66 protein-coding genes and 1 tRNA gene (1 of these 67 cut by a window edge) are annotated in these 54,638 nt (G+C 63.9%); 23 read left to right on the top strand and 44 right to left on the bottom strand.

The annotated features are described in order from the left end of the window. Positions 1–878: the 5' portion of a hypothetical protein gene (locus tag L284_RS42700; RefSeq protein ID WP_152524750.1), read on the bottom strand. It extends 2,221 nt beyond the left edge of the window; the window shows 878 of its 3,099 coding nt (coding positions 1–878); its start codon is at positions 876–878; the stop codon falls past the left edge of the window. Between the two features lie 70 nt (positions 879–948). Here L284_RS42700 and L284_RS42705 point away from each other — a divergent pair, with 70 nt between their 5' ends. Further along, on the top strand, positions 949–1,260 hold the full coding sequence (locus L284_RS42705) for a TM2 domain-containing protein (protein WP_021235564.1): 312 nt from the start codon (positions 949–951) through the stop codon (positions 1,258–1,260). Positions 1,261–1,657: 397 nt separating this feature from the next. On the opposite strand, the gene L284_RS42715 is transcribed toward L284_RS42705, so the two are convergent. The 21 genes from L284_RS42715 to L284_RS48430 form a co-directional block, all read right to left on the bottom strand. Further along, positions 1,658–2,107, bottom strand: a complete 450-nt coding sequence (locus tag L284_RS42715) for a hypothetical protein (RefSeq protein WP_021235566.1) — start codon at positions 2,105–2,107, stop codon at positions 1,658–1,660. 105 nt (positions 2,108–2,212) lie between these two features. Further along, on the bottom strand, positions 2,213–2,680 hold the full coding sequence (locus L284_RS42720; RefSeq protein ID WP_021235567.1) for a hypothetical protein: 468 nt from the start codon (positions 2,678–2,680) through the stop codon (positions 2,213–2,215). A 62-nt stretch (positions 2,681–2,742) separates the two neighbouring features. Next, positions 2,743–2,919, bottom strand: a complete 177-nt coding sequence (locus L284_RS48295; protein WP_021235568.1) for a hypothetical protein — start codon at positions 2,917–2,919, stop codon at positions 2,743–2,745. Then, complete coding sequence (gp17, locus tag L284_RS42725) at positions 2,916–3,323, bottom strand: tail completion protein gp17 (protein WP_021235569.1); 408 nt, start codon at positions 3,321–3,323, stop codon at positions 2,916–2,918. The genes L284_RS48295 and gp17 overlap by 4 nt, the downstream gene beginning before the upstream one ends. A 118-nt stretch (positions 3,324–3,441) precedes the next feature. Beyond that, on the bottom strand, positions 3,442–3,996 hold the full coding sequence (locus L284_RS42730) for an HK97-gp10 family putative phage morphogenesis protein (protein ID WP_021235571.1): 555 nt from the start codon (positions 3,994–3,996) through the stop codon (positions 3,442–3,444). Then, complete coding sequence (locus L284_RS42735; RefSeq protein WP_021235572.1) at positions 3,993–4,346, bottom strand: phage head closure protein; 354 nt, start codon at positions 4,344–4,346, stop codon at positions 3,993–3,995. Before L284_RS42735 ends, L284_RS42730 begins: the two co-directional genes overlap by 4 nt. Further along, on the bottom strand, positions 4,346–4,924 hold the full coding sequence (locus L284_RS42740; protein WP_021235573.1) for a head-tail connector protein: 579 nt from the start codon (positions 4,922–4,924) through the stop codon (positions 4,346–4,348). The genes L284_RS42735 and L284_RS42740 overlap by 1 nt, the downstream gene beginning before the upstream one ends. Positions 4,925–4,939: 15 nt before the next feature. After that, a complete protein-coding gene (locus L284_RS42745; RefSeq protein WP_021235574.1) occupies positions 4,940–5,236 on the bottom strand; it encodes a hypothetical protein in 297 nt (98 codons plus the stop codon). A gap of 59 nt (positions 5,237–5,295) precedes the next feature. Then, entirely contained in the window at positions 5,296–6,576 is a 1,281-nt protein-coding gene (locus L284_RS42750) for a phage major capsid protein (RefSeq protein WP_021235575.1), read from the bottom strand. 14 nt (positions 6,577–6,590) lie between these two features. Then, on the bottom strand, positions 6,591–7,475 hold the full coding sequence (locus tag L284_RS42755; RefSeq protein ID WP_200861678.1) for a head maturation protease, ClpP-related: 885 nt from the start codon (positions 7,473–7,475) through the stop codon (positions 6,591–6,593). Continuing rightward, the gene (locus tag L284_RS42760) at positions 7,468–8,700 is read right to left on the bottom strand and encodes a phage portal protein (RefSeq protein WP_021235577.1); all 1,233 of its coding nucleotides are present in this window, start codon (positions 8,698–8,700) and stop codon (positions 7,468–7,470) included. Before L284_RS42760 ends, L284_RS42755 begins: the two co-directional genes overlap by 8 nt. Next, positions 8,700–10,472, bottom strand: coding sequence for a terminase large subunit (locus L284_RS42765; RefSeq protein ID WP_021235578.1), 1,773 nt, complete (start codon positions 10,470–10,472; stop codon positions 8,700–8,702). The genes L284_RS42760 and L284_RS42765 overlap by 1 nt, the downstream gene beginning before the upstream one ends. Before the next feature lie 4 nt (positions 10,473–10,476). After that, positions 10,477–10,929, bottom strand: coding sequence for a hypothetical protein (locus tag L284_RS42770; protein ID WP_021235579.1), 453 nt, complete (start codon positions 10,927–10,929; stop codon positions 10,477–10,479). A gap of 105 nt (positions 10,930–11,034) precedes the next feature. Next, a complete protein-coding gene (locus L284_RS42775) occupies positions 11,035–11,364 on the bottom strand; it encodes a hypothetical protein (protein ID WP_021235580.1) in 330 nt (109 codons plus the stop codon). Positions 11,365–11,577: 213 nt separating this feature from the next. Next, positions 11,578–12,069 carry a hypothetical protein gene (locus tag L284_RS42780; protein ID WP_152524751.1) on the bottom strand — a complete coding sequence of 164 codons (492 nt, stop codon included), beginning with the start codon at positions 12,067–12,069 and terminating at the stop codon, positions 11,578–11,580. Between the two features lie 351 nt (positions 12,070–12,420). Next, entirely contained in the window at positions 12,421–14,328 is a 1,908-nt protein-coding gene (locus L284_RS42785) for a DNA primase family protein (RefSeq protein WP_152524752.1), read from the bottom strand. Continuing rightward, positions 14,325–14,918 (bottom strand): hypothetical protein, encoded by a 594-nt coding sequence (locus L284_RS42790; RefSeq protein ID WP_152524753.1) that lies wholly within the window; start codon positions 14,916–14,918, stop codon positions 14,325–14,327. The genes L284_RS42785 and L284_RS42790 overlap by 4 nt, the downstream gene beginning before the upstream one ends. Then, positions 14,908–15,672: a hypothetical protein gene (locus L284_RS42795; RefSeq protein WP_021235584.1), complete on the bottom strand. Its 765-nt coding sequence runs from the start codon at positions 15,670–15,672 to the stop codon at positions 14,908–14,910. The genes L284_RS42790 and L284_RS42795 overlap by 11 nt, the downstream gene beginning before the upstream one ends. 94 nt (positions 15,673–15,766) lie before the next feature. Beyond that, positions 15,767–16,300 (bottom strand): hypothetical protein, encoded by a 534-nt coding sequence (locus tag L284_RS42800; protein ID WP_021235586.1) that lies wholly within the window; start codon positions 16,298–16,300, stop codon positions 15,767–15,769. Positions 16,301–16,302: 2 nt separating this feature from the next. Continuing rightward, a complete protein-coding gene (locus L284_RS42805; protein ID WP_021235587.1) occupies positions 16,303–16,773 on the bottom strand; it encodes a phage regulatory CII family protein in 471 nt (156 codons plus the stop codon). After that, a complete protein-coding gene (locus L284_RS48430) occupies positions 16,770–17,042 on the bottom strand; it encodes a carph-isopro domain-containing protein (protein ID WP_021235588.1) in 273 nt (90 codons plus the stop codon). The genes L284_RS42805 and L284_RS48430 overlap by 4 nt, the downstream gene beginning before the upstream one ends. A 93-nt stretch (positions 17,043–17,135) precedes the next feature. On the opposite strand from L284_RS48430, the gene L284_RS42815 reads away from it, so the two are divergent. From L284_RS42815 to L284_RS42875, 12 genes are all read left to right on the top strand, one after another. Then, a complete protein-coding gene (locus L284_RS42815) occupies positions 17,136–17,723 on the top strand; it encodes a LexA family protein (protein WP_021235589.1) in 588 nt (195 codons plus the stop codon). Positions 17,724–18,322: 599 nt separating this feature from the next. Then, positions 18,323–18,868, top strand: a complete 546-nt coding sequence (locus L284_RS42825; protein WP_021235591.1) for a hypothetical protein — start codon at positions 18,323–18,325, stop codon at positions 18,866–18,868. After that, positions 18,865–19,059: a hypothetical protein gene (locus L284_RS42830; protein WP_021235592.1), complete on the top strand. Its 195-nt coding sequence runs from the start codon at positions 18,865–18,867 to the stop codon at positions 19,057–19,059. Before L284_RS42825 ends, L284_RS42830 begins: the two co-directional genes overlap by 4 nt. Before the next feature lie 22 nt (positions 19,060–19,081). Continuing rightward, on the top strand, positions 19,082–19,501 hold the full coding sequence (locus L284_RS42835; protein ID WP_021235593.1) for a hypothetical protein: 420 nt from the start codon (positions 19,082–19,084) through the stop codon (positions 19,499–19,501). Positions 19,502–19,518: 17 nt separating this feature from the next. Next, a complete protein-coding gene (locus L284_RS42840) occupies positions 19,519–20,448 on the top strand; it encodes a DUF2303 family protein (protein ID WP_021235594.1) in 930 nt (309 codons plus the stop codon). A 200-nt stretch (positions 20,449–20,648) separates the two neighbouring features. Beyond that, positions 20,649–22,406 (top strand): DNA cytosine methyltransferase, encoded by a 1,758-nt coding sequence (locus L284_RS42845; protein ID WP_021235595.1) that lies wholly within the window; start codon positions 20,649–20,651, stop codon positions 22,404–22,406. Further along, positions 22,403–23,146, top strand: a complete 744-nt coding sequence (locus L284_RS42850) for a DNA methyltransferase (protein WP_021235596.1) — start codon at positions 22,403–22,405, stop codon at positions 23,144–23,146. The genes L284_RS42845 and L284_RS42850 overlap by 4 nt, the downstream gene beginning before the upstream one ends. Then, the gene (locus L284_RS42855) at positions 23,143–23,331 is read left to right on the top strand and encodes a hypothetical protein (protein WP_021235597.1); all 189 of its coding nucleotides are present in this window, start codon (positions 23,143–23,145) and stop codon (positions 23,329–23,331) included. Before L284_RS42850 ends, L284_RS42855 begins: the two co-directional genes overlap by 4 nt. Next, positions 23,324–23,764 (top strand): hypothetical protein, encoded by a 441-nt coding sequence (locus tag L284_RS42860; RefSeq protein WP_021235598.1) that lies wholly within the window; start codon positions 23,324–23,326, stop codon positions 23,762–23,764. The genes L284_RS42855 and L284_RS42860 overlap by 8 nt, the downstream gene beginning before the upstream one ends. Further along, positions 23,757–24,572 carry a hypothetical protein gene (locus L284_RS42865; RefSeq protein ID WP_021235599.1) on the top strand — a complete coding sequence of 272 codons (816 nt, stop codon included), beginning with the start codon at positions 23,757–23,759 and terminating at the stop codon, positions 24,570–24,572. The genes L284_RS42860 and L284_RS42865 overlap by 8 nt, the downstream gene beginning before the upstream one ends. Continuing rightward, positions 24,565–25,590, top strand: a complete 1,026-nt coding sequence (locus L284_RS42870; protein ID WP_021235600.1) for a phage Gp37/Gp68 family protein — start codon at positions 24,565–24,567, stop codon at positions 25,588–25,590. Before L284_RS42865 ends, L284_RS42870 begins: the two co-directional genes overlap by 8 nt. A 174-nt stretch (positions 25,591–25,764) precedes the next feature. Beyond that, positions 25,765–26,778 (top strand): tyrosine-type recombinase/integrase, encoded by a 1,014-nt coding sequence (locus tag L284_RS42875; protein WP_021235601.1) that lies wholly within the window; start codon positions 25,765–25,767, stop codon positions 26,776–26,778. 90 nt (positions 26,779–26,868) lie between these two features. Here L284_RS42875 and L284_RS42880 read toward each other — a convergent pair. Continuing rightward, positions 26,869–26,945 (bottom strand) — tRNA-Met (locus tag L284_RS42880). Positions 26,946–27,053: 108 nt separating this feature from the next. Further along, positions 27,054–27,596: a 2'-5' RNA ligase family protein gene (locus L284_RS42885; protein ID WP_021235602.1), complete on the bottom strand. Its 543-nt coding sequence runs from the start codon at positions 27,594–27,596 to the stop codon at positions 27,054–27,056. A 108-nt stretch (positions 27,597–27,704) separates the two neighbouring features. Between L284_RS42885 and L284_RS42890 the strand changes: the two genes are divergently transcribed. After that, entirely contained in the window at positions 27,705–28,115 is a 411-nt protein-coding gene (locus tag L284_RS42890) for a hypothetical protein (RefSeq protein ID WP_021235603.1), read from the top strand. A gap of 14 nt (positions 28,116–28,129) precedes the next feature. Here L284_RS42890 and mltG read toward each other — a convergent pair whose 3' ends face one another. The 4 genes from mltG to aspS form a co-directional block, all read right to left on the bottom strand. Continuing rightward, positions 28,130–29,104 carry an endolytic transglycosylase MltG gene (mltG, locus tag L284_RS42895; protein ID WP_021235604.1) on the bottom strand — a complete coding sequence of 325 codons (975 nt, stop codon included), beginning with the start codon at positions 29,102–29,104 and terminating at the stop codon, positions 28,130–28,132. Between the two features lie 19 nt (positions 29,105–29,123). Next, positions 29,124–30,383: a beta-ketoacyl-ACP synthase II gene (gene fabF, locus L284_RS42900; protein ID WP_021235605.1), complete on the bottom strand. Its 1,260-nt coding sequence runs from the start codon at positions 30,381–30,383 to the stop codon at positions 29,124–29,126. Positions 30,384–30,568: 185 nt separating this feature from the next. After that, positions 30,569–30,805, bottom strand: coding sequence for an acyl carrier protein (locus L284_RS42905; RefSeq protein WP_007013838.1), 237 nt, complete (start codon positions 30,803–30,805; stop codon positions 30,569–30,571). A gap of 235 nt (positions 30,806–31,040) precedes the next feature. Continuing rightward, positions 31,041–32,825: an aspartate--tRNA ligase gene (gene aspS / locus L284_RS42910; RefSeq protein ID WP_021235606.1), complete on the bottom strand. Its 1,785-nt coding sequence runs from the start codon at positions 32,823–32,825 to the stop codon at positions 31,041–31,043. 332 nt (positions 32,826–33,157) lie between these two features. Between aspS and L284_RS42915 the strand changes: the two genes are divergently transcribed. The 3 genes from L284_RS42915 to L284_RS42925 all read left to right on the top strand — a co-directional run bounded on the left by L284_RS42915 (position 33,158) and on the right by L284_RS42925 (position 35,785). Further along, positions 33,158–33,391: a hypothetical protein gene (locus L284_RS42915; protein ID WP_021235607.1), complete on the top strand. Its 234-nt coding sequence runs from the start codon at positions 33,158–33,160 to the stop codon at positions 33,389–33,391. A gap of 81 nt (positions 33,392–33,472) precedes the next feature. Continuing rightward, positions 33,473–34,696: a ribonuclease D gene (gene rnd / locus L284_RS42920; protein WP_021235608.1), complete on the top strand. Its 1,224-nt coding sequence runs from the start codon at positions 33,473–33,475 to the stop codon at positions 34,694–34,696. Positions 34,697–34,888: 192 nt separating this feature from the next. After that, a complete protein-coding gene (locus L284_RS42925) occupies positions 34,889–35,785 on the top strand; it encodes a hydrogen peroxide-inducible genes activator (protein ID WP_021235609.1) in 897 nt (298 codons plus the stop codon). A gap of 193 nt (positions 35,786–35,978) precedes the next feature. Here L284_RS42925 and L284_RS42930 read toward each other — a convergent pair whose 3' ends face one another. Beyond that, positions 35,979–37,214 carry an MFS transporter gene (locus L284_RS42930; RefSeq protein WP_081674137.1) on the bottom strand — a complete coding sequence of 412 codons (1,236 nt, stop codon included), beginning with the start codon at positions 37,212–37,214 and terminating at the stop codon, positions 35,979–35,981. A 102-nt stretch (positions 37,215–37,316) separates the two neighbouring features. Continuing rightward, positions 37,317–37,910: a CDP-diacylglycerol--glycerol-3-phosphate 3-phosphatidyltransferase gene (pgsA, locus tag L284_RS42935; RefSeq protein WP_021235611.1), complete on the bottom strand. Its 594-nt coding sequence runs from the start codon at positions 37,908–37,910 to the stop codon at positions 37,317–37,319. 242 nt (positions 37,911–38,152) lie between these two features. Here pgsA and L284_RS42940 point away from each other — a divergent pair, with 242 nt between their 5' ends. Beyond that, entirely contained in the window at positions 38,153–39,466 is a 1,314-nt protein-coding gene (locus L284_RS42940; protein ID WP_021235612.1) for an MFS transporter, read from the top strand. A 7-nt stretch (positions 39,467–39,473) separates the two neighbouring features. Here L284_RS42940 and L284_RS42945 read toward each other — a convergent pair whose 3' ends face one another. The 3 genes from L284_RS42945 to L284_RS42955 form a co-directional block, all read right to left on the bottom strand. Beyond that, on the bottom strand, positions 39,474–39,692 hold the full coding sequence (locus tag L284_RS42945; RefSeq protein WP_021235613.1) for a hypothetical protein: 219 nt from the start codon (positions 39,690–39,692) through the stop codon (positions 39,474–39,476). A gap of 174 nt (positions 39,693–39,866) precedes the next feature. After that, positions 39,867–40,049, bottom strand: coding sequence for a CsbD family protein (locus L284_RS42950; RefSeq protein ID WP_031342961.1), 183 nt, complete (start codon positions 40,047–40,049; stop codon positions 39,867–39,869). Positions 40,050–40,169: 120 nt separating this feature from the next. Beyond that, positions 40,170–40,583, bottom strand: a complete 414-nt coding sequence (locus L284_RS42955) for an EVE domain-containing protein (RefSeq protein WP_031342962.1) — start codon at positions 40,581–40,583, stop codon at positions 40,170–40,172. A 141-nt stretch (positions 40,584–40,724) separates the two neighbouring features. Here L284_RS42955 and L284_RS42960 point away from each other — a divergent pair, with 141 nt between their 5' ends. From L284_RS42960 to L284_RS42980, 5 genes are all read left to right on the top strand, one after another. Continuing rightward, positions 40,725–41,660, top strand: a complete 936-nt coding sequence (locus L284_RS42960; RefSeq protein ID WP_031342963.1) for an isopenicillin N synthase family dioxygenase — start codon at positions 40,725–40,727, stop codon at positions 41,658–41,660. Between the two features lie 88 nt (positions 41,661–41,748). Continuing rightward, positions 41,749–42,567 carry a diaminopimelate epimerase gene (gene dapF, locus L284_RS42965; RefSeq protein ID WP_021235617.1) on the top strand — a complete coding sequence of 273 codons (819 nt, stop codon included), beginning with the start codon at positions 41,749–41,751 and terminating at the stop codon, positions 42,565–42,567. Beyond that, positions 42,564–43,742, top strand: coding sequence for a MiaB/RimO family radical SAM methylthiotransferase (locus tag L284_RS42970; RefSeq protein ID WP_021235618.1), 1,179 nt, complete (start codon positions 42,564–42,566; stop codon positions 43,740–43,742). The genes dapF and L284_RS42970 overlap by 4 nt, the downstream gene beginning before the upstream one ends. After that, the gene (gene ftsY, locus L284_RS42975; protein ID WP_021235619.1) at positions 43,739–44,680 is read left to right on the top strand and encodes a signal recognition particle-docking protein FtsY; all 942 of its coding nucleotides are present in this window, start codon (positions 43,739–43,741) and stop codon (positions 44,678–44,680) included. The genes L284_RS42970 and ftsY overlap by 4 nt, the downstream gene beginning before the upstream one ends. Beyond that, a complete protein-coding gene (locus L284_RS42980; protein WP_021235620.1) occupies positions 44,680–45,345 on the top strand; it encodes an inner membrane-spanning protein YciB in 666 nt (221 codons plus the stop codon). The genes ftsY and L284_RS42980 overlap by 1 nt, the downstream gene beginning before the upstream one ends. 12 nt (positions 45,346–45,357) lie before the next feature. On the opposite strand, the gene L284_RS42985 is transcribed toward L284_RS42980, so the two are convergent. The 11 genes from L284_RS42985 to ccmC all read right to left on the bottom strand — a co-directional run bounded on the left by L284_RS42985 (position 45,358) and on the right by ccmC (position 54,552). Continuing rightward, positions 45,358–46,461, bottom strand: a complete 1,104-nt coding sequence (locus tag L284_RS42985; RefSeq protein WP_031342964.1) for a TonB family protein — start codon at positions 46,459–46,461, stop codon at positions 45,358–45,360. A 43-nt stretch (positions 46,462–46,504) separates the two neighbouring features. Next, positions 46,505–46,636 carry a hypothetical protein gene (locus tag L284_RS48960; protein WP_021235623.1) on the bottom strand — a complete coding sequence of 44 codons (132 nt, stop codon included), beginning with the start codon at positions 46,634–46,636 and terminating at the stop codon, positions 46,505–46,507. 111 nt (positions 46,637–46,747) lie between these two features. Further along, positions 46,748–47,335 carry a hypothetical protein gene (locus L284_RS42990; protein WP_152524754.1) on the bottom strand — a complete coding sequence of 196 codons (588 nt, stop codon included), beginning with the start codon at positions 47,333–47,335 and terminating at the stop codon, positions 46,748–46,750. A 101-nt stretch (positions 47,336–47,436) separates the two neighbouring features. Next, positions 47,437–49,407: a potassium transporter Kup gene (locus tag L284_RS42995; RefSeq protein ID WP_021235625.1), complete on the bottom strand. Its 1,971-nt coding sequence runs from the start codon at positions 49,405–49,407 to the stop codon at positions 47,437–47,439. Between the two features lie 105 nt (positions 49,408–49,512). Further along, the gene (locus L284_RS43000) at positions 49,513–50,238 is read right to left on the bottom strand and encodes a tetratricopeptide repeat protein (RefSeq protein ID WP_021235626.1); all 726 of its coding nucleotides are present in this window, start codon (positions 50,236–50,238) and stop codon (positions 49,513–49,515) included. Then, positions 50,235–50,657, bottom strand: a complete 423-nt coding sequence (locus L284_RS43005; RefSeq protein ID WP_021235627.1) for a cytochrome c-type biogenesis protein — start codon at positions 50,655–50,657, stop codon at positions 50,235–50,237. The genes L284_RS43000 and L284_RS43005 overlap by 4 nt, the downstream gene beginning before the upstream one ends. Then, a complete protein-coding gene (locus L284_RS43010) occupies positions 50,654–51,220 on the bottom strand; it encodes a DsbE family thiol:disulfide interchange protein (protein WP_021235628.1) in 567 nt (188 codons plus the stop codon). Before L284_RS43010 ends, L284_RS43005 begins: the two co-directional genes overlap by 4 nt. Continuing rightward, positions 51,213–53,180, bottom strand: a complete 1,968-nt coding sequence (locus L284_RS43015) for a heme lyase CcmF/NrfE family subunit (RefSeq protein ID WP_021235629.1) — start codon at positions 53,178–53,180, stop codon at positions 51,213–51,215. The genes L284_RS43010 and L284_RS43015 overlap by 8 nt, the downstream gene beginning before the upstream one ends. Before the next feature lie 10 nt (positions 53,181–53,190). Further along, positions 53,191–53,661, bottom strand: a complete 471-nt coding sequence (ccmE, locus tag L284_RS43020) for a cytochrome c maturation protein CcmE (protein WP_021235630.1) — start codon at positions 53,659–53,661, stop codon at positions 53,191–53,193. Then, a complete protein-coding gene (locus tag L284_RS48435; RefSeq protein WP_021235631.1) occupies positions 53,658–53,798 on the bottom strand; it encodes a hypothetical protein in 141 nt (46 codons plus the stop codon). The genes ccmE and L284_RS48435 overlap by 4 nt, the downstream gene beginning before the upstream one ends. Before the next feature lie 16 nt (positions 53,799–53,814). Beyond that, positions 53,815–54,552, bottom strand: coding sequence for a heme ABC transporter permease CcmC (gene ccmC, locus L284_RS43025; protein ID WP_021235632.1), 738 nt, complete (start codon positions 54,550–54,552; stop codon positions 53,815–53,817). Positions 54,553–54,638: the final 86 nt, after the last annotated feature.

Below are 54,638 nucleotides of genomic sequence, written 5' to 3' on the forward strand. Positions count from 1 at the left end.
CTGTTGGCCACCTTCGCGATCTGGGGGGCTGTGAGCGTTGGCAGGGTGAGGCCCGCCTTCGCCAGGATGCGGTTTGCCTCGGACACGAAGCCGTTGACGCCGTTGACGGCAGAGGACAGCAGCTTGTTGATGGCGTCGATTGCCATGTTCACTGCGCTCAGGAAGATGTCAGCGACACCCGCGGGGATCAGCTTGAAGTTCTCGAGAATTGTGCGGGGCACAAGTGTCATAAGGCCGATAAGCCTATTCGCAGCCCACTTCGCCCAATCTACAACGGTCGCCCATACGTTCCCCGTTTTGATGCCGAAGGCGTCGAAGGCGGAAGATAGCTCGCCCTTGAGCGCTGCGGCCACCGCATCCCATGCACCCAGCAAGGTGTCAGACCATGTGACGGTCACCTTGGCGTTTTCGTTGATTGAAGAAGTCAGCAGTGCCACGCCGGCCGCTGCTGCGGCCAACACCGCAAGAAAGGGAACGAACGGAGCGATCAGGCCCGCTGTGGCAGCAATCAAGCCTTTGATGCCGATACCAGCTTGCGACATGATTCCGTTGATTTGGGTGCCCTGTTGAACAAGAGCGGTGAATGCCATTTTCAACGGCGCCGAACTCTGCGCCGCCGCCAACAGCTGGACGCCCAGATCTTGGAACTGAAATGCCAGGTTCTGAACGTGATGACCTGCAAGTTTGGAGGTGTTGCCCGCTTTAGCGATGCCGGAACCTACTGCCGCGAGGTTGTCGTTTGCCGCCTTCGCCGACTTGGCGATATCGTTGGACGCGTCCTTCACGGCCCGCTTCACCTTGTCCATGTCGGCCTGAAGGCGCGCGACTTCCGCCACGATTTCAATGGAAAGGCGCCCCGCCGGTATACCTCCTGCCACGAAACGACTCCTGTTATTGAATACGTAAGGGTTCCCGCGTACGGGTGCCCGCACACGAGGGGGACGACCAATGGCGGAACTGACTACCGGCGAATTGATGCTGATCGAGCAGAGAGTGACCAACGCCAGCAAGAGCGCTGGCGTGGCCTATCTGCTTTGGATTTTCACTTGGCCGGTGAGCGGCCATCGGTTCTATCTTGGACGCCCTGGGACCGCGATTTTGCAGATCCTGAGCTATTTCGTTCTCATCGGTTTCGTCTGGCTCCTCATCGACGGCTTCCTCATTTCCGGAATGATCCGAGATGGTCAGAACCGCGAACGGACCCGCTTGATGGATTACCTGCGAGCGGAAAAGGATGAGAAGGCGGTCGCGGCCGCTTAGCGCTTCAATGTCGCTACCATGGCCGCGAATTGGGCCTCGACCCGGCTGCGAGCAAGTTCCTGATCGACCTGCACCATAGGCTCAATGCAGGTAGGCTTGCGCGCGTCGTCACGCTGGTTGACGAAGGCCCGCGACAGCCGTCGCAGTGTCCTCGCCTCCCAAGGGGACAGATCGACCCCCATCAGCCGCGACCACTCCGCCATTTCGGAGAACCCGATGGGGACAGAGGTTTCGCCAGCGGGCGCGGTCGGCCCGATCTCCAGCAGCCAGTTGGTAAGGTAGGGCGCGGGATTGTGGGGCAGGACCGGCTCTTGACCCCGCGCCTTCAGTGATTCCGCGCGCGTTACCGGCTCGGGCGGCTTGCCCGCGCCGGTGTGTTCGACGCGCGGAGCCGTATTCAGCCAGGCGAGCTGACGAACCCAGAGTTCGAGAGCGACTGCGACGCCTTCATAAAATTTTCCCAGCTCTTGGTATCGACGCCCATGTGGTCGCGGATGTAGCCGAGATGGTGGTCATTGTAGACGGCGGCGACAGTCTCCTTGTCACCGTTCGCGCCCGGATACTCCAGGCCGTTGAACCGCTTGGTGATGGCGCAGAGGAACTCGATCTCGTCTTCGGTCTCGTTGTCGAGCGCCGCCTCGAACTTGCCGTTGGCTTCGCGGGACCGCTTGATCGCCTTTCGGCGACGCGCAGCATCGGCGACCTGCCAGATTTTGGAGCCAGGGCCGAACACCGTAGCAGTGATCGGCGCCTTGGTCTCGGGGTCCAGGAAGGGCGAGCCGTCGGCATTCTTGACGGGAAGATCGGAAACGTCCGCAACGCGGTGGTTGGTGATGATGAGAGCCATGCGGCTGTCCTTTCAGGGAAGGGTGTCGGCCGGTCACCCTGATGACCGGCCGACATGAAAAACCCCGCAGAAGCGGGGCGGAAGCTCAGGGACAGTTGGGTAGCATCAGTTAGCGGGCTCGTAGACGATGCCGTCTTCGTCCTGGCTCACGATCGTCCATTCCAGAGTAATCTGCCGGGTGGCAATGGTGTTCACGTCGCCGTAGTTACGCGTGCCGCCCATCACGAGCGCCCGGCCATAAATGGTTCCGAGTTTCGGATGTTCGAACGAAATGGAGGCTGGGTCATCGGAACGGCTCAGGGTGTCCAGAAGATCCTGCCCGGCGTCGTCCGGGTCGATGCCGACAGTGATCGTCTGGCTGCCAAGCGTGTAACCGCCCTTGGCCTTGCTCTCGCCTCGATTGGTGATGTTGCGCCACGACACTACCTCGTAGACGCGTTCGGGCAGATCGCCCAAGTCGCTCACTTCACCAACGTCGGTAAAGGCGAGCGCGGAATAGCCTGCCTCGTTGTAAGTCGCCGGGGCAGCGGCGGATACCGAGAACTTTGTCCCGGCGCTCGTGTAGACGCTCATCGTAGTCTCCTTAGAAAAGCCCCGCTGGCGCGGGGTGGCGCATCGCCGGGATCGGCAATCTTTCAGTCAGCCCCGTCAGCGGCCTTGGGTTCGGATTTCGCCTTCGCGGGCGCGCGCTCAAAGCGTCCAGTCACTTCGAGGTCGGTGAATTGCTGCAAGGGCATCGAGACGGTCGCGCCCTTTTCGTAGGTGGTCCCGTTCAAGGTCGTGCGGCGCGTCGCTTTTGCGCTGATCATCATCGTGTCTCCAGATAGCTGACGAGGAAATCCTGGCTCCGGCACCAGATCGAAGGATCCTCGATCATGAAGTCAGGCCCGGCCGAATCGGTGTGGATGGTCACGGCGTCGATACCATCGACAACGACATTAACCCGATCCGCCGCCGCACGGCGGACAGCCCGCATCACGGCGGCCCGCTCGGGGTAATCGCTCGCCATGACGGTCACCTGCACGCGCTCGCGGACGTGGCGGCGGGCACCGGGGGCCGGGATGTTGCGGTCGTTCTTGCTCACGCTCTCCAGCATGATCCAAGGCAGAGCGAACCCGAGAGGACTAGGACCGGCTGCAACCCGCTCCGCCGGCACCAGCGACGCAACGCCGGCATCAGCGACAAGCACCTGCACTAGGGCGGCGACGCCATCCATTACAGCATACCCCAGAGCCAAGCCGACTGGGGCTCGCCTAGCCGCGCGAGCAAATAGCTCGCGGCGACCGCTCCAGCCAAGATCACGCCTACCCGGACGATTAGAGGTCCATTCGACATCAGACTGCCTCGTCAACCGGAGCGATGAAGCCCGTCTTGCCCTCCAAGAAGGCGCGGATCTTGCTGGCGTAAGCCTGGACGGCTTCATCAGCCTTCGCATCAAGGGCCGGCCGCATAAACGGGTGAGCCGCGAAACCGGGATGATGGATGATGCCAGAGACATAGCGATCGCCGATTTTCATGGGCCGGGTCGTTACCTTGCCCTTGCCCTCGGCGGCATTGCGCACAGCAACCTTGCCCTGACCCGCCCCGGTGCGCGCAATAAGGTGGGCAGCAACGCCGAACTCGAAGAACGCGCCGAGGTAGGCGTGATCGCCGACCAGGCGGATGCTGACCGAGAACGTGCCGTCCTGATTCTGCCGGGGCGAGCCCGTCTTGATCGCCTTGGCCATCTTGCCACTCTGCTTCGGCGCCCGGGCGCGAGCCTCATCGCGGACCGGCGCCGCGGCGGCGGTGAGCCCTTGGCGGATTGCCTGCTTCTGCATGCGCTGCGGCAGGGCCGAGAGAAAGGCGTCGAGATCGGCCAGCCCCTTGACCGGAAAATTGCGGCTCATGGCTTCTCACCCCGTGTCGAGAGTTCCTGGACGATCAGTTCCAAGCCTTCACGGCGGCCCAGCTCGGCGGGCCCCGATACGATCTCCATGACGCGGCCCCGGTAAACCACCCGCATGTCGGCGGTGATGTCCTCGCGGTAGCGCATCCGAATGCGAGCCGGCCGTTGCTGCATGGACGCGTTCTCGTCCACGCTCTCCGCGCGGCTCGGCAGCACGTCGCGCACCTGCGCCCAGACCTTCACATGCGGCTGCCAGGTCGTCTTCGACGTGTTGTACGTCGGATCGCGCGTGGTCACCGGCTTCTCGAACTGGATGCGCCGGTCCAATGAGCCCGCTGCGATCATGCCCATCAGATCAACACCCGGCGAAATTGCCCGCAAAGTTGTTGAACCCCGAAGGGCACTTCCGCCTCGGTGCCGCGATCAGTCACAGCTTCGCGGTTTTTGTAGAGGTGGCCGAGGAACAGCCGAACCGCCGCCAAGAGCGAAGGCGGCGCCTTCCCCTCGGGGTAACCGGCAGAAAAGACTATGCGGACATCTCCGCCAATGTCTCCCGGCCAGCGTGCGCCCATCCTGGGCAGTACATCACCGCGGGCATTGATGCGGTAGTCGGCAGGGCTCCCTTGCACGGGAAGGCCAGCGCGGTTGACCCACGCCACCGATGTGATGGCGGTTACGGGCCCCATGCTGAGGGTCAGAACCTCGGCGCCGCGGGGAAAGCCAGCGGCGGACCACTCGATGCCGGCGGCCGGCCCCAGTTTGAGGGAGCAATACCGCTCCACGAAATCGATCGAAGCGTCGCGCAGCGCCTGGATCAGAAAATCCTCATCGTCGCTGTCGGCCCGCAGATGCTCTTTGCACGCCTCCAGCGACAGGATCGCGTCGCCGTAGCCTTCCGGAAACGGCGCGTGGAGCAGCTCAAAGATCATCTGCGGGTCCGGCGATCAGTCGGCCTGGGAGGCCTGAAGGTTGGCTGCCACAGCGGCGTCGGGCGACAAGGTAGGATCGTTGAAGTCGATCTGATTGGCCGACACCGTCTGCCCCTTGCGGGGCGTGTTATCGACGGCCGGGTGATCGGTATCGATGCCGCTGACGATCTCGGGTTCGATCAAGGCTCCCGATGCCGCAACGTCGGTGGCGGGGGTCAGGTCTGCCAGCGGGGACAGGGCGGTGTCGGGCACGCCGGGCACGTCGGATAGCTTCACATCGCTGGTATCCACGGTCTTTTTCGCAGCAGTCATGTCGATCTCCTTCGATAGTTCGACTAGGGAAACCGGCGGGCTTTCACCCGCCGATCGGATCAGGCGCCGATGATCAGCGCCTTCATGGCGTCCGGGTTCTTGACGCCGCCGCCCACACGCTTGGTGGTGTAGAAGTGGACGAACGGCTTGTTGGTGTAGGGATCGCGCAGCACACGGATTCCGATGCGGTCGATGACGAGGTAGGTTTCCCGCATGTCGCCGTAGAGCGCGGCGATATTGCCAGCGGCCACGGACGGCATGCCCGGAAGGTGCGCTACCGGCTGCCCCCCGATGGTGGCAGGCTGGCCAGCCTCGAAGGCCGGCTGCCACAGGTAGTTGCCCTGCCCATCCTTAAGCTTGCGAGCGGAACCGGCCGTCGTCCTGTTGAGGAAGAGACGTGCGTTAGCCTCATACTCCTCCGGAAGCTCATAGATGAGCGTCATCAGACCATCGCCCGTGAGCGCGGCCGCCGCACCGGAATTCACGGCTTTGATGTCGCCCCAGGGGTGACGTGCAGCATTTGCGCCGCCGGTGACGTAGGTCAGGATGCCGTGAGGCTTGTTGTTGCCATCGCCCGAAAGGTTGGCGATGCCCTCCTGACGGGCAAACTCGGTTTCGACTTCGTCGGCCAGCCAAGCTTCGACGTCGAATTCCGCGTCGTCGATCAGGCCCTGCGATGCAGCAGGATTGGCGTAGAGCTCACCAAGGCCCCAACCGAGCGAGGTAAGCCCCGGCGTGGTGGTTGCAGGTCGAGCGGCAGTTTCACCGACCCAGCCCGAACCGACATTGCGATCCGAAAACACCTTGCTGAAGCCAGCGCCGCTGATCGAGATGACAGTCGCGTACTGACGGATGGACGACACCTGCTTGAGCCGACTTGCCAGGGTGCGATCCCACTCCACAGGCGCCAGGTAACCGCCTTCGCCATCCGTCTTCGTCGCGGCAGCCTTCACCGTTTCGAGCCGATCCGAGCTGACGCCGCGGCGGAAGTAGGAATTGAACTGCTCGGTATATTCGGGGTCCCGCGGATCTTCCTTGCCCCCGATCTTGGCTGCCGCGATCTTGGCCAGGGCGGCGTCCATCGCCTCTTCGATATTGCCGATCGAAGTGTTGATGCGCTCGACGTGCTCCTGAAGCACCGCGTCGTCGACCTTGGACTTGAGCGATTCTTCATGCTTCGCGCGCATTTCCACGACAGCCTTGTTCAGCTGTTCGAAGAGGGCTTTGGGATCGTTTCCATCGGCGCGGATGGTGGCGCCGAGCAGTGCTCGGGGCGCGGCGGCCGCGGTGAGAAGGGCGCACGGCGACGACGCCCCAAGGATGAGGTGATTAGGCTTCATGATATCCTCAGTGGTTAAGCCCGGAGGCTGTCCAGAACAGCGGCGGCCGAAGCCATCCAGTCGGTGGAGCCAGCGCCAGGCGTGGCTTTGTCATCGGCAGCGTCCGGCTTGCCTTTGATGCTTTTGATCCGGGCGCGCGCTTGTGCGCGGGTCATGCCCGAATTTACGAGGGTCAGCTCCATGGCGCGAACCTCATTGGCTTCGCGGTCAGACGCCTTCGCGGTCTCATCGACCTTCATCTGATCGGCTGCCAGAAGCGCGTTGGCGAAGCCCCGTTCGATAGCCATGGAGCCCGACATCCATGTTTCGTCGTCCATCCATCGGGCACAGGTCTTGGCCTCCTGACCGGATCGAGCGGCATAAACGTCTGCCATTGCCTGGTCGAAGGGGGCCAGAAACGCGGCGACCTCTTCGAAGTCATTGCGGTTGCCCGCCGCCACGACCCAGCAATTGTGGATCATGAGGAACGACGCCGCGCCAATTTCGATGGTATCAGCGGCCATGGTGATCACTGACGCTGCGGACGCGGCCATGCCCATTACCTTCACGGTGATGGGCTGCGGGTGCTCGCGCAGCACGTTGTAGATGGCGAGGCCTTCGAACATGTCGCCGCCACCGGAGTTGATCTGAACCTCAATCGGCCGATCACCGATGGCGCGCAGCTGAGCAGCGACCCTCTTTGCGGTAACGCCGCCACCCGTCCACCAATCCTCGCCGATCACATCGAACATGGTGATGACGTTGTCCCCCTGCTCAAGGGCCGATGGGCGAATGCCGGCTGCATCCTCGCCCCAACGGTCCATTACGGGCAGAGGGGAGAAAGCAGACACGCGGCGATCGGCAGGAACAGGTAGCGCGGCAGGCCGCGCCATCGCCATCACTCGGGGCATTTTACGCATCGGGCTGTCCTTGCATCCAGGCGGGGGTGTTGCCCCATTCCTCAGGGTTCATGTCCATTTTGTCGCGGGCCTCATTCGGCACCATGAAGCCGCCGGCGCCGGGCCCACCGAGCGCCTTGGCGAAGAATTCTGCCTGATCCTTCAGGGAGCCGCGCAGCAACGCGGCCTCGTTGAACTTGGCATAATGGTTCGCCCGGTCACGGTCGTTCAGGAGGGACGACGCAATGGTCTCTTCCCAGGCGTTGAACCAGGGGAGCAGGCAGTAGGTCACAAGAAAGAGGCCGAGCTGTTCGATACCGCTGCCCCAACTGGTCTCATCGAACATCAGCAGGGGGCGTGGGACGCCTGTGTATCGGCTGACTTCCTCCGCCTGGTGCTTGCGCTGCGCCAGACCTTCAGCGTCTTTGCCGGTAGCTCCGAACGGCTTTGCCTCCATCCCCTCTTCGGCAACGACCCAGCGGCCCGCGTTTTCCGATCCGACGAAGCGCTCTTCCCATTGAGCTCGCAGGTTCAAAATGGCTTGTTCGGACAGGGATTTCGGATGCTGCAGGACTCCGCCTACGTAAGCCCCGTTCTTGAGCATCCGCGAGGCGGCTTCGTCGGCAACATTGGCCAAGCCCAGTGCTTCGGCCGCCACCTTCAACAGGCCATCGCCTGAAATCCCATCGCTCGACCAGGGCGCGCGGAGGTGAAACACTTCGTCAGCCTCGAACCTACGCGTAGTTCCGTCTTTCGCCTGGTAATCGTACGCCAGCGCAAAATCCTCGCTGAGAACCGGCTTCACGCGCACAGGATCGAGCGGCGCGAGCGCCTTGATTCCCAACAGGCCCGGCACCTTGTAAGCGTAGGCATTCCCTCGCAGCAGCGCCCGGCCTTGCATGTAGCTCTTGAATTGGTACGGCGTCTGCCAGCTGTTTGGCTTCAGGCGGAGCAGCTTCCACACCGCGTGATTGTCGGCCTTCTCGATGTTATCGCCTACACGGCGGTGAAGGTTCAGCGGCAACATACCGATGGTGGACGCGATCAGGTTGACTGCGCGAAAGAACGTCGCGTTGGATAGCGCCGACCGTTCCGTAACTGGGCGACCGGCGCCTCTCGCAAACCCCTCGCCGAAGAAGCCCTCGGGCAGGCTCCCGCGGTCGAGGAAGCCATTTGCCTTCACGGCGGACGACGCACTGTCCGTGCCGGCGCCTGCCCAACCGAAGAAGCGTTCAGCCCAGCCCATCAGAAGACCACCAGTCCGCGATCTTCATAGACCGAGACGCCGTTGTCGTTCGCAGCAACGGGGTTCAGCTCAAGCAGCTTGGTGGCGTTCAGCCCAGCCATGAACGGATCGATTTTACCCGTCCCTTGGGTGTTCTTCACGATCATCACCGTCTGCCGTCCTAACTCTTCCTTCGCGTTGCTTACGCACCACGCCATCATGCGCGACCCGTCATGGACCGCGCCGTTGAATTTCAGTTTCCGGGCAAGGCCCACGATCGCCGACATGAGACGGAACCCTTGCCCGACCGACACCACCTGCGGATCTTCCAGGCCGATCTCTGCCAGCGCATCGACCAAGTCACTTACGCCTTGGGGGTCGAGGCCAACCGCCCCGCGTTCTGGTAGAAGGCCGCTAGCCTTGACCTCTTCGATGACGGCGACAATTTCGCGAATGTCCTGGGGACGCTCGTAGGCGGTATCATCTGCGTCCAAGCCGAGCGTTTCCGACACGACCTCCGAACAAATCACCAGATCGCCGTCGCTTTCGTAGTCGTGCAGCTGAGCCGCGATCTCCTTGCGCCGAGTGAGCACGTCAGGCCAGCACCAAGCCTTGAACCAATACAGCCAGCGCCCGGTCCCGCGTTCGCGGCCGGCAACGCAAAGGCCGTACAGGTCATCGAGGCCGCCGCCGTCAACGCCCACCACCGCTACTTCCGAACGAGCGAGAAGGCTGGCCAACGTCAGCGACTTATCGGCGCAGGCTTCCCAGTAATCTGTCCCGCGCCAGCGATCGCGCCGCAAACGAAGCCCGATCTCGACGTTCAGGTGCTTCGCCAGAAACACCTGGAGCCCTTCGCCTTCGCCGATCTGCTCTTTGCCCAGCTCGGCCTGGAGCCATTCGACTGTGACCGATCGGCCGATATGAGGGTTCGTAACGTAGAAGAATGCCGGGTCCAGATACGCTTCGGCATCCAGCATTTCGACCGGCCACTCGTAGAGCATAGCCATGGTCTTTGGGTCATCAATAACGCCGTCGCGCACGTCCCGCATGTACGCCAACTTGGTCTTGTAGACACCGCTCGGAGGTTCGTCCGAATGGGTCGTAATGTAGAGTGTGAAGGCTTCAGGGCGGGCGGATCCGCCACCGAGCGCCTCTCGCAACATCGCTGCCGCCTTCGGCTTCTTTCCGAACAGCCACAGCTCTTCGATAAGCGTAATCGAGGCCTTGCCGCCAGCGACGGTGTCGCTGTCAGCCGCGATCACCTTGAGCACGGCACCCGTGTCCAGATGCTTGATCTGGCGTTGGTGCTCGATCACCTTCAAGACAACCGACAACTCCGGGTCGGCTCGGACCATGCCCATAGCCGGCTCGAAGCTGTTGTTGGCAACTTCCAGCGTCGGCGCCAAGATCTGGAGAATGGCGTTCGGCCGCCAGTTAAGAATCAGCGCCGTCACCATGATGCCGGCGGCGATCATGGACTTGCCATTCTTCTTACTGATCAGGAGCATAAACTCCGAAATCAGCCGCTTTCCCGTTTCCGGATCCTCGGCGCCAAAGATCGCGGCAACCAGATCGAATACGAAGTCGTCGCAGACCTCGCCTAACGTCGGGTGTCGTTCGACCTCACCGACAACGACCTTCGGCAGATCGACGACCTGTAAGGACTTGAAAACCCCAAGTGCATCCTCGGCCTTACCGGGAAACAGAGGCGGGCACGGCACCAGGCTCTTTCGCGCAACGATCCGTTCCTGCCAATCTAGGCAGGCAGTGGACCACTTCGGCGCAGCCATCGCTTCAATTCAGCAGGAGCGGCGGCGGAGTGCGGGCGGCGAATTTGCCGCTGGCATTTGCAGCCGCTTCCTTCGCGGCTTCCTTTTTCCCCAGACGGGGCGATGGCGCCGCATCGGACCGTCCGCGATCCTTGATCTTCTCGCCCAACGTTCGGACCTGTTCGGCTTGGATCATGCCGGCCAGTGCCTTCTCTGCCGCGACGTTGCCATCCTCGGCAGCTTGGTTGAGCCGTTCGAGCTGCCGCGCTTTCATCATCAAGGGCGCATGCCCAGCCCGAGCGATCTCGTTAAAATAATGCTTGTAAAACGTGGGCTTAGTGATGCCGAGCACCTTGGCGATGTCAGCAGGCTTGTGCCCACAAGCGAATAAGAGACTGACTTTGTTGGAGTTTTCGGCGGTCCAGACATGTGCAGGCCGACCACGCCCCTTTTCAGGCAGCAGCGGCAGGCCGAACATGTCGGTCTGACCATCCGAAATTCCATCGTGCGACAAAAAAAATCTCCGAATGGGACGAGATGCGGTGCAGAGGGGCCGCCCCCTCCGAACTTTCGACCACCCCCCCTACCCGCGACCGCCGCGCGCCCGCCGCGCCCGCGCCGCGGCCGTCTTGGCATTGTGATGCCCGGCGCAGTACCAATCCATCTGGTCGAACGGAGGCAGGTCCGCCCCGCCGTCCTTCCGCTCCTCTCGGTGATCGAGGATTAGGCGATGTGTGGAGCCGCAGATGAGGCACCACACGCCGCCCTGGCGCTGGATCGTCCAAGCCCGGTGCCGAGCCCGATAGTCCTTCCACTCGGCCGACTGGTAGAAGCTGTCGGCCACCTTCGGCATCGCCGCCACCCGAGGTGGCAGTGCGCCGAGACGCGACGGCATCGACTTCAACCGGCCCATGATGGCTCCGAAACGACAACGGGCGACAGAGACCGAAGTCACTGCCGCCCGCGTCTCAGGGGGAGAGGGTTACGCTTGCGGCCCAGTTGGGCGGAAGACCGTCAGCGTGCCCATGGCATACCCCCAATTCGTGGTGAAACGGACACCCTATATTTGCATGGTGAATGGGGAATGGGGTTGACACATTCCCCAGCAGAAACCCGCCAATCTTGATCAGGCGGCCTTGTCGAGGGCGAGGACGAGGCGGTGAATGGCCCGCTCATACGCCTTGCGCATCCCGTCGCTGGTGGTCTCCAGCTCTTCCCGACGCGCCAGGTTGAACAGCTTGCCGCCCATCAGGCGATAGACGCGGTCCCATCCGAAGCCCTCAGGGCCGGGCCAGCGCTTCATCGTGAGCACCCGGCCCACCAGCGCGCGATGTCCTTCGGGAATGGCATCGGCCAGCGGCTTCTCGCCAGTGAGCATCCGCTCCACGAGGTTGGCGCAGCGGCGGGTGAGCTGGGGCGAGGGGCCGGCCTCTACGTCGGCGTAGTCGCCGAACGCCTCACGCACGATCGCAGGCCATGCCGTTCGCGTTCCGGCTGCGAGGTAGGCCCGTTCGCGGTCTGGCATCGCACCGAGATACTCGAACGCGGCCATAAGCGTGTCTTCGGCATCCTGCCACGACACCGTGTTTCGCGGATTTCCGCCATTCCCCAACGCCACTGCCTTCCATCCATCCGGCTGTTGGACGTCGCTTGGAAGGCTTCCTTCCACTACCTCGCCACCCCCTGAAACCCGCATAAAACCGCCGTTTTCCATTATCCTACCCTTCCTCACTCTCTCGAAAATGGAAGGATGGAAGGGAAAACCGAGTAGGTTGCTTATGAAGCTCAAACGATAGTCTCACATGAAGACCTATGCGGATTTGCCTTCCATCCTTCCATGGACGCACTTTTCCCGCAGAAACGCTTGAGTTTTTCCCTTCCATCCCCTGAAAACCTGTCCATCCCGCAAACTTCCACGCGGAAGGGACGAAGGGGGCGCGGGACCACGCAACCCCTAGGATTGCGCCGGTTATGGGCCGTCGTCACGCCACTCAGGCGGCACGTCGTTTTCGTCGAGATCGCCGCCCTGATTGTCCCCGGCAAAGGCCAAGGCATCATCACTTCCGGGCCACTCGCCGCGCTCGACGCCCTCCAGCGTCACACCCGCGCGCACCTGGACCCCGAGCCACTTGACCCCATTGGAGACGATGGTCTTGAAACCCTTGTCCTCCATGGCGGCCTTGAAGCCCTTGGGTCCCCAGCCCGATCCACCGCCCACGTCGCTCCACGCCTTGTAGAGCTTGTGCAACTCGCCAGAGGCGGCGCGCACGTTGGCAGTGTCTTTGCTGATCTCGCATATCTGCGAGAGGAAGCGGCCCAGCTCGTCGCTGGCGTCTCGATAGGCCTGGGTAGCCATCTTGACCTGCTCCGGGATGATAAGACCGTTCTCGCGCCAGTCCAGCAGGCCGTCCAGCAACCTGTTGAGAATTCCGCTTGCCTCCGCCTTCAACTTGTCAGGCAGGCTCCGGTCGATCTCGTCTTCCGGGATGATCGTGTCCCACGGCACCAGCTGCATGCGGGCCCACATGCCATGGCTCACGTCCTTCACGATCGGCCTGGTGTTCCCGCTGATCGTCAGCTTGAAATCGGGAAAGAACTCGAAGAACCCCTTGTTGAGGTGACGCGCCTTCACCGGATCGCCGCCGGTGAGCTGCTTGATAAGGCCGTCGTTGAACTTCATGCCCTTTTGCGGCTCGGACACGCGCAGCAGGCGAACACCGGGCAGTTCGGCAAGATCTGGTGTCGCCTGATCGCCGCGCCGCTGGCCGCCGCTGTCGAGCAGCGATTCAATGCCGATCGAACCGGCGATGTCGCCAGCCATGAAAGCGACCGCCTCCACCCACGTCCCCTTGCCGTTACGCCCTGCCCCGTAGAAGAACGCCAGCTTGTGCTCGGTAGTGTCACCGGTCATCGAGTAGCCGCCCCACTGGTGCAGGAACCGCCGCATAGCCTCATCTGGCTGAACCCGCAGTACGAACGCATCGTATGCCGGGCATTGCGCGCTGGGCTGATACTTCACAGGCGCCAGCTTCGTGATCAGGTCGTCGCGGTTGTGGGGGAATTTCTTGAGCTTCCACCCTCCCGTGCGCCACTCGCTCTTGCCGGCAGCGACTTCCGCGTTCGATCTCTTCTCTGGCCCGCGCACCAGGCGCAACGTGCCGTTCAGCACGTTGATCGCCATCTTGTCCTGATCGAATGCCTCCGGCCGCACGACGACCGACCGAAAGCCCTTGATCCAGCGCAGCATGCGGGTCGGCATAGCGCCAGCCTCGCTGGACTTTGCCCAGGCCGCCACCTTATGGCTCCACAGGGTCTTGCCCATCACGACGTCCATGGGCTCAAGGCCTTCAAGCCATTCGGCCCGTTCCCCGCTTTCGTCGTCCCGCAAATAGAACTCGCGCGATGTCGTGCCGTGCGCGTCGGCCCAGCTCTCCAGCTCCCGCATCTCTTTTTCGGTGAGATAGGGCGCAGGGTAACCGCTCGCGGCCACCAGCGCCGCCTCATTTCGGATCGCGCGGACCGTGATGGCCATGCTTTCCATCAACTCCGCCGGCACCGTGTCCTTCTCTTCGGACAGGAGCTTCCACCGGCGGGTATCCCACCAGAACCATCCCAGCTCTGGGCAGAAGCGGAAATCGCCGCCGAAGCGCACAAGCCATCGCTCAGCATTGCCCAGGTCCGTGAGCGCCATGCGCGCACAGGCGAGATCGGACTTGGGATCTATCGTGGCACGGATCCGCCCGCCCAGGATCGTCGAAACCGCACCCCCCGCACCCCCGCTCGATGACAGGCCCGAACCGCCCGGTCCGGAACCATCTTCGCGATCAGGGGGCGTGGGACCGTCGTCATCACCCGCGAACGGGTTACGAGTAGTCACGCCGCAATTCTCCCCATGAAACCATCGGCCCCGTCGCTCACGCGCGGAAGGCCGCCGTAGGCCAACAGGCCCTTGATCCGTTCCGCGCCGCCCGGCGGAACCTGCAATGTCACCCGCTCGCCAAGGCCTCGCAGCTCCGCGAGCGAGGCCGCGCACCAGTCGAGCACGCACAAGCCTTCGCCGCCGGCTGCCAGCCAGTCGAACGGTGTCGCGTGCAGCCGAAGCCGAACACGCTTCTTCTTTTCGCCCATGTCCGAGGCGAGAACCTTGTGAACTTCGTCGATCGCATCGGCGCCCAGCGCCCAGCCAAGGCCGGTTCGCAGCGACCACTCATCCCGGCAGGTGCTGGATACGGCCACCACGTCTACCAGTTCGCCACCGTCGCAAACGCCGATGAGCAGGCGCTGGTCCGGGCCCTCCGGTTCCCACCGCGCCCCACCGAGAGTGACTTTCCCGACCCCGAGCAGACCCGCGCCATGAAGGCGAACGACGAACCGCCGATTCGCCCCCATCGCCACCAGTTTGCGCAGGTTCGGCATGCCCAGGCGACCGGCAGCTACGAGCAGCTCGCGCTCCAGGTCACTCAGCATCGCGCCCACCGGATCGACCGGCTCGAACCTGAATTTCCATCTCCTCAAAGGTCTCGGCCGATGCCACGCCGGAGGGGGCCAGGGACCGCCAGGCCGAAAGCAGATCCGGCTCACGGATCCATTTATCGAAGAACTGGCGCGCGCCATGCATTGCGCTTGCGTGGGTCCGGTCGCCGAGCATCGCGGCAACCCGTGCCCACGTGTTGCCGCGCCCGCGCAGCACCGCATAGGCCAAGCTCCGACCGCGCATGATGCGCGCCGCTTTTCCGCTGCCACATAGGTCGGACGCTGGCACACCGATTACCATTCCAATCGCGGCCAGCAATTTCGGAGTGCTGACGTGCCGCGTTGTCCGCACGAAGGTTGCAGCTGCCTCGCGTGCCCTTGCCTCTCGCTGAGCAGGGTCGCCGTGCTTGGCAAGAGCTTCGTCCTGCCAGCGAAACGGACGAGCAGACACCCGGAAATCGTACTCGTCCGAGTCCTCGGGCTCGCCCACCCGCACGACGTGTTCACGTCTCGCGCGCGACAACTCAGCCTCAAGCCGCAATGCCGCAATCTCGGCAATCGACAACCGTGCTCCGTACCGATCGGCAACACGCGCCCGAACGGTTGAATCGTCGCGAAGGTAGCTGATGAGATGCTGCGCATAGGCACGAGGGTCGGCAAGACTGTCGACTTCCGTCGAATAGCCGCTGGCACCGAACCAGCCCGCCCGCGACGGCACGCCCCGCCCTCTGAGCGCAGGCGCGTTCATCCCGCTACGCCGCCGAGGACCAGGACGACAATGACGCCCATGGCCGCACCCATCAGGCTGGCGAGCAAACCGGCAAAGGCGGACTGGCCAGCCATTACGCTTTGCCCCCGGCCGTTCGCTGGCCCGTCGCAACGATCTGCACGACACGGCGCCCCGCGCCCGCCTCGACCCGTACGAAACCGGCAGCAACAAGCAGGCTCAAGCGGTACCGGGCGGCGTGCCGATCCGGCAGCCCTGCGCGTTCGGCGAGCACCTCATTGCTGGGAAGCGGCAGCCCGTCGTCGGCCACCTGGCAAAGCACTTCGTACAGCGCCCGCTCGGTCGACGCGGGGGCAGCGATCCGACCACAGGCCGATATGGCCGACGCCGCTGGCGCGCGCTTGCGGATCATGTAGTGCAGACCGCCGCCAACCCGGCGCAGAAATAGCGTGGCGAGTCCATCACCGGCGAGGCGGCGCGCAAGCTTCGGCGCTGCGGCCTTATCGCCAAGCGCGGGGCCGATCGCGTACCAGGTTTCATCGCCGGGCTCTGCGCGGCGCATCCACACTTCCAGTTCGCTGGGATCAGCATAGGTCGTCAGCGGTCCGATGCGATAACGCGCGGCTTCGCGCTCAATCCCCCCGATCACAGCTACTCTCCTTTTGCGATCGCGTTGACGACAAGGCGCAGGCGCGCCAGCGATGCCATCGCCTCGTCAATCTGGACGGCGATGCGGTCGCGATCCCGCGCACACACCTTGTGGTCGCGGGTTGCCTCACGGATTTCCGTAGCGATGTCGCCGAACTCGGCGCTCGCATCGATCAGCGCTGCATTGATGTCGCTGTCTTGCGGACGCTCTTCTGGAACCGGGATAACAACATGCCCCAATTCGGCGGCGTACGCGGAAAGGATCGGAGGGCGATGGCCCAATACTACGGCTACCTGATCCAAAGCGAACGCGTCATCGACGCGAGGCACAGCGGTATCGTTGGGATTGCGCCACGAACCTGTGAGCGATGGGCTTTTCTCGACGGTCGCGGCTGCGCCCTCCTTACCCCCGCTCGTTTTCACAGCGCTGATGACGGCTGCTTTGAGGCGGCCGAATACGTCTGGCGCAATCATGCCGCTACCTCGCTGGACTTTTTGGAGAAATCGCCAGTGGACCCCTGCCGCGAGGGCGCGGCATCATCCAAGCCATGTTGAAGCTCGCTCACGTCAGCCGGAAGCTCGAGACCCGCGTCCTTCGCGGCGAGGCGCAGATGCGCCATCCGGGATTGAGGGATGCCGTTCTTACGCCAACTATGGACGGTCGAGAGCGGGGCTTCGATCATCTTGGCCACAGCTGTACTGCCGCCCAGATGGTCTATCACGGTGTTAGCGAGAGCGTTCATGCTCGTGATATGCGATATTCGCAGACTTCAATCAAGCATAAAGTCTGCGATAATAGTAGTTGCGATAATCGCAGACGGCGGCACGGAACAGCTATGACCCCGACCCAAATCCGCGCCGAGCTTGATGCCCGCAATATGTCTATTCGTGACCTCGCGGAGGCTACCGGCATCGCCGAGAACAAGCTGACGAAATCACTCGGAAAGGTTGGCCGAAGGATCACTTACGATGAGATGCAGGCGATCCAAGGGGTGCTGGACCCGGCCGACCTTGAGCCCCGTATAAGAACCGTTCCCGTTTTGGGATCGGTGCCTGCGGGCAAGTTCACTGCCGCACTCCAAACGGGCGGTCGTAGAATGGCCGTGTCTGATCCTGAAACCCCCCATAACGCATATGCGCTAACAGTCGTTGGGAACTCGATGGATCTGATTGTTCCCAACGGGACAATGCTCGTAATCGACCCAGACGATAAAGCGTTATGGCCCGGACGTAGATATGTAATTGAAAATGCAGACGGCGAAACCACGTTCAAGGAGTTTCAAGCAGACCCGGCACGCCTCGTGCCTTGTTCCAGCGATGATTCGCACCGGGAAATTCTGCTAGGGGACGAGCCAATTAAGGTCGTCGGCCGCGTTTACTCTTACAGTTTGCGAGACAGTGATTTGCCTATGCGCCGCACGTGACAAAGCGCTGATGAAGTTCCTCAATTTCGCCAGGGACGTTCACAAAAAAGGTCCCCCACTCATCGTATTCGCCTAGCCCCAACTCTAACGCGTCACGCTCTGCTTGGCGCTTCACTGGGCGCCACGGACCCTTTGGCTTTCCATACAGACGTACGCGGTAAAACAGCATCATTACCTCCAATCTCTATCGAAGTACGGCGAGATCGCCGATGGGAACAAAAATAGAACAACAAAGGACGGTTTTGTAGCCCAAATTCACATTCTGCGATAATCGCATTTTTACCGTTGACAGCATGTCTGCGACAATCGCATATCGACCTCCAACAGGCATCCGGCCTGATGGAGTTGGAGATGCTTTCCGTTCCCACTGAATTCCCCCGAGTTGGCTCACATTGCTTTCTCGACGACGGCACGAAAGTTGAGCCCGTCCGCATCTTGCGGGACAACGGCGACGGCAACGTGCTGGTATCCCTGACTAGTCACCGATTTCCGCGAGAAATCGCGAGCGGGAACCGCACCGTTCCACTCGCTGATCTCCGCGAAACCGAGCAGCCCACGTCCCCCACCAAGCCCTCGGGTCGCGCCAAGGGCCGGCGCCGGTGAGCGCGCAAAGCGCCACCGGCGCCGTCAGAGCGGGAGACCGCATCGTCGCATGGTCCATAGGCCAGGCGATCAGCGCGGATGAACTGCGCACGATCGCCACCCGCATTCTGTCACACCGCGAACGTGTGGCTAAGGGGCTGGTCAACACGGGCCGCTGGACGCAAGCCGAAGCCGAACAGCGCACCGCCCCATGGAAGGCCATCGCTGTTCTCTGCGGCGTGAATACGTTGCAGATCGAAGCCGTTCTGGCGTCGTACCGCCGACCGCTGATCCACATACCGCACGCCGGGGCACGCCCGCAGTACGATCATGTCTTCTCCGACGATGTCGCGCGCAGCCTGCTGGCAACGGATCTGTGCAGCGCGCTCGAATGGTGCGCCGCACTGCGCGACGCCACCGAGCGCGCGGTCAGGGCGATGCACCAGAACCGCACCGAAACGACTGTCCAGGCCGCCCGCGAACTGGTGGCGATTTCCCGCGCTCTCGACGTGTCGCTGCGCCCTGTCGTGATGCCCTCTCACGAAGAGAGGCGCGCGGCATGATGCACTCGATATTTCACATCCCGCCCGCAGCAACCACGACCGAGCGCGATGCCGGTGGAAGCCTGGACGCCTGGGCGGAACTCTGGCGCGAAGCTCCCGCCGAGGTGCGCGGCGACGTGATCTACCTGGCGTGCCTGTTTCCCGTCCTCGCCCTCATCTTCCTCACCCTCTGGATCGTGGCCCCGGCCTGATCCGCAATCGGAGTGCCTGCACATGGCCGAAGAGAATGCCGCGTCAATCCTGATCGACGAAACAAAAGCCGCCGACGGCTCGTCCCGCTATCCGGTGGTCACCCAGCTCACCGACCTGATCTTCATGCTCAACGACGGCCAGTTCAACGCGGATTGCGCGGACAAACTGAAGACGTTCGCCGCCGATCTGGAAGAGCGCGGGATCGAGGACGGCAAGAAGGTCAAGGGCAAGATCACCCTGACCATCGAAGTCGATCGCGAGCACGACGGCGTCTATTTCTTCACCCCCGATATCAAGCTGGCGACCCCGCGCGAGAAGCACGGCCGCACCATCGGTTGGGTCACCCCCGAGAACCGCTTCACCCCCAACAAGCCCAACCAGGGCAATCTTTTCGGCACGGTCCGCGACGTCACCCCGACCCGCACCGTCCGCGACGTCTGAGCAAAGGAGACGAGTAGATGTCTGAGATCAACCCGAAGGACGCGGGCGGTCTGATCCGCGAAGCCGTCGAGGCCGCTGGCGAGCTGACGCACGTCACCACACAGGAGATCCATGATCCCCGCGATGGCACGACCGCAATTGTCGTAGTCAGCCCGAACGGCGTGCACGCCCTCGATCCGGCCGCTTTCGACAAGTATCGCCTCGCGCCGATGGAGCGCGTGGGCACGGCGAAGTGGACCACGCTCGAAAGCTTCATCGAGCACACCAACCGCTTCAAGGTGGATACTGCGAGCGCGGTGTTCGCGCGCGACGACATGGCGACCGCCAAGCTGACGACGATCTTCGACTATCACCAGAGCGTGGCCGATGGCGGCGACCGGGCGAATCTGCGCCACCGCGCCGAATACGCCTTCCCGTTCTCCGATCAGTGGAAGGCCTGGCACGGCAAGGACAAAGAGCCGATGGCCATGTCGGACTTCGCGCAGTTTCTCGAAGACCGCATCGTTGACATCGACGCGGATGGCGTGCCGTCCAGCGATGAAGCGAAGGCGTTCGTGGCGGCCATCAACGGCAAGATGGCGAGCCCCTCGAAGCTGATCGAGCTGGCCCGCGGGTTGCAGGTCTACGAGAATTCGGTGCTCAAGGAAGCGCGCAACCTTTCCACCGGCGAAGGCCAGCTCACGTTCGAGAGCACCCACGTCGATGCAGATGGCAAGCCGCTCAACATCCCGAACCTGTTCATGATCACGATCCCGGTCTTCGCCCGCTCGCCGGACTATTTCCGCCTGCTGGCGCGTCTTCGCTACCGCAAGGCGCCCGGCGGCGTCGTGTTCTGGTACGAACTCTGGCGCGCCGACCTGGCCTTCGAGCAGGCCTTTGCCGCCGCATGTGAGCAGGTCAAGGAACAGACCGGCCTGCCGCTGTTCGTCGGCGCCGCCGAGGCCTGACGCCGATCCGACTTCGCAGGGAATGTGAAACGGAAAGGAATTCTGGTCCCCCGCATTCCCTCCCCAACCGCAATCCCGCGGAATTCAGGACGCGCAGAGGGCCGCGTGGGGAAGCCCTCCCATTCACAAACCTGTCCTTACCGGACCCCTGCCGCCTGCGGCGGGGGCGAGGATAAGCGCAGCTTCCTGGAGCAACCCACATGGGTCTTATCGTAGACAATTTCGCCGGCGGCGGCGGAGCATCGACCGGCATTGAGGCCGCGCTCGGCCGCGCCGTGGATATCGCCATCAACCACGACGAAGAGGCGATCCGCATGCACGAGGCCAATCACCCTGGCACACGGCACATCAGGAACAACATTTGGCAGATCGACCCGAAGGAAGTGACCGGCGGGCAGCCCGTCGACCTCGCGTGGTTCTCGCCGGACTGCAAACATTTCAGCAAGGCGAAGGGCGGCAAGCCCCGGGAGAAGTCGATCCGTGACCTCGCATGGGTAGTGGTGCTCTGGGCGCAGCGCGTCCGGCCCTCGCTGATCCTGCTGGAGAACGTCGAAGAGTTCCGCACCTGGGGCCCGCTCTGCGATAAGGGCTTCCCGATCAAGGAACGCGCGGGCGAGACCTTCGACAAGTGGCAGCGCGAGCTGCGCAAGGCGGGCTACAAAATCCAGTGGAAGGAGCTGCGCGCCTGCGACTACGGCGCGCCGACGATCCGAAAGCGTTTCTTCATGATCGCCCGCTGCGATGGCAAGCCGATCGTCTGGCCGGAGCCGACGCACGGCAAGCCCGGCTCGCCCGAGGTTCTGAGCGGCAAGCGCAAGCCATGGCGCACAGCGGCAGAGATCATCGACTGGTCGATACCGTGCCCGTCGATCTTCGAACGCAAGAAGCCGCTGGCCGAAAAGACCCTGCGTCGCATCGCGCACGGAATCATGAAGTTCGTGGTCAACAACCCGGCACCGTTCATTGTGCCTATTTGCAACACGAATTGGGCGGGCGACCGCTTCTATCCGGGCAATGAACCCCTGCGGACAATCACGACGGCCAAGGGTGGCGAAATGGCTGTCGTCATGCCGCACGTGACGAAGTTTCGTTCCGGCGCGATCGGCCATGCCGTCGACGAACCGCTGCACACCGTCACCGCGAACAGCTTCGTGAAGCGGCCGGGCGGCAGCGCACCGCTCGGCGTGGTGGCCGCCGTCCTTGAGCGGCAATTCGGTAAGAGCGCGGGGGCCGACCCGCAAGAGCCCCTTCCGACAGTCACGGCCGGCGGTGGAGGCAAGACGGCCGCCGTGTGCGCCTTCATGCAGAAGTTCGCGCAGAACGGTCAGGGCGTAGATCCCTCCGAGCCGCTGCATACAGTCATGGCGGGCGCCCCGCGGCACGCTGTGGTCTGCGCGCATCTGGAGCAGGCGAACGGCGGACCGAACAACGAGAACCTTGCCGGGCGGGCTGCCGATGCGCCGCTGTCCACTGTCGCGACCAGCGGCAGCCAACAGCGCCTCGTGACCTCCAACCTCGTCAAGCTGCGCGGAACCTGCCGCGACGGTTCAAGCGTCGAGGAGCCGTTGCACACGGTCAGCGCCGGCGGCACCCACATGGGCGAGGTCCGCGCCTTCCTGATAAAGTACTACGGCAACGAGCAAGACGGCCATGGCCTCGGTAGCCCGCTTGGCACTGTGACGGTTCAGGACCGCTTTGGCCTCGTCACGGTGATGATCGAGGGCGAAGAATACGTCATCGTCGATATCGGCATGCGCATGCTCTCGCCGCGCGAGCTGTTCAACGCGCAGGGCTTCCCCGCCGACTACCAAATCGAGACGGACGCGCACGGTAAGCCGATCACGAAGACGGCCCAAGTCGCCAAGTGCGGGAACAGCGTGCCCCCGCCGATGTCTGATGCGCTGGTGCGCGCCAACATGGCGGACGAGATCGCCGAGCGGGAGGCCCGAGCGGCATGAGCCACATCGTTAAGATCGGAGCCGCCACCCTCTACCTCGGCGACGCTTACGAGATCCGCCCCACGCTTGGCTTCCACGACGCCGACGTCATGGACCCACCCTACCTGTTCAACAACTCCGGCGGCGGAGCCTATCGTGCTGCCAGGGGCGCGAGCGACCAGATCGTTACCGAGGGGCTCGATCGCGGGTTCGATCATGCCATCGTGAGCCCGGAGCTTTGCGGCGCAGTCGTCATCTTCTGCCACAATGACCAGCTCGGCGACCTGATCCCGGCTATCGTCGAAGACGAGCTGAACGACTTTGACGCGCTGCTTGTCGCCGACATGTTCGCCGCTCTCCGGCCGAAATTCCGGCGGGCAGCGCTGCTGGCGTGGATCAAGCCGAACCCGGCGCCACACCGGAACAAGCACTACCTGGCCGACATCGAGCCCTACATTCACGCCTGGAACCAAGGGTTCGCCCCGGTTGGCGACCACCACGATATGCATCGCTGGATCAACGCCGGGTCCATGCCGTCGAAGGTCTACGGACATCCGACCGTCAAGCCCGACGCCGTTATGGACAAGATCATCCGGAACGTCGCCGGGGAATCGGTCTGCGATCCCTTCATGGGCACTGGCTCGACAGGCGTGGCGGCCATACGCGCCGGCAAGAGGTTCGTCGGCATCGAGCGCAATCCCGCGCATTTCGAAACCGCCTGCCGCCGCATCGAGGACGCTGTCTCGATGGGGGCAGCATGAACCTTCTCGATCCGGCAACCGACTGGACGAACCAAACGGTGGAGGAGCGCGCTGAGGCATGCGCCACCTTCCTCTTCACCTTTCGATTCATCGGCCACGCCGACCACTACCGCACCCAAAATCAGATCCGCGCGCGTGCCGACACCCAGCGCGAACAAAGAGCGAAAGGAAATCTCCATGGATAGGGCGAAAGCACTGCTATCGCTGGCGCGAGTATGTGAAGGCTCGCACCCGTGGGCCATCAACATCGACTGCGCAGTCTTCGCGACGCTGTATCCAGACAAGTTCAGCAATGAAGATTCAGCCGCTCAATACGCCCGTCTGAATTGGACCCGCAACCTGGCAGATCGGCAGTGGCTTGGCGCCATCGGCATGCTTCAATACTCCGCGTCCCTCGACGCGGCGATGACTCTTGTTCCTGCGGGCTGCCTTCACATGACCCGAACCATCTGGGACGCGGCCGGCAAACCAGTGGGCCTCGCGCGCATCGATAAGTATGAGGGCAGCGGCGCCGCGATGATGTGGGCCGATGGCTTCGATGCTGTGGCTGCCACCCCGGCACTTGCGCTCTGTGCCGCTGTCCTACGAGCGCGCGCTGCGGAGGTCGCCAATGGCTGAAAAAGGCATCATCTTCAGCGCAGCAATGGTCGTCGCGCTGCTCGCCGGTCGCAAGACGCAAACGCGGCGGTTGATCAAGCTCCCTAAGGAGTTCAGCCGCCCCGACATGGGGGGCTGGGAAGCAACCGCTACTGGCGGCGAGGGCGTCTTCACAATAGCCAAGGGCAAGCGGTTACCGGTTCCCGAGCGTGCTGCTATCTGGAACCAAACCACTGGCACGACGATCGGCATGCCCTACGCCGTCGGCGATAAGCTTTATGTACGCGAGACATGCCGCGCAATCGAACGGAAATCCGGTCAGGATCAGTTTCAGTATCGCGCGACCATCGATAGGGAAGACGAAGACGCCGAAAACGTGCCCAACGAGCCGGACGCCGGTGGCTGGGGCGACCTGTCGATCTATGGAAGAGGCAAGCGCGATCGGAAGAATTTCGCAACTTGCGATGATGATCTGACCTTCGCAGGCCCATGGGTGCCCGCTATCCACGCGCCTCGCTCGACTTCGCGGCTCTGGCTGGCAGTCACCGACGTTCGAGTGCAGCGCCTCCAGGAGTGCAGCGAGGCTGATGCAAAGGCCGAGGGTATCGAAGGATTTGCCTGCATCGGTGGGCAGGCTTGGCGCGACTACAGCGGCGGCCCCGGATTCAACATGACCGATCCCCGGACCCCAGCACGGCGCAGCTATTCCACTCTTTGGGACAGCCTCCACACCGCCGAGGGCGCCCGCTGGCAGGACAACCCCTGGATCGTGGCCGTCAGCTTCGACGTGCATCGCGGCAACATCGATGCGGAGACCGCAAATGGCTGAGAACAGCGCAATCGAGTGGACCCACCACACCTTCAACCCGTGGATCGGCTGCACCAAGGTCGGCCCCGGCTGCGATAACTGCTACGCTGCCGACCTCGCAACCGTCCGCATGGGCGTTAAGTGGGGCGCGGGTGAAGATCGCCGCCATACCGCTGAGTCGACGTGGAAGCAGCCGCGCGCTTGGAACCGAAAGGCCGAAGCGGCCGGAATCCGGTACCGCGTGTTCTGCGCCTCGCTCGCCGACGTGTTCGACAACGAGGTGCCTGCCGAGTGGCGCGCCGAGCTGTTCCAGCTGATCCGTGAGACGCCACACCTCGATTGGCTGCTGGTGACCAAGCGCATCGGCAATGCCGCTAAGATGGCCGAGGCTGCTGGAGGATGGCCCGGCAACATCTGGCTGGGAGCCACGATCGTGAACCAGGTCGAAGCCGACCGCGACATTCCGAAGCTGCTGCAGACGAATGGCCCGCGCTACCGGTTCCTGTCCATGGAGCCGCTGCTGGGCGAGGTGAACATCGAGCCATGGCTAAACCCTGATAAGACCTGCCAAGGCTGTGATGACGGCGAAGGCTACGGCAACCGTTGCAGCAGAACCGATATACCGCGCCGGGAGGAGTGCCCGTGGAATCAGGCTGTTCAGATCGTGACGGATCATGGCCCGTATGCTGACGACGGCGAACCTGCATCGGTTTCGTGCGACGTGCGAACACTGGATTGGGTCATTGTTGGAGGTGAAAGCGGGTCGCATGCGCGACCGATGCACCCGGGCTGGGCGCGCAGCCTGCGCGATCAGTGTGAGGAGGCAGGCGTCCCGTTCCTGTTCAAGCAGTGGGGCGAGTACGTGCCCGCAGGCGATCATCTGGAAGAAGATACCCCCGCCAACCTTCGGCTGAGGAGAGGCGATCGCTGCCATGTCTTCCCCGACCATCATCTGATGGCCCGTGTCGGGAAGAAAGCCGCTGGCCGCCTGCTCGATGGCGTCCAGCACGACGGATACCCGGAGGCACACCACCCATGACGACAAAACGCCGCCTAGTGCCGGAAAGCGAGGTCCGGCGCGTGCTGGACCTGTTCCGGGACTATGGCCTGCCGATCGGCTCCGTTGACATCCGGGGCGACGGCGTGACTATCCACCCCCCTGCGGCAACGGCAGGGAATGCATATGACGCCTGGAAGGCGAAGGACCAGAATCGTGAGCGGACTGCACGTCGTTAGCAAAACCCGGAAGGCGGGCCAGCGCTGGTACGTCTACGCCTGGCGCGGCGGCCCCTGCATCTACCAGCAGGACGGTGCGCGGCCAGTCATCACGCCCGATATCCTCGGCGCTCAGCAACGCGCCTTGCAGGACAGCTTCGGCGGACAATCCGAGGACGATATCGACGCGATCATCGCAGGCTATGAGGCCAGCCCTGACTTCACGACCAAGAAGGACAGCACGAAGCGGGACTACCGCCGCTGGCTGACCCGCATATCCGAGCGATTCGGCAACACCCCTCTCTCCGCTTTCGAGGATCGGCGCATGCGCGGCGACATCATCGAATGGCGTGATCTGTGGCAGGACCAGCCCCGGACGGCCGACAAGGCGTCCGTCATGATGGCGACACTGCTGGGCTGGGCTGTCGAGAACGGCAAGATCGAGATCAACGTTGCTGCCGGCATCAAGCAGCTGCACCACGTAAACAAGGCAGATCAAGTCTGGGAGGACCGGCACTGGCAGGCTGTTCGCGCGGAAAAAGACTTCCCGGCGCACATCATGGATGCGCTGGAGCTGGCCCAGCTGACGGGCCTCCGACTCGGCGACCTGATTCGACTTGATTGGAAGTGCGTAGGCGAAAAGGCCATCATCGTCGAAAAGACCGGCAAGCGCGGCGGCCGTGCAGTTATCCCGATCTATGACGATCTACGCAAATGGCTGGACGGTCGCAAAGACGAGCGAAGCGGCACGGTCCTGAAGAACAGCCGGAAGACCGCCTGGACGGAAAGTGGGCTCGAAACAGTCTGGCAGCGCCGCAAGCCGGAAGGCTTTGATCGCGTGATCCACGACCTGCGCGGCACGTTCGTGACCAAGCTCGCGATCAAGGGACTTACTGACGAGGAGATCGCCAAGATCATCGGTTGGACCGCTAAGCGGATCGCCGAAATTCGTGCGCGCTATGTCGACGAAGCTCGGGTCATCATCAGCCTTGCCGAGCGCCTGTCCGCCTGAAAAGTTTACAGTAGTTTGTAAACCGGCTCTTGCGGACCGTAAAAAGGCCCCAAAGGGCCGACCGTAAACCACTGATATTATGAGGGTTTTTGGTAGCGGAGGAGGGACTCGAACCCCCGACACGCGGATTATGATTCCGCTGCTCTAACCAGCTGAGCTACTCCGCCAAACCATGGCCGCCGCGTGGGAGGCTTGATCCGGTGCCCTACATCGCTGCCGGGCAGGTCGCGTCCTCTAGGGGCAAGGTTGGCATCGGTCAACACCCAAAAATGCGTTCACCCTCGAAAAGATACCGAGCGAATCGGCCGCCACAATCCACCCTCCCAGGCATAGAGGCCGAAACCCCGAAAGCGAAAGCGCGTGAGGCGGAGTTGCGGCCCAAGTTGCTGTTGCAAAACGCGCGCGGCGGCGGCGTCCACTTTGTTCTGGATAGTGATATGCAGCTTGAGCGGCCGGCTGTCCTGATCCGTCAGCAGGCCATGCATCCGCTCGGAGATCTCCACGTGCATGTCGGTCATTTCCGGCGATTCGATCGCGATGGCGGTGCCTCCGCCCAGCTTCATCAGCCCTGATATCCGCGCCTCGGGGGGTTTGCTGCGGGCCAAGTAGCCGAGGATCTGCAAGAGTTCGTCCTCCACGCCAGGCGGAAGCGCGTGGAACAATGTCACATGCGCGCGAAGGCGGTTCCTCTCGGGCGGGTAGTGGGCGCGGCGCAGACTGTCGGCCCATTCGAGGATATCCGCCGGGAGCTCGGCGGTGATCAGCAGCGGCGCGCCCGGCTTGCGGTTCGGTGAAAGAACTTCATCCCGGCGGTTCATGCGCCTGCTCCTTCATTTCCGTGCGCTCCTCCGCCAGATCGATTGCCAAGGGAATGTCCGCAGGGCAAGGATCGGCGGTTCCATCGTCATGGAAAAAGGACCGAGAACATGCCGAAGTTCCGGATCGTCGCCGTTCTCATCCTCTTGTGGAACCTGCTGGGCGATGTCGCCTATCTCATGCAGGCAACTGCGGATCTCGACGAGATCGCACGGCACGATCTAGTCCAGGCTCAAGCCTTTCGCGAGATGCCGGGATGGGTCTGGGCCGCCTACGCGATCGCAGTGGCCAGCGGCACGATCGGCGCTGTCGTTCTCCTGATGCGCCGCCGCTGGGCCTGGGCGCTTTTCGCCTTGTCCCTCGCCGCAGTTTTCGTGCAGTTCGGCTGGACTTTCCTGAGCTTCGATATCGTGGCGGCGAAGGGGCCGTCTGCGGCACTGTTTCCGCTGCTGATCGTAACGATTGCCCTTGCTTCGACGATCTACGCCCGCCGCAAGCAGGCGGACGGCACGCTCACGTAGCGCGCCTCGCTCCGTCAGATTTCACCCCTCTCGCGGCGGATGGCGAACCACTTCTTCACGTTCTCATTATGCTCGGCAAGGGTCGCTGCGAAAACGTGCCCGCCGGTGCCGTCCGCCACCATGTAGAGCGCGTCCGTCTTGGCCGGGTTGAGCACCGCAGCAATGGATTCGCGTCCCGGATTGGTGATGGGGTGCTTGGGCAGGCCGCTCATCGTGTAGGTGTTATAGTCGTTGACCGCGCGAATTTCGGATTGGCGGATCCGCCGTCCCAGCGGCTTGCCCTTGGTGATCGGATAGATGATCGTAGGATCGGCCTGGAGCGGCATGCCGATCCGCACGCGGTTCGAATAGAGCCCGGCCACCGTCCGGCGTTCGGACGGCTTGCCGGTTTCCTTCTCGACGATCGAGGCCAGGATGAGCGCCTGCTCGGGCGTCTTGACGGCGATCCCCGGCGCGCGTTTCTCCCAAAGGTCCTTGAGCGTCTGCGTCATGGCAGCCTGCATGCGCCGCAGGACGGCGGCGCGGGGCTCGCCATTCTCGTAAGCGTAGCTATCGGGAAGGACGGACCCCTCGTTCGGTGTCGAGATCTCGCCGCTCAGATGCTCCTGCGCCTTGAGGCGTTCGTAGACCATGATCGACGGCATGCCTTCCGGCACCATCACGAAGCGACGGACCATCTCGTCGCTGGACAGGATCGCAAGTACGCGGGATGCGCTGGCATGGGCGGGAATGGCGAACTCGCCTGCCTTGATCGCGCCGCTACCGCCGAATATGCGCGCCCGCAACGTGAAGCCCTGCGCGCTGCGCACGACGCCCTGCTTTTCCAGTCGCTCCGCAACCGCAGAGAGGCTGGCACCGGCAGGCACCAGGAAATGGCGGTCTTCCTTCAGGGGGCCGGAACCGTACCAGCCGCCCACGAAGGACCACAAGGCGATGACGGCCGCAAGGCCGATGGCCGCGACGAGTATCCAGTTGCGCCGCGACATCATCGCCTTCAGTCCTTCTCGATCAGTCGATCTTGCGCATCACCAGGCTGGCGTTTGTACCGCCGAAGCCGAACGAGTTGTTCAGCACCGCGCGCACTTCACGCTTCTTGGCGACATGCGGCACCAGGTCCACGCCCTCGCAACCCTCGTCCGGGTTGTCGAGGTTGAGCGTGGGCGGAACGATCTGGTCGCGCAGCGCCAGGATGCAGAAGATCGATTCGACCGCACCGGCACCGCCCAGAAGGTGGCCGATGGCCGACTTGGTGGAGCTCATCGAGACACCGCCGATGGCATCGCCGAACAGGCGGCGCACGGCGCCGAGTTCGATGGTGTCGGCCATCGTCGAAGTGCCGTGGGCGTTGATGTAGTCGATGTCGGCCGGAGTCATGCCGGCCTTCTTCAGCGCCATCTGCATCGAGCGATAGGCACCGTCGCCAGTAGGCTCCGGAGCGGTGACGTGGAAGGCATCGCCCGACAGGCCGTAGCCGATGACTTCGCAGTAGATCTTGGCGCCCCGCGCCTTGGCGTGTTCGTACTCTTCCAGCACGAGAACGCCGGCGCCCTCACCCATGACGAAGCCGTCACGATCCTTGTCGTAGGGACGGCTGGCCTGTTCGGGACGGTCGTTGAAGCTGCTGTTGAGCGCGCGGGCCTGTGCGAAGCCGGCAATGCCGATCGGGCAGACGGTCGATTCGGCACCGCCGGCCAGCATGATGTCGGCATCGCCGTCCTTGATCATGCGCGCGGCATCGCCGATCGAGTGAGCGCCGGTCGAGCAGGCGGTGACCACCGCGTGGTTCGGCCCCTTGAGGCCGTACTTGATCGAGACCTGACCCGAGATCAGGTTGATGAGGCGGCCGTGCACGAAGTGCGGCGATACGCGGCTCGGTCCCTTTTCGGCGAGCACCAGCGATTCGCTTTCGATACCCGGCAGACCGCCGATGCCCGAACCGATCGAGCAGCCGGTCATGAGCTTGTCTTCCTCGCTCATGTCGGTGAGCCCGGCGTCTTCCAGCGCCTGGCCGGCGGCATCGATGCCGTAGACGATGAAGGGATCGACCTGGCGCTGGACCTTGTGGTCGACGCGCTTGTTGGGATCGAAGCCATACTCGTGGTCGGCCGGCTTCACTTCGCAGGCGATCTGGCACTTCTGGTCCGAGGCATCGAAGCGGGTGATCGGGCCTGCCCCGCTCTTGCTCGCAAGGATGTTGGCCCAGGCGGTCTCGACGTCAGCCCCAAGCGGGGTGACAAGACCAAGTCCAGTGACGACAACACGACGCATTCATGCTCTCCGAAAAAGCAATTTGGCCGAACATGCGGCTGGCGCAAACCAGCCCGCAGAAACGGCAACAGGCCCGCCCCCTTAGAGGTCGAGCCTGTCGAGTTCAATCCGGTTATGAACCGGATCACAGCCGCTCGCGACCCGGCCCGAGGCCGAAAGTCGCGAGAGTAGCCGAAAAGCGGGGCTCAGCCCTTGTTCTCTTCGATGTACTTGATGGCATCCGAGACGGTGCTGATCTTCTCGGCAGCGTCGTCGGGGATTTCGACGCCGAATTCTTCTTCGAACGCCATGACCAGCTCGACGATGTCGAGCGAGTCAGCGCCCAGATCGTCAATGAAGCTTGCTTCTTCCGTCACCTTGTCGGCTTCGACGCCCAGGTGTTCGACGACGATCTTCTTAACCCGATCGGCGGTATCGCTCATTGAATAAACCCCTTCAAAAATTCGCGAGGTGTGGAATCTCGCCTGCCGCCCTAAAGACTGGGCAGCGCGCTGGCAAGCCTCGCACACAAGATAGGACACGGCGCCGAAGCGCCATGGCCCGATTTACCCACGTCCCGGCCCCGTGTTCCCATATTCGTTTCCGAACGGGCTCCAGGGCCGGTGCGAGATGACAGTCCGGCGGAATAACGGCTCCGCCACAGACTGCAACGACGTTTTAACCCTTCTGGGGTTCCACCACCCGCATGTGCAGTTCGCGCAGCTGCTTCGATTCCGCCGGGCTCGGCGCGCCCATCAGCAGGTCTTCGGCGCGCTGGTTCATCGGGAACAGCGTGATTTCGCGCAAGTTCTGCGCACCGCAAAGAAGCATGACGATGCGGTCAACACCAGCCGCCATGCCGCCATGCGGCGGTGCGCCGTACTGGAAGGCGCGGTAAAGGCCGCCAAAGCGATCTTCCACGTCCTGCTTGGTCAGGCCTACCATCTCGAACGCTTTGACCATCAGCTCCGGCGACTGGTTGCGGATCGAGCCCGAGGCGATTTCGTAGCCGTTGCAGACGAGGTCGTACTGGAACGCCTTGATCGTCAGCGGATCCTGGCCTTCCAGCGCTTCCATGCCGCCCTGCGGCATCGAGAACGGGTTGTGCGCGAAGTCGACCTTCTTGTTGTCCTCGTCCCATTCGAAGAACGGGAAGTCGACGATCCAGCACAGCTCGAAGCGGTCCTTGTCGATCAGGTCGAGCTGCTCGCCGGTGCGGATCCGGGCGAGACCCGCCAGCTTGGCGGCCTGCTCTTCCTTGCCGGCAGCGAAGAACACGCCGTCGTTCGGGCCGAGGCCCAGCGCCGCGATCAGCGCGGCGGTCTTTTCTTCGCCATGGTTCTTGGCGATCGGGCCGCCGGGGACGCCGTCCTTGATATTGATGTAGCCGAGGCCGGAGTAGCCTTCGCCGCGCGCCCAGACGTTCATCTCGTCGAAGAACTTGCGGCTGCCGGCGCCCGCGCCCGGAGCCGGGATCGCACGGATCACGCCGCCATTGGCGACGATGCCGGCGAAGATGCCGAAGCCTGATTCGACGAAGTGCTCGGTCACGTCCTTGATGATCAGGGGGTTGCGCAGGTCCGGCTTGTCCGAACCGTAGTCGAGCATCGACTGGGCGTGCGGGATGCGGCGGAATTTACCGGCGGGCGTCACCGGCTTGCCCTCGGCGAAGTCGGCGAAGACGCTCTGGAGCACCGGCTCCATGGTTTCCCAGACTTCTTCCTGGGTTACGAAGCTCATTTCGAGGTCGAGCTGGTAGAACTCGCCCGGCAAGCGGTCTGCACGCGGGTCTTCGTCGCGGAAGCAGGGGGCGATCTGGAAGTAGCGGTCGAAACCGGCGACCATCAGCAGCTGCTTGTACTGCTGCGGCGCCTGCGGCAGCGCATAGAACTTGCCGGGGTGGATGCGGCTCGGCACCAGGAAGTCGCGCGCGCCTTCGGGGCTGGAGGCGGTGAGGATCGGCGTCGAATATTCGGTGAAGCCGATGCCTTCCATCTTGCGGCGCATGTCCGAGATGATCTTGGTGCGCTTGACGATGTTGGCGTGCAGCGTGTCGCGACGCAGGTCGAGGAAGCGGTAGCGCAGCCGAATATCCTCGGGATACTCCTGCTCGCCCGCTACCGGCATCGGCAGCTCCTCGGCACGGCTGATCACCGTGGCGGAGCGGGCGTAGACCTCGATCGCGCCGGTCGCCAGGTTCGCGTTCACGGTGGCATCGGTGCGGGCCTTCACCACGCCCTCGATCGTCACGACCGATTCGACGCGAAGCGAATCGAGCAGCTCAAGCGCCGTGCTGTCGGTATCGGCGACGACCTGGGTCATGCCGTAATGGTCGCGCAGATCGACGAAAAGGACGCCGCCGTGATCGCGCTTGCGATGCACCCAACCCGAGAGGCGAACGGTCTGGCCAACCTCGGCGGCGGTCAGGGCGCCGCAGGTGTGGGAGCGATAAGGATGAGTCATGGCGGGCTCGGGCTTCTTCTCGGCTGAATGGAATTGCAAGCCGTGCCCCCTAGTCGAGTGAAGCGGCGATTTCCAGAAGAGATCGGACCGCGTAAGCCACTCGGGAAAGGATAAGGAGCACACGGAGACGCGGAGAGGACGTGCCCGCCGGACGTCTAGCCTCCCTACCTAGACGTCGCAAGCAGTTGGCGGAGATCGAGGCACCTTGCCGCCACTGCATCCTCTACGCGTCACAAAAATTGGCGCAGAGCCAACCGAACGCCTGCACGCTAACCCGAAATCAACCGTTACTGACCCATCCTTCCGCAAAACGGGTCTCGCCAGTGGATGACATGAATGAACCGCACGTTCCGGAAGCCGTCGCAAGGAATGGCGCGCCGGAAACCCAGCCACGCACGGACGATGGCAGCCCGGAAGCCTGGCACCTCCCGCCACCCGGACTTCACACGACCGGCACGCAGCTGCGCCGCCGTCTGGTGACGCGCGAAAGCATCGCCGAACTGGAAGCGCAGGCTCCGCGAAGCCCGCTGCGCCGGATATTCGATGGAATGCTGCGCAGGAAATAGACGAATTCGTCATTTGTCGGAGAATATGACGGACCGGAAACATTGATCCCCCGCCCGGTTCGCGTTACCGCCACGCTCGAAATGAAAATTCACCCGCTGATAACGAAGACCGACGACCTCGCCGCGCTGTGCGAACGCCTTGCGAAATCCGATTTCGTGGCGGTCGACACCGAATTCATGCGCGAGAACACCTATTGGCCCGAACTCTGCCTGGTGCAGATCGCCAATACCGAGGAAGCGGCCGCGATCGACCCCATGGCAGACGGGCTCGACATGACCCCGCTGCTCGACCTGCTCACCGACAACGAGGACGTGCTGAAAGTCTTCCACGCGGGCGGCCAGGACGTGGAGATCATCTACAACGCCACGGGGCGCACGCCGCACCCGATCTTCGACACCCAGATCGCGATGATGGCGATCAGCCAGTCCGAGCAGATCGGCTACTCCAACCTAGTCGAATCGTGGATGGGCCTTACCATCGACAAGGGTGCGCGCTTCACCGACTGGTCGCGCCGCCCGCTGACCGAGCGGCAGATCGAATATGCCATCGGCGACGTCACCCACCTCTCCAAGATCTTCCCCAAGATGCTGAAGCGCCTGATCAAGACCGGTCGGGGCGAATGGCTCGATCAGGAAATGGAGAAGCTGGCAGACCCCGAGCATTACCGCAACGATCCGGCCCAGGCCTGGAAGCGAATCAAGGCGGCCGGCCGCAACCCGGCGATGCTCGGGCGCCTCAAGGCCATCGCCGAATGGCGCGAGCATGAGGCCCAGGGCAAGAACATCCCGCGCGGCCGCATCGCCCGCGACGAGACTCTGGCCGACATCGCCAGCCACCCGCCCAAGCAGCAGGCCGACCTCGCCAAAGTGCGCGGCCTCTCGCAGGGCTGGAAGGACAACGACATCGGCAAACGGCTGATGAACACCATCGCGAAGGCCGAGCCCCTGCCCGACGACGAACTTCCACCCCGCGCGCCCAAGGGGGCGCCGCTCGGCAAGGAAGGCTCGCTGGTCGCCGACCTGCTCAAGCTGCTGCTGAAGATTCGCGCCCGTGAGATCGACGTGGCCGCTCGCCTGCTGGCGCGCAGCGAGGACCTGGAGCTGCTCGCGGCGGGTGTGCGCAAGAAGCTGCCGATTCTTGAAGGCTGGCGCTACGAAGTGTTCGGCCGCGACGCGCTCGCCCTGGTCGAGGGCAAGCTGGCCTTCGCAGTGGAGAACGGCAAGCTGAAGATGACCCGCGTCGAGGATGAGGCGCTCGTCCAGGAGGCATCCGAGGCTTCGGATGGGGCTGCAAACGAAGACTGAGTGCCCGTCGTCCCGGACCTGATCCGGGACCGCTGCCAATTCTTTAGACACGAGCCTTCGGCAGGGCGCACTCCCGCGAGACAAGCTGTTCACGGCCAGCGATCCCGATTCAAGTCCGGGACGACGCCCTCCTTCCCCCTCAACAAAAGCAAATGCTTGGCGAACCCGCCGCGTTCGTGCGATAGCCCGGCCGTGACCGTTTACCAGCCCACGCTCAAACAGCTCCAGTACCTCGTCGCCCTGCATGAACACGGGCATTTCGGCCGTGCCGCGGACGCGTGCTTCGTGTCGCAATCCACCCTCTCGGCAGGCTTGCGCGATCTGGAGGCCCTGCTCGGCGTCACCCTTGTCGAGCGGACCAAGCGCGCCGTGCGTTTCACGCCGCTGGGCAATGCCGTGGTCGCCAAGGCGCACCGCATCCTGCGCGAAACGGAGGAACTATCCGACCTCGTGCAATCCAGCGGCAAGCCGCTCTCGGGCGAAGTTCGCATGAGCGTGATCCCCACGATCGCACCGTTCCTGCTGCCACGCATGCTCCCGCGCCTGCGCCGCGAGCGTCCCAACCTCAAGCTGTTCCTGCGCGAGGAGCCCAGCCAGGCCGCCATCGAATCGCTGCACCACGGCCGCGCCGATTGCGTGCTGCTCGCCCTCCCTTACGCCACGGGTGAGGTCGAAAAGGAAACGATCGAACTTGACGCCTTCTTCGTCGCCTTCCCCAGCGACGATCCGCGCAACCCTCCTGCCGAGGTAGGCCCGGACGTCATCGACGAGCATCGCCTGCTCCTGCTGGAAGATGGGCACTGCCTCAAGGACCATGCGCTGGCCGCCTGCAACCGGCCCGAACTGCGTGCCTCGGCAACGATGATCGGCACTTCGCTGCATACGCTGGTGCAGATGGTGGACAACGGCCTTGGGCTGACGATGCTTCCCGAAATGGCCATCGACGCGGGTATCCTCAACGGCACCAACGTCGTCGCCCGCCCCTTGCTCTCGCCCAACGCCAATCGCGAAATCGCGCTGGTCTGGCGCAAGAATTCACCGCGCGCGGAGGAGTTTCGCCTGCTGGCGGACGAGTTGCGGGCGGGGTAGTTTCAAGGAAAGAAAACGCAGGAGAGCATAGCCCCCCTGCACTCCCGGGAATGTAGAAGTCAGGCCGACCAACCGCCTTGTGCGCCCATGGCTGCGTCCGGAGACTTAATGGCTGCGCCGCAGGGAGCGGGATACGGATAGGTCGGGAGCGACGACGACATTCCGAGGGCCTGGGGGATCATCCCCCAGGACTTCACTTCTTCAAACGAACCACTTGCAAGCCCAACCCCAAGGCCGCAATCGCGGTGCCCAGCACGACCACCCCGGTCCACCCCCAGTTGTGCCACGCCACCGTTGCCGCGCCGGAACTTGCAGAACCGGCGAAGAACATCGACGCCATGTAGACCGTGTTGATCCGCGACCGCGCCTCGGGCCGCAAGGCGAAGATGATGCTCTGGTTCGATATCTGGCTCGCCTGAATCGCGAAATCGAGCAGCAGCACGCCGACGATCAGACCTGCGATCGACGTCCAGAAGCCGAAGATCAGCCAGGAGACCAAGGTGAAGGCGCTCGCGCTCACGATCACCGGGTGCGGCCCGCGCCGGTCGGCAATACGCCCGGCGATCGGTGCGGCCAGAACGCCGGCGGCGCCCAGGACGCCGAACAGTCCGGCCACTTCCGAGCCAAGCCCGAAACGCGGCTCCTGCAAATGCAGCGCCAGGATGGTCCAGAACACGCTAAACACGCCGAACTGGGTGCATTGGGTGAACGTCGCCAGGCGCAGCGCGGGAAACTCGCGCCAGAGGTCGCGCAGCGAGGCCATCAACCCAAGGTAGCCCAACCCTCCGCGATGCGGACGACTTTGCGGAAGCTGCCAGGCCATCAGCCCGGCTGTCGATAGCGCCAGCGGCACCGCCAACCAGAACATCGCTCTCCAGCCGAACGCTCCGCCGACGAAACCGGCCAGAGTCCGGCTCAGCAGAATGCCGCAGAGCAGCCCGGCCATGACCGTGCCGACCACCGCGCCGCGCTTGTCCTCGGGGGCGAGATTGGCGGCAAGCGGCACGATCTGCTGCGCTACCGAAGCGAGCAGGCCGACGACGAGCGAGGCGGCCAGCACCGTGCCGCCGGTAGGGGCGAGCGCCACCAGAGCAAGGGCAACGGATAGTGCAAGACATTGCAGGACGATGAGCCGCTTGCGCTCCAGCAGATCGCCCAGCGGCACCAGCAGCAGCAGACCCGCGGCATATCCGAGCTGGGTCGCCGTGGGGACATAGGTGATGGCCGCGCCCGCAAATTCGCGCTCCATCAGGCCCAGCATGGGCTGGCCGTAGTAGATGTTCGCCACCGTCAGCCCGGCGGACGCGGCAAGCGCGAAGACCAGCGAGCGGCCGAACCGGCTACCGGACGCTCGATGCGCAGCGGGCGGGGGAGTTTCAGACTCGGAAGATGACGGGCGGAGAGGCGCAGGTATGGGAATGTCCTTCATGACCCCCCAGCCCTGAAGATGCGCAACACGCGTGCCAACCGCAACGACCGCAAGCACGATAGCGGATTTCGCAAGGCTGCACGAGCGCCCTCACGCGCCCGGTCAATCCATATGCTTGAGGCCGACTCGCAAGTAGTCCCAGCCGGTGATCAAGGTGAGCGCGGCAGCCGCCCACAGCGTTGTCAGCCCAACCGTGTGCGGAACGTTCAATTCGAGCGAGCCAAGATCGAGATTCCACCAGGGCATTGCCGCACCCAGAATGAGCGCGCCAAGCGAGATCAGCTGGAAGGTCGTCTTCCACTTGGCCAGCCGGCTTACCGGCACGGAAACCTGCAATCCCCCGAGAAACTCGCGAAGTCCCGAGACCGCGATCTCGCGCACCAGGATCACCAGGCCGGCGATGACGTGCATGTCGCCCACATAGGGACCGGTCAGGATTCCCTGCGCCGTCAGCACCAGGATGACCGTGGCCACCATGATCTTGTCGGCGATGGGATCGAGGAACACGCCCAGTTTGGAGACGGTCCCGCTCGACCGGGCCAGATAGCCGTCGAAGTAGTCGGTTATGCCCATCAGGCAGTAGAGACCGAAGGCAAGGCCGTAGCCGAATTCCCACCGCGGCCACCACAGCAGAAAGGCCAGCAGGGGCAGCGCGACGATCCGCGAGAGCGTAAGGATATTCGGCAAGGTCAGCATGTTCCCATGCCCATAGCCTCGATTCGCGCGTTTGAGAATTGGCTTGTGTTCCCCGACGCGGCCATATCGAACGCATCCGCTTTGGCCTTTCAGCGTTCGTTGCCGCAAGATTGCCGTGAGGCGCGGACGCTAGGCACTGCCCATCAAAAAACGCCGGGCCGCGCCCTACAGGGGTTGTGCCCTCGCCCTACCGCATTAAGTGTCGCCGCAACGATGAAGCGAGGCCGCCGAATTTTTCCGTCATGACCACGACCTCCCAACTCATCCGGACCAGGCGATTCCTGCCCCTGTTCGTTACCCAGTTGCTGGGTGCGTTCAACGACAACCTGTTCAAGAACGCGATGGTGCTTTTCGTCGTCTACGGCGTCTATAATTCGGAAAGCGCCGAAGCGCGTTTCAGCGCGCTGGCTTCCGGCATCTTCGTCATTCCCTTCTTCCTGCTTTCGGCGCTGGCAGGGCAGATGGCGGACATGCGCGACAAGTCGCGGATCATCCGAATCGTCAAGTTCTGCGAAATCATCATCATGGTGGTCGGCGGCGCGGGCCTGGCGCTGGCATGGCAGGGAATTGCGCTGCACACCGCGGCGATTCCGCTGATGCTGCTCGCCCTCTTCGCGATGGGCGTGCATTCCACCTTCTTCGGCCCGATCAAGTACGCGATCCTGCCGCAGCACTTGCGTGACGAGGAAGTGCTGTCCGGCACCGGACTGGTCGAAGCCGGCACTTACATAGCCGTGCTGGCCGGTACCATCGTCGCGGGTTGGATCAGCGTCGATACCGCTGCGATCCTGGTCGTCGTCATTGCCGTCATCGGCTATTTCGCGGGCCGCAAAGTTCCGCCCGCGCCGCCGCAAGGCAAGCCGGAGCCGATCGACTACCATGTCGTACGCTCCTCGATAAACCTCGTGCGCACCACGATGCAGGATCGCCGGGTCTATCTGGCGATCTGCTCGATCAGCTTCTTTTGGGCGATCGGCACGGTGCTGTTCATCCAGTTCCCGCCGCTCGCCAAGAACATGCTCCACGCCAGCAAGGAAGTCGCCAGCCTGTTCCTGGTGATCTTTTCGGTAGGCGTGGCCGGCGGCTCGGTAGCGATCAACGCCCTGCTCAAGGGCACGGTCTCGGCACGCTGGTCGCCGCTTTCGGTGATCGGCATGGGTCTGTTCCTGCTGGCGTTCCAGGAAGTCTGCGCGATCTGGCCGCCGCATGGCGGACCGGAAGCGCTGATGAACGTGGGGACTTTCGTGGTCCAGCCGCTGGCCATCCCGCTGCTGCTCACCCTACTCGGCATCGCCGTCTGCGGCGGCATGTTCGTGGTGCCGCTCTATGCCTTCCTCACGACCTTCGTGGACAAGTCGCAGACCGCCCGCACCATCGCCGCCAACAATATCGTCAATTCGGGCGCCATGGTAGGCGGCGCGATCGCCACGGGCGTGATGTCGCTGCTGGGGCTGGCAGTGGTCACGCAGCTCATGGTGGTGGCGCTCTGCTGCGTCGCCTCGGCCTGGCTCGGCCACTTGCTTTACCGGGCCGAGCGGGCTGCCAAGCGGCCCTGAAAGCGCCTTAGGCGATGAACGTCACGGCCGCGACCAGGGCCGTGCAATAAGCCGAGAGGAAGCTGCGCCAGTCTCCACCGGTCATCTGCCATGCTGCCTTCGCCCGCGCATTCTCGGCTGCCTCGATCGCGGGCGGCTTGACGCTGCGGCAGACGTGTCGAGGCAGCGAACGCCGGAACGGATGACCAGGGTTGCCGGGAGCGAGGATGCTTGCGCGTCGAGACATGGGACGCAGCTTAGGACTTCGTTTACCTTTGACCACTCATCCGAAAGAGCCATCCCAATCCGGGACGGCCGCGTACCGGCACCGGGATGAAGAGCTTTTGACAAGCTCTTGCGCCAAAACGCAAAAGGGCCGCCCGAAGGCGACCCTTTGTGGTACTCCAGAGAGTACGAACGGTCAGATCCGGTCGCCGAGAGCGCCCTTCACTTTGCCGACGCCCTGCTGGACTTCGCCCTTCTTTTCCTGAGCCTTGCCCTCGACCTGCTGGCCCGGATCGTTGCGGGCCTTGCCAAGAGCCTGCTTGGCGTTGCCGGCGATCTCGTTGCCCAGACCCTTGATGGTGTCCTTCATCTCACCCATGGCTTGTCTCCTCTATCGTGCGGTGGAACGTCCACCCTCGTCACGGCAGGAAAACCGGCCGAACTTGATCGAAGTTGCACCCCGCAGGACAGACCGTGCCTGCCGAGCGATGAACGAAACTCAGTCTCGTGAGAGCGAGAGAATATGCTCCCACTCCGATGGCAGCACTTCGGCGACCGACAGGCGCGAGAGCTTGATCACTTCCATATCCGCCAGCTTGGGATCGGCCTTGAGCTGCGCCAGAGTGACGGGACGGGCAAGCTTGCGCACTGGTTTGACCTTCACCGCCGCCCACTTGCCTTCCGGATCGCTGGGATCGACGAGTCCGGACTGGCTGATCGTGATGATGCCGACGATCTCCTTGCCGATGTTCGAATGGTAGAAGAACGCCTCGTCCCCCACCTGCATAGCGCGCAGGTTGTTCGCGGCGCGGTGATTGCGCACACCGTCCCAGGTGCCCTCGCCCTCGGCTACGAGATCCTTCCAGCCATAGGCATCGGGTTCGGACTTCATCAGCCAGTAGCGCTTTGCCATGTCGTGCCTTTCGATTTCGCCTTGGAGCAATAAACTTCTATGGGGGCGGCATAACGATTCAATCGGCGGAGACAACACCAGCGATTCGGCGCTTCCTAGCAAGTGCCAGATGCGGCTGCCGATTCTGTTTGGAAGACCATGATGAACCTTGCCCAGATCCCCGTCCTCAGCCTTGAAGCCGACCGCGCCGAATTCTCGCAACGCATCGGCGACAGTTTCCGCACTTTCGGCTTCGCGATGGTTCGCGACCACGGCATCGACCAGGCCCTGATCGATCGCGCCTGGGACCTGACCGCGCAGTTCTTCGCCCTGCCCGACCAGGTGAAGCGCGGCCACTTCATCCCCGGCCAGGGCGGCGCCCGCGGCTACACGCCGTTCCGCACCGAAGTCGCCAAGGGCGCGACCGAGAAGGATCTCAAGGAATTCTGGCACATCGGCCGTGATCTTCCTGCCGGCTCGCCGCTGGCCGCCTCGATGCCGCCGAACGTCTGGCCGAGCGAAGTCGAAGGCTTCCAGGAGACCTTCACCCAACTCTACGCCCAGTTCGACAAGGCAGGCGCCGAAATCCTCTCCGCCATCGCCGTCTACCTCGGCCTCGATGCGCGCTGGTTCGATACGGCGATCGAGGACGGCAATTCCGTCCTGCGCCTGCTGCACTACCCGCCCGTGGGCGAGGGCGCCGGCGGTGCCATCCGCGCCGGGGCGCATGAGGACATCAACCTCATCACACTGCTGCTCGGCGCCCAGGAAGCGGGCCTCGAACTGCTCGGCAAGAACGGCGAATGGCTCTCGGTCGCCCCGCCGGAAGGCGCGGTGGTCATCAACATCGGCGACATGCTCCAGCGCCTGACCAACCACGTCCTCCCTTCGACCACCCACCGCGTCCGCAATCCCGAAGGCGACCGCGCCGCGCACAGCCGCTATTCGATGCCGTTCTTCCTGCACTTGCGCAGCGACTTCCCATTCAAGACGCTGGACCAGTGCATCACGGCAGAGAGCCCGGACCGCTACCCGGTCAGCATCACCGCCGACGAATACCTGCAGGAGCGTCTGCGCGAGATCGGCCTGAAGATGTGACCTTTCCTGCCTCCCGGCTTTTCCGCCGGGGGGCATGTTCTTGCGCTTTCGCTGGACCTGACGCTCCGCAGCGCATAAATCGCGCGCCATGCGGATCGATTTCACCAAGATGCATGGCCTGGGCAACGACTTCGTCGTGCTCGACGGACGCACCGGCGCGCTGCCGGTCGTCGATGCGGCGCTCGCCGCCGCGCTGGCAGACCGCCACACCGGCATCGGCTACGACCAGCTGATCGTCCTCGCCCCGTCCGATCGCGGCGACTTCCGCATGCGGATCTTCAACAACGACGGGAGCGAAGTGGAAGCCTGCGGCAATGCCACGCGCGCCATCGGCCTGCTGCACGGGCGCCCCGCGAGCATCGAGACGCTGGGCGGCATGGTCGCCACGACGCCGACCGACAGCGGCATCAGCGTGGAAATGGGCAAACCCCGCTTCGACTGGAACCTGATCCCGCTCGGCTATCCGATGGACACCCATAGCCTGCCGGTGGCCTGGGAAGAGCTGGTCAATCCGATTGCCGTCAACGTCGGCAATCCGCATGTGATCTTCTTCGTCGAGGATCCCTACCGCATCGACATGGCCCGGCTTGGCCCGCTGATCGAAAACGATCCGCTGTTCCCCGAGCGCATCAACGTCAACGTCGCGACCGTGACGTCACGCGACGCCTTGACCCTGCGCGTCTGGGAGCGCGGCGCCGGGCTCACCCGCGCCTGCGGCACCGGCGCCTGCGCCACGGCCATCGGCGCGATGAAGCGCGGCCTCGCGGACCGCAAGGTCACCGTCGCCCTGCCCGGCGGCCCGCTCACCATCGAATGGCGGGAAGACGACGAGATCGTCATGACCGGCCCCGCCACCGAATCGTTCCGGGGCTCTTTCGACGCGGCGGACTACGGGATCTCAGATTGACCGTCGAAGTCCATTCGCTCGGCTGCCGCCTCAATATTTCCGAAAGCGAGACGCTGCGCGGCCTGCTGCGCGGCGCTGAAGATCTCGTGGTGGTCAACTCCTGCGCGGTCACCGCCGAAGCCGTGCGCCAGACTCGCCAGGCGATCCGCCGCGCCCGCAAGGAGCGCCCCGAAGCCCGCCTGATCGTCACCGGCTGCGCCGCCGAAGTCGAGCGCGCGATGCTTTCCGCCATGCCGGAAGTCGACGGCCTGGTGCCCAACACCGCCAAGCTCGACCCGCGCGCCTGGAACGTACCCGTGGCCCCTGCCCTGCCGGAACGCCGCGCCTATACGCGCGGCTTCGTGCAAGTGCAGAACGGCTGCGATCACGCCTGCACCTTCTGCGTGATCCCGCAGGGACGCGGCCCCAGCCGCTCGCGCAACGTGGCCGAAGTGCTGCACGACGTCGCAGTCCATCTCGATGCCGGTGTCAACGAAGTGGTGCTGACCGGCGTGGATCTCACCTCCTGGGGCGGCGACCTGGATGGCGCCCCCCGCCTTGGCGCGCTGTGCGAGGCGATCCTCACCCGCTTCCCCGCCCTGCCCCGCCTGCGCCTGTCTTCGATCGACGGCGCCGAAGTGGACGACGCCCTGTTCGAGCTGCTCGCGGGGGAGGCGCGGGTCATGCCCCATGTCCACCTTTCGCTCCAGCACGGCCACGATCTGATTCTCAAGCGCATGAAGCGCCGCCATAACCGCGCCGATGCGGTGGATCTGGTCAGCGCTCTTCGCGCCCGCCGACCGGACATCGCCATCGGCGCCGATCTCATCGCTGGCTTTCCGACCGAGGACGCGGAGGCCCATGCCGCCAATCTCTCGATCATCAAGGCATTGCAGGTCGTCCACGGCCACGTCTTTCCCTATTCGCAGCGCCCTGGCACCCCGGCGGCGCGCATGCCGCAAGTCGATGCCGCCACCATCAAGGCACGGGCAGCAGAGTTGCGCACAAAGATCGCCGAAGTCAGAGCGAATTGGCTGACCGGGCTGATCGGCCAGCCGCTATCCGTGCTTGCCGAAAGAGGCGCGAAGGGCCATGCGCCGAACTTCGCACCCGTTCGGTTGCCCGGCGATGTGCAGCCCGGCACACTGATCCGCGTTATGCCCGCAAGGGTAGTCGAAGGAATACTGGAATCATGAGTACCGAAGGCCAGCAGGCTGAGCGCGACTGGTCCGACCGCCTGTTCGGCGGCTTTCGCAAGACGTCCGAACGCCTGAGCGAGAACCTTTCCGGCATCGTCGGCAAATCGAAGCTCGACGACGCGCAGCTCGATGCGCTGGAAGACGCGCTGATCATGTCGGACCTCGGCCCCCGCGCCGCCGCCCGCATCCGTGCCCGTCTAGCCGACGAACGCTTCGAGCGCGATGCCGACGAGCGCGCCATCATGGAAGTGGTGGCGCGCGAGATCGCCGAGATCCTGCGTCCGGTCGCCAAGCCGCTCGATGTCGTGGCGTTCCCCCGTCCGCAGGTGATCCTGGTGATCGGCGTCAACGGCTCGGGCAAGACCACCACCATCGCCAAGCTCGCGCACCTGTTCCAGGAGCAGGACTATTCAGTCATGCTCGCGGCGGGCGACACCTTCCGCGCTGCGGCGATCGGCCAACTTGGCGTCTGGGCCAACCGTTTGAACATTCCGCTGATCAAGGGCCCGGAAGGCGGCGACCCCGCCTCGATCGTGTTCGACGCGGTCAAGGCAGCTACCGATCAGGGCACCGACGCCCTGATCGTCGACACCGCCGGGCGCCTGCAGAACAAGCGAGAACTGATGGACGAGCTGTCCAAGATCCGCCGCGTGCTTGGCCGCCTCAATCCCGAGGCGCCGCATGACGTAGTTCTCGTGCTCGACGCCACCAACGGCCAGAATGCGCTTTCGCAGATCGAGATCTTCAAGGAAGTGGCAGGCGTGTCCGGCCTCATCATGACCAAGCTGGACGGCACCGCGCGCGGCGGCGTCCTCGTCGCGGCGGCCGAGCAATACGGGTTGCCTATCCACGCCATCGGCGTCGGCGAGAAGATCGACGACTTGCGCCCCTTCAACCCGGACCTGCTGGCGCGGGTCATCGCCGGGATCGCCTGATGAACCGCCAAACGCCCCCTGCCGAGCAGCCCAAGACTTCCCCTAAGAGTTCCTGGCTCAACCTCGTCGTCGATTTCGGCCCATTGCTGGTCTTTTTCCTCGCCTACCGGCATTTCTCGCCAGCAGGCGAAGGCGACACCATCGGCACCGTGTCCGCGGTCATCAAGGGCACGATCGCTTTCATGATTGCGACCGTGGTCGCTCTGGGCATCTCGAAATGGCGCCTCGGCCACATCTCGCCGATGCTCTGGCTCACCACCGTGCTGATCGTCGGTTTCGGCGCGCTCACCGTGGTGTTCCACGATGCCTTCTGGATCCAGATCAAGCCCACCGCGGTCTACCTGATGTTCGCCGCCGTACTTTTCGTGGGCCTGATGCGCGGCAAGCCGATGCTCAAGTACCTGCTTCAATCCGCCTTCGAAGGGCTGAACGAAGAAGGCTGGATGAAGCTCTCCCGCAACTGGGCCTGGTTCTTCGTCTTGCTTGCGGCGCTGAACACTGCGCTGGTCTTTACTGTCAGCTTCGATGCCTGGCTCCAGGCCAAGCTCTGGGGCTTCACCGTGCTCTCCTTCGTCTTCACCTTTTCGCAGCTACCCATGGTGCTCAAGCACGGCATGGGCGAGGCGGCGAAGGAAGAAGTGATCGAGAACCCGCCGCACGACTGAGTGCGGCGGCGGTCAGAAGATCGCGTCGAAATCTTCGGAACCGCTCAATTCTGTCGAAGACTCGGCGGAATTGAGGAATTTCACGCGGGCGACGCACCCCGTCGCCCCCTGCTCCGACGCTGCACGCTTCCCCGCAACGAGCATCTGCGCCGCCTGCCTTCCGAATGCGTCCGAGGGTTGGGCCTGAACCACCTTGACGTTCCCGACAGCGCCCCACGGCGCGACATCGTACGTCAGGATGGCCCAGCCATCGATCCGGCGCCGCGCATAGGCAGGCGGGAAACGCAAGGCCGGCGGCACCGCCCATGCTTCCGCCACCCGGCAGCCGTTTTCCTGCCCGGAGGCCGGCGCCGGCATAGGCGGCGCCTGGACATCCTCGGGTGAGCGCCAATAGGGGTAACGGCATGCCTGCCGCGCTCCCGCGGTGAAGCGCGAATTTCTTACCGCCTTGACCGCCTCGCGCTCAAGCGCCTCGTTTCCGGTGCCCCGCAGAGTGCGGACCTGGATCGGCTTCCCTTTCGCGTCGATATCGTAGCCGACGAGCGTCCATTCCTTGACACCCGGCTTGCCGGCCATCCTGGCGAAATCCGGATATGCCCGTAGCAGCGGCTGGGGCCGGGGCCGGGTCATGCAATTGCCCGATCCGCCGTCCAGTTGAGCGATGCGCGCCCATCCCTGCTTGGGCAGCTGCCCCGAGATCGGCTCCACCGTATAGGAAATCAGGTCCGCGATCTCGGCCGATGCCAGAGACGTCGCATTGGGCGTGAAAGTGATGGAACAGCCTGTCCGCGCGGTCGGCGCGAAGCGGGTGGCTGCCAGGCTCGGTCCGAGATCGTGGTGCCCCGCGAACGTGTCCTGAATGGAGACCGGCCGCCCGGAGTCGTCGATATCGAATTGCAAGGTCACCGCACGATCGCCGAAAGGCATCCATACCAGCGCGTTCAGCGGCCGGACCGGCTTTGTCACTGCGACCGCGCCGTTGCCGCCGCAGCGCACCTCGCCTGCGGTCCACGTCAGCAGGGCTCGCTCCGCGACCCCCTCGCTGCCGCCCGTGGGAGGAGCGACGGATGCGCCCGTCAACGACGATGCCATCAACAATCCCGATATCCAGCTCATGGTTCTGCTCCTGCGGAAGATGCACTCTGGCTGCGAGTAGAGGTCAGCCTGCCGAACGACAGTCCTTCAGAAGCAGGATATGCTCGGTAGGGCTGAAATTGTCGTAGACCCCGCTGAGCTTGATGCTCTTGCCCGGTTTGAGCTGGAGCGTGAAGGCTGCCTGACCCTTGGCCATGACGCAGGCGATGTCGGTCTTGAACGCGGCCTGACCCGGCAGGCGGATGGCCTGCTCGTAGGGATGCGGGATCTTGTAGGTGACGATATAGTCGCCGCGATCCTTGGCGATCTAACCCACCATGCCCTTGATGAGGAAAGACTTGTTCTGGTAGCGCAGCGGGATCGCGGCCGCATTGCGCTCGGTATCCTTCGAGATCTGCTGCGAGAGCGAGAGCGCGTCCATTTCCAGGGCCGGCGCCGTGCTCACCGCCTTCATCCCGGCGCTCGCCGCGGCGAGACCGGCCTTGCCGCCCTTGAGGCCGCCCAGCATCTCGCACATCTCGGTCTTGGCGGCTTCGGAAGGCACCGTCTGACCGCCGCGCAGCTTCGCTTCCATCTGCACGGTCCCTCGGCCACCCGTGGTGGTGGCCGTGATGGTGATCGGGAACGCGCGGGCCTTACCGGTCTGCGGTTGTTCGATCAGCATGGAGCCGTCCTCGGGCTCGGCCACGATGACATCGTAGCCCTTGCCCGCAACGATGCCGCGCATCTGGCCGATCGCGCTTGCGGGCGTGAGGTCGGGCACCGTGATGCTGGCCGTGAAGCGCATGCCGCTCAGGATCGATCCCGATTTGGCGAAAGTCTCCTCGCACGTCGCCGCCTGGGCGACCGAAGGAAGGAACAGGGCCGCACCGACCATCAGCAAACACGAACGCATCACGCACCCTCCCCTCAATAAAGCACAGTTGCGTCCTATCAGACCGAATTGTTTGAAAGAGATGACAATTACCGTCAGCGGCACCGCCGCCGACGGACACGTCAGATTTCGAGCTGGCTGCCCAGTTCCACCACGCGATTGGTCGGCAGGCGGAAGAACTCCATGGCGCTGGCGGCATTGCGCATCATCCAGGCGAAGAGCTTCTCGCGCCAGATCGCCATGCCCGGCTTGGCCGAAGGAACCAGCGTCTGGCGCGAGAGGAAGAAGCTGGTCTTCATCATTTCGAACGGGCCCCCGCAAAGCTGCGAATGGGCCAGCGCCGCCGGTATGTCGGTCTCTTCCATGAAGCCGTAGCGCAGGGCCATCCGGTAGAAGCCCTGGCCGAGATCGGTCACCGAGTAGCGCTCGGCGGGCTCGACATAGGGCACGTCCTGAACCTCGACCGTCAGCACCACCACCCGCTCGTGCAGCACCTTGTTGTGCTTGATGTTGTGCAGCAGCGCCGACGGCACGCCGGCATTGCTGGAGGCCATGAAGATCGCCGTGCCGGGCACCCGTGCGGCGGAGCCATGCGCGCTCTTGGCAAAGACGTTGAGCGGCAGGGCGGCTTCCGTCATGCGGTCCCGCATGAGGCGACGGCCCTTGTTCCAGGTCGTCAGCAGCGTGAAGGCGATGCCGCCGATCAGCAGCGGGAACCAGCCGCCGTCCGGCACCTTGGTGGCGTTGGCGGCGAAATAGGCGCCGTCGACCACGAAGAAGGTCACGATCACCGGCACCGCCAACCACAGCTTCCAGCGCCACAGCACGATCAGCAGCACCGCCATGAGGCAGGTGTCGATCAGCATCGCCCCGGTCACCGCGATACCGTAGGCCGAGGCGAGGTTGGACGAGTTCTGGAACACCAGCACCAGCACGATCACGCCGGTCATCAGCGCCCAATTGACGAAGGGGATGTAGATCTGGCCCACTTCGTGCTCGCTCGTATGGCGGGTCGAAAGGCGCGGGATGAAGCCGAGCTGCATCGCCTGGTGGGTGATCGAGAAGGCGCCCGATATCACGGCCTGGCTGGCGATGAAGGTGGCACATGTCGCAAGAATGACGAGCGGCAGGCGCAGACTTTCGGGTGCCAGGTTGAAGAACGGGCTCTTCATCGCCTCGGCCGCGGCCGAATCGTCCAGGCTGAGGATCATCGCCGCCTGCCCGAAGTAGTTGATCAGCAGGCATGGCATGACCACGCCGAACCACGAGAGGCGCAGCGGCCCGCGTCCGAAATGGCCCATGTCCGAATAGAGCGCCTCGGCGCCGGTCACGGCCAGCACCACCGAGCCGAGCGCCAGGAAGCCCAGCACCTTGTCGGTCATGAAGAACTGGATCGCGTACCAGGGGTTCAGCGCCACGAGCACGGAGGGCATCTGAACGAGGTGGTAGATACCGAGAATGGCGAGGACCGCGAAATAGACCACCATGACCGGCGCGAACAGCGCGCCGATCTTGGCCGTGCCGCTCTTCTGGATCACGAACAGCGCAATCAGCAGCACCAGCGCGATCGGCACCACCAACGGCGCCAGCCGGGCTTCGACGACGGTGAGCCCTTCGACTGCCGAAAGCACGGAAACCGCAGGAGTGATCATCGAATCGCCGTAGAACAGCGAGGTTGCGAAGACACCCAGCAGGACCACCAGGGGGCCGTAGCGGCTCTTGCGGATCGCACCCGAGATCAGCGCGACAAGGGCGAGGCTGCCGCCCTGCCCCTTGTTATCCGCCCGCATCAGGATGCCGACGTATTGCACTGCCACCACCAGCGTCATCGACCAGAAGATCAGGCTGACGACACCAAGAACGTGCAACTCGTCGATCGCCAGGGGATGCGGGCCGACGAACGTTTCGCGAAAGGCATAAAGCGGGCTCGTGCCGATATCGCCGAAGACGACGCCGACTGCGCCCAAAGCCAGCTTGGTGATGTTGCCGGAGCCGTGTCCGGCGCCATTTCCACTTGCGGCAGGGGCTTGTCGCCCCGTTGCCGGATCGATCACCGTCGGGACGACAGCCGTGTCCGAACCTGTATCACTCATTCCAGCGCCCCGTAATGGCCTTGCCGCGTCGGCATTTCACCTCCGCAACAAGCGCCCGCCGTTAGCAGCATGATAAGAGCCTAGCAACGACCGTTAGTCGAAGGTTCATGGCCGGGATGGCACGGCTTTGGGACTCAGGCCGGGCGAAGTGGCGGCTTCAGGGGGGCGGCTGGAAGGATCCGACGGGCTGCCCGCCCCGCCGGCCTGCGTCGCTATGAAACTTTCGAGCCGTCGAAGCTGCTCTGCCAGGGGCGCGCGCCACGGCGCCTTTTCCGGGGCCTTCTTAAGAAGATCGGCCCACATATCCCGCGCTTGGGTGAGTTCGCCCGATTGCGCCAGTGCGAGGCCCAGAAAATAGGGCGGCCCCGGTGCTTTCGGATCGGCCTTGGCCGCACGGCGATAGGCATGGAGCGCCGGCGGCGTCAAAGCGCCGTCGGCATGGGCCAGCAGCACGTTGCCAAGCGCAAGCCAGGCTTCCGAGTCGCCCGGATTGTCTTCGATCGCCCCGCGCAGCAGCTGGGCGGCATCGATGTAACGGCCGTTGCGGGCCAGTCCATCGGAGATGATCAACCAGCGATTGCCGGTCGGGATGCCTTCGGGCCGCAGGTTTGTCCGCGCTTCCACAAGGAACTGACCCAGTTCCGGGTTCTGCGCGTCCCGGCCCGGCTTGGCGGCGCTGGCCAGATCCGGCCTCCCCTGGAGCGCGTAACCGGCGATGCCCAGCATCAGAGCCGCCGCGACGGCCTCCCGCCCTCCTTTGGGCACTTTGAACAGGAAAACCACGGCCGCGAACGAGAGAATCGCCAGCAGGACGACGAGAAGCCAGGTCATCGTCCGCCTCCCCGGCGAAAGCGCCCTCGGAGCAAGAGTGCCGCCAGCCCCACGAGCACGAGCGGAATCGCAAAGAGGGGCCAGGTCAGGCGAGTGAACTGGGGCGCATAGCTGACATAGTCGCCATAGCGCTCGATCAGCCAGGCGCGGATCGCCTCCGGCTTCTCGCCGGCAGCGATCCGCTCGCGAACGAGCGAACGCATGGAGCCGGCGATCGGCGCATCCGAATCGGCGATCGATTGCCCCTGACATTGCAGGCAGCGCAGCGTTTCCATCAGTGCCCGCGCTTCCTGCTCCTTGGCCGCATCGTCGAGCTGCCGATAGGCGAAGGCCGCCGTCGATTTTTCCTGCTGCGCAAGCGCGGGTGTCGCCGTGCAAGGACCGAGCATCAGCAGGAAGGCGGGAAGGAGCCGCTTCATCGCGAGGCTTCCTGGAGTTTCTGCAGGATCATCGCCACGTCGTCGGGCCTGATCTCTCCGATGTGCTGGTAGCGGATCACGCCCCGGCCATCGATCACATACGTTTCGGGAACGCCGGAGGAGCCGAGCGCGAGCTGCACTTTGCCATCGTCGTCGGCGCCGATCCGCCAGTAGGGATCGCCGTTTTCCTTGAGGAAGCCGGTCAGCGCCTCTTCGCTGTCACGCACGGAAATGCCGGCGATCGGAATGCCCGCCTTCGCCAGCGCGCCGAGTTGCGGCGCCTCCACACGGCACGGAATGCACCAGGAAGCGAATATGTTGACGAGATGCGGCTTTCCAGCGGCCAGGTCTGCGCTCTTGAGTCCGGGCCTCTCCGGAAGCGCCGCAGGCAAGGCGAAGGCCGGCATCGGTTTACCGATCAACGTACTGGCAACCGTGCGGTCGGCAGGCCGATAGAGTCCGATCACCACCACAACCACGAAGGCAAGGAACAGCACCAGCGGCAACCAGATCGCCCAGACAGGCGCGCGGGCGGGCTTGGGAGCAGGCCGGCGTTCACTCACGGCTGCTCTCCAGTTGCGCGATGCGGCCCCGGCGATAGGCGATCTTCTCGCGCGCGAAGATGCGGCGAAGATCGCTGGCGACACGGCCGAACAGCGCCAGCACACCGCCCAAGGCGATCAGCAGGCCGCCGAGCCAGATCAACGGCACGAACGGTTTCCACCAGAGCCGCAATTGCCAGCGGCCATCGTCCGCTTCTCCCCCCAGGACGGCATAGAGCTGCCCGTTCCAGCGCGTCAGCAAAGCCGATTCGCTGGTCTGCTGCGGCGGCGCCCAGAAGCTGCGCGACTGCGGATCGAGCTGCATCACTTTGCCATGGTCGCCATAGCGTACCAGCAGTCGCGCTTCGAGTGCGGTCCAGTTGGGACCGGCCATCGGTTCCACCGCGTCCAGCTTGACCTGCCACGGGCCGACGCCGGTGGCATCTCCCATCTTGACCGCCACCAGCTTCTCGATCGAGAACGCGCTTTCGCAGCTCATGCCGAGCAGCGAAACGGCAATGCCGAAGTGGGCGACGACCATGCCCCAGATCGGCAGCGGCGTGCGGCGCAAGTTGCGCCCCTTCAGCGGCAGGACGCTGGCCCAACCAAGACCCAGGGCAAGCGCGAAGCCCAATGTCGGCAGCAAGGCTACGCCGCCGAGCGCGACCATGGCGATCACACCGGTTCCCACCAGCATGGCCGGAATGACCAGCAGGCGTCGGACGCGGGAGAACCTGTCGCGCCGCCAGCGCAAGAGCGGCCCAACCGCCAGAACGACGAGCATGGGCACCGCGAAAAGCGCGCCCATCGGGTTGAAGTACGGCGGCCCGACCGAAACCTTGGCGCCCATCGCCTCTGCCACCAGCGGGTAGAGCGTGCCAAACAGGACGATACCCAGGATGGCGGAGAGCATGACGTTGTTGAACACCAGGGCGCCTTCCCGGCTGACCGGCATGAAGCGCTCACCCTCGCTCACCGTACCGGCGCGCAGGGCAAAAAGCGTCAGGGCGCCGCCGATATTGATCGCCAGCAAAGCCAGGATGAACGAGCCCCGCTGCGGGTCCACCGCGAAGGCGTGGACACTGGTAAGAATGCCGGAGCGCACCAGGAAGGTGCCGATCATCGACATCGAGAATGCGACGACGCCCAGCATCACCGTCCAGGCCCGCAAGGCATCGCGCGACGCCAGGACGCTCACAGAATGGAGCAGTGCCGTAGCGGCCAGCCAGGGCATCAGCGAGGCATTCTCGACCGGGTCCCAGAACCACCAGCCGCCCCATCCCAGCTCGTAGTAGGCCCAATAGGAACCGGCGGTGATCCCCAGCGTCAGGAAGATCCAGGCACCCAGTACCCAGGGCCGCATGGCGCGCGCGAAAGCCGGCCCGACCTGCCGCGTGACGAGGGCGCCGATCGCGAAGCTGAAAGCCACCGACAGCCCGACATAGCCGAGGTAGAGCGTCGGCGGATGGAATGCGAGACCGAGATCCTGGAGGAGCGGGTTGAGGCCGTTGCCCTCTTCCGGCACGGGAGACAGCCGCTCAAAGGGGTTCGAGGCGATGAGCAGGAAAGCATAGAAGCCCAGGCTGACGAAGGCCTGTCCGGCCAGGGTCGCCAGCATTGCAGGTTCCGGCAGGCGCCGTTCGATCAGCGCCACGACGCCGCCCGCCATCCCCATGACGGTCACCCAGAGCAGCATGGAACCTTCATGGTTGCCCCAGGCCCCGGCTATCTTGAAAATCATCGGCTTGAGCGAATGGGAGTTCATCGCCACCAGCTTCACCGAGAGATCGGTATCCGCGAAGACCGCGATCAGCGCAAGAAACGCGACGAGCGCGAGAACGCCCTGCACCACGGCAACCGGCCGCACGATGCCCGCCAGCATGGCGCCGCGATCGGTCAGCGCCAGCGCCCCGGCGAGCAGTTGCAGGCCCGCAAGCGCTGCCGCCAGCCAGAGCGCGGCCAATCCGAGTTCAGCTGTCATCGCGCTGCGCTCATTTGGTTTCGCGCATGACCTGCTCGGCCTGATCCCGGGTCATGTCCTTCATTTCACGCGGCACATAGTTCTCGTCATGCTTGGCCAGAAGGTTGTCCGCCTGGAAAACCCCGTCGGCACCCAGGCGGCCCTCGGCAACGACCCCGGATCCTTCGACGAACAGCGACGGCACGATGCCCTTGAATCTAACCGGCACCCGCGCCCGGCCGTCCTCGACCGCGAAAGCGATCGTCACGCCGTCCGCCGCGGTCTTGAGCGATCCCCTGGTCACCATCCCGCCGAGACGAACCGAGCGACCCGGTTCAGGCGGTCTGGCGGCGATTTCGGCCGGGACGTAGAAGTAGCTGGCCTGATTGCGCAAAGCCCACGCCGCAAGCAACGCCGCGCCGATCAGCACCAACAGAGCAACGGCGAGCAGGACCAGCCGCTGGTGCTTTGCCTTGATCCGTCCTGCCTGCGCCACGCTCAACGCTTCCTTGCCGCATCGCGGCGCTTCTCGGCACGGCGCATCGACAGCAGCGACCAGGCGACCAGGCCCAGGGTCGCGCCCAGACCGACGACGTAGGAAGCGGCCACGAATGTCCAGGGGTCCATCGCTTCGCGCATCAGTGGATCGCCGTGGTCATGGTGTTCGATATACCTCGTTCAGGGCCTTGCGCCGCAAGCGCGCTTCGGCCTGCTGGTTCGCAAGGATAGCCCTCATCCGCGCCAATGCGCTGCCGGCGAAAACGAGAGTGAAACCCAGCGTCGCCAGCAGCAGCGGCCAGAGGAAATCGCCGGCCATGGCGGATTTTCCCATGGTGATGCTCGGCGCCTGGTGCTGGCTGTTCCACCAGATCACCGAATAGTGGATGATGGGGATATTGACCGCACCCACCAGCCCGAAAATGGCCGGCGCGCGGCTCTGACCGCCGTTGGAGTCCTCACTCGCCTGAGAGAGCGCCATCCAGCCGAAATAGAGAAACAGCAATACGAGCATGCTCGTGAGCCGCCCGTCCCAAACCCACCAGGTGCCCCAAGCAGGCCGGCCCCAGAGCGAGCCGGTCAGGAGGCAGACCCCCGTGAACACCGCTCCTGGGACTGCGCAGGCGCGGGCGGCGATGCCTGCCAGCGGATGGCGCCAGACGAGTTCGGCAAAGCCGGCTGCGGCAATGCCCATCCACCCCGCCATGCCCAGCCAGGCGGCGGGGACATGGATGTAGACGATGCGCACGGTTTCACCCTGAAGCCGCTCCGCCGGCGCGAAGAACAGACCCCAGCCCAGCGCACCCAGCATCACCACGAGCCCCGCGCTCAGGCAAAGCGGCATCAGCCAGCGGGCGATGCGCAGGAATCGGGCGGGATTGGCGAGGCCGTGCATGTCCGAAGGCGTTCTATCGTCCGCGAAAAAAGGAGCAAGGGGCCTATGTCGAAGGCTCGGGATTTTCACCCGGTCGATCCTGTCCG

The organism is Novosphingobium lindaniclasticum LE124, assembly GCF_000445125.1.
Classification (GTDB): domain Bacteria; phylum Pseudomonadota; class Alphaproteobacteria; order Sphingomonadales; family Sphingomonadaceae; genus Novosphingobium; species Novosphingobium lindaniclasticum.

Coding starts and splice junctions, on each gene's coding strand:
- L284_RS42705 (WP_021235564.1), top strand. CDS start 949: ATGGCGGAACTGACTACCGGCGAATTGATGCTGATCGAGCAGAGAGTG.
- L284_RS42715 (WP_021235566.1), bottom strand. CDS start 2,107: ATGGCTCTCATCATCACCAACCACCGCGTTGCGGACGTTTCCGATCTT.
- L284_RS42720 (WP_021235567.1), bottom strand. CDS start 2,680: ATGAGCGTCTACACGAGCGCCGGGACAAAGTTCTCGGTATCCGCCGCT.
- L284_RS48295 (WP_021235568.1), bottom strand. CDS start 2,919: ATGATGATCAGCGCAAAAGCGACGCGCCGCACGACCTTGAACGGGACC.
- gp17 (WP_021235569.1), bottom strand. CDS start 3,323: ATGGATGGCGTCGCCGCCCTAGTGCAGGTGCTTGTCGCTGATGCCGGC.
- L284_RS42730 (WP_021235571.1), bottom strand. CDS start 3,996: ATGAGCCGCAATTTTCCGGTCAAGGGGCTGGCCGATCTCGACGCCTTT.
- L284_RS42735 (WP_021235572.1), bottom strand. CDS start 4,346: ATGGGCATGATCGCAGCGGGCTCATTGGACCGGCGCATCCAGTTCGAG.
- L284_RS42740 (WP_021235573.1), bottom strand. CDS start 4,924: ATGATCTTTGAGCTGCTCCACGCGCCGTTTCCGGAAGGCTACGGCGAC.
- L284_RS42745 (WP_021235574.1), bottom strand. CDS start 5,236: ATGACTGCTGCGAAAAAGACCGTGGATACCAGCGATGTGAAGCTATCC.
- L284_RS42750 (WP_021235575.1), bottom strand. CDS start 6,576: ATGAAGCCTAATCACCTCATCCTTGGGGCGTCGTCGCCGTGCGCCCTT.
- L284_RS42755 (WP_200861678.1), bottom strand. CDS start 7,475: ATGCGTAAAATGCCCCGAGTGATGGCGATGGCGCGGCCTGCCGCGCTA.
- L284_RS42760 (WP_021235577.1), bottom strand. CDS start 8,700: ATGGGCTGGGCTGAACGCTTCTTCGGTTGGGCAGGCGCCGGCACGGAC.
- L284_RS42765 (WP_021235578.1), bottom strand. CDS start 10,472: ATGGCTGCGCCGAAGTGGTCCACTGCCTGCCTAGATTGGCAGGAACGG.
- L284_RS42770 (WP_021235579.1), bottom strand. CDS start 10,929: ATGTTCGGCCTGCCGCTGCTGCCTGAAAAGGGGCGTGGTCGGCCTGCA.
- L284_RS42775 (WP_021235580.1), bottom strand. CDS start 11,364: ATGGGCCGGTTGAAGTCGATGCCGTCGCGTCTCGGCGCACTGCCACCT.
- L284_RS42790 (WP_152524753.1), bottom strand. CDS start 14,918: ATGCTGAGTGACCTGGAGCGCGAGCTGCTCGTAGCTGCCGGTCGCCTG.
- L284_RS42795 (WP_021235584.1), bottom strand. CDS start 15,672: ATGAACGCGCCTGCGCTCAGAGGGCGGGGCGTGCCGTCGCGGGCGGGC.
- L284_RS42805 (WP_021235587.1), bottom strand. CDS start 16,773: ATGATTGCGCCAGACGTATTCGGCCGCCTCAAAGCAGCCGTCATCAGC.
- L284_RS48430 (WP_021235588.1), bottom strand. CDS start 17,042: ATGAACGCTCTCGCTAACACCGTGATAGACCATCTGGGCGGCAGTACA.
- L284_RS42815 (WP_021235589.1), top strand. CDS start 17,136: ATGACCCCGACCCAAATCCGCGCCGAGCTTGATGCCCGCAATATGTCT.
- L284_RS42830 (WP_021235592.1), top strand. CDS start 18,865: ATGATGCACTCGATATTTCACATCCCGCCCGCAGCAACCACGACCGAG.
- L284_RS42835 (WP_021235593.1), top strand. CDS start 19,082: ATGGCCGAAGAGAATGCCGCGTCAATCCTGATCGACGAAACAAAAGCC.
- L284_RS42840 (WP_021235594.1), top strand. CDS start 19,519: ATGTCTGAGATCAACCCGAAGGACGCGGGCGGTCTGATCCGCGAAGCC.
- L284_RS42845 (WP_021235595.1), top strand. CDS start 20,649: ATGGGTCTTATCGTAGACAATTTCGCCGGCGGCGGCGGAGCATCGACC.
- L284_RS42850 (WP_021235596.1), top strand. CDS start 22,403: ATGAGCCACATCGTTAAGATCGGAGCCGCCACCCTCTACCTCGGCGAC.
- L284_RS42855 (WP_021235597.1), top strand. CDS start 23,143: ATGAACCTTCTCGATCCGGCAACCGACTGGACGAACCAAACGGTGGAG.
- L284_RS42860 (WP_021235598.1), top strand. CDS start 23,324: ATGGATAGGGCGAAAGCACTGCTATCGCTGGCGCGAGTATGTGAAGGC.
- L284_RS42865 (WP_021235599.1), top strand. CDS start 23,757: ATGGCTGAAAAAGGCATCATCTTCAGCGCAGCAATGGTCGTCGCGCTG.
- L284_RS42870 (WP_021235600.1), top strand. CDS start 24,565: ATGGCTGAGAACAGCGCAATCGAGTGGACCCACCACACCTTCAACCCG.
- L284_RS42885 (WP_021235602.1), bottom strand. CDS start 27,596: ATGAACCGCCGGGATGAAGTTCTTTCACCGAACCGCAAGCCGGGCGCG.
- L284_RS42890 (WP_021235603.1), top strand. CDS start 27,705: ATGCCGAAGTTCCGGATCGTCGCCGTTCTCATCCTCTTGTGGAACCTG.
- mltG (WP_021235604.1), bottom strand. CDS start 29,104: ATGATGTCGCGGCGCAACTGGATACTCGTCGCGGCCATCGGCCTTGCG.
- fabF (WP_021235605.1), bottom strand. CDS start 30,383: ATGCGTCGTGTTGTCGTCACTGGACTTGGTCTTGTCACCCCGCTTGGG.
- L284_RS42905 (WP_007013838.1), bottom strand. CDS start 30,805: ATGAGCGATACCGCCGATCGGGTTAAGAAGATCGTCGTCGAACACCTG.
- aspS (WP_021235606.1), bottom strand. CDS start 32,825: ATGACTCATCCTTATCGCTCCCACACCTGCGGCGCCCTGACCGCCGCC.
- L284_RS42915 (WP_021235607.1), top strand. CDS start 33,158: ATGAATGAACCGCACGTTCCGGAAGCCGTCGCAAGGAATGGCGCGCCG.
- rnd (WP_021235608.1), top strand. CDS start 33,473: ATGAAAATTCACCCGCTGATAACGAAGACCGACGACCTCGCCGCGCTG.
- L284_RS42930 (WP_081674137.1), bottom strand. CDS start 37,214: ATGAAGGACATTCCCATACCTGCGCCTCTCCGCCCGTCATCTTCCGAG.
- pgsA (WP_021235611.1), bottom strand. CDS start 37,910: ATGCTGACCTTGCCGAATATCCTTACGCTCTCGCGGATCGTCGCGCTG.
- L284_RS42940 (WP_021235612.1), top strand. CDS start 38,153: ATGACCACGACCTCCCAACTCATCCGGACCAGGCGATTCCTGCCCCTG.
- L284_RS42945 (WP_021235613.1), bottom strand. CDS start 39,692: ATGTCTCGACGCGCAAGCATCCTCGCTCCCGGCAACCCTGGTCATCCG.
- L284_RS42950 (WP_031342961.1), bottom strand. CDS start 40,049: ATGGGTGAGATGAAGGACACCATCAAGGGTCTGGGCAACGAGATCGCC.
- L284_RS42955 (WP_031342962.1), bottom strand. CDS start 40,583: ATGGCAAAGCGCTACTGGCTGATGAAGTCCGAACCCGATGCCTATGGC.
- L284_RS42960 (WP_031342963.1), top strand. CDS start 40,725: ATGAACCTTGCCCAGATCCCCGTCCTCAGCCTTGAAGCCGACCGCGCC.
- dapF (WP_021235617.1), top strand. CDS start 41,749: ATGCGGATCGATTTCACCAAGATGCATGGCCTGGGCAACGACTTCGTC.
- ftsY (WP_021235619.1), top strand. CDS start 43,739: ATGAGTACCGAAGGCCAGCAGGCTGAGCGCGACTGGTCCGACCGCCTG.
- L284_RS42980 (WP_021235620.1), top strand. CDS start 44,680: ATGAACCGCCAAACGCCCCCTGCCGAGCAGCCCAAGACTTCCCCTAAG.
- L284_RS42985 (WP_031342964.1), bottom strand. CDS start 46,461: ATGAGCTGGATATCGGGATTGTTGATGGCATCGTCGTTGACGGGCGCA.
- L284_RS48960 (WP_021235623.1), bottom strand. CDS start 46,636: ATGGCCAAGGGTCAGGCAGCCTTCACGCTCCAGCTCAAACCGGGCAAG.
- L284_RS42990 (WP_152524754.1), bottom strand. CDS start 47,335: ATGCGTTCGTGTTTGCTGATGGTCGGTGCGGCCCTGTTCCTTCCTTCG.
- L284_RS42995 (WP_021235625.1), bottom strand. CDS start 49,407: ATGAGTGATACAGGTTCGGACACGGCTGTCGTCCCGACGGTGATCGAT.
- L284_RS43000 (WP_021235626.1), bottom strand. CDS start 50,238: ATGACCTGGCTTCTCGTCGTCCTGCTGGCGATTCTCTCGTTCGCGGCC.
- L284_RS43005 (WP_021235627.1), bottom strand. CDS start 50,657: ATGAAGCGGCTCCTTCCCGCCTTCCTGCTGATGCTCGGTCCTTGCACG.
- L284_RS43015 (WP_021235629.1), bottom strand. CDS start 53,180: ATGACAGCTGAACTCGGATTGGCCGCGCTCTGGCTGGCGGCAGCGCTT.
- L284_RS48435 (WP_021235631.1), bottom strand. CDS start 53,798: ATGCGCGAAGCGATGGACCCCTGGACATTCGTGGCCGCTTCCTACGTC.
- ccmC (WP_021235632.1), bottom strand. CDS start 54,552: ATGCACGGCCTCGCCAATCCCGCCCGATTCCTGCGCATCGCCCGCTGG.